Source organism: Curtobacterium sp. ER1/6 (assembly GCF_001742745.1).
GTDB lineage: Bacteria > Actinomycetota > Actinomycetes > Actinomycetales > Microbacteriaceae > Curtobacterium > Curtobacterium citri.
In genome coordinates this window covers 56,633-112,725 of record NZ_MJAK01000008.1, presented here as the reverse complement: position 1 = coordinate 112,725, position 56,093 = coordinate 56,633, and the positions used below count along the sequence as shown (strand labels likewise).

General features: G+C 73.5%; 57 protein-coding genes (2 of these 57 running past the window's edge). 30 read left to right on the top strand and 27 right to left on the bottom strand.

The window, feature by feature from the left end:
• The 4 genes from Cus16_RS12525 to Cus16_RS17030 all read left to right on the top strand — a co-directional run.
• Positions 1-178 carry the 3' end of an Asp23/Gls24 family envelope stress response protein gene (locus Cus16_RS12525; protein WP_069712981.1) on the top strand. The gene continues 1,010 nt to the left of window position 1, outside the view, so the window shows 178 of its 1,188 coding nt (coding positions 1,011-1,188); the start codon falls outside the window, past its left edge; it ends in the stop codon at positions 176-178.
• A complete protein-coding gene (locus Cus16_RS12520; RefSeq protein WP_223246612.1) occupies positions 178-588 on the top strand; it encodes an MFS transporter permease in 411 nt (136 codons plus the stop codon). The genes Cus16_RS12525 and Cus16_RS12520 overlap by 1 nt, the downstream gene beginning before the upstream one ends.
• Positions 589-794: 206 nt before the next feature.
• On the top strand, positions 795-1,274 hold the full coding sequence (locus tag Cus16_RS12515) for an RNA polymerase sigma factor (RefSeq protein WP_069712979.1): 480 nt from the start codon (positions 795-797) through the stop codon (positions 1,272-1,274).
• Positions 1,264-2,091, top strand: a complete 828-nt coding sequence (locus tag Cus16_RS17030) for a hypothetical protein (protein WP_141718969.1) — start codon at positions 1,264-1,266, stop codon at positions 2,089-2,091. The genes Cus16_RS12515 and Cus16_RS17030 overlap by 11 nt, the downstream gene beginning before the upstream one ends.
• A gap of 9 nt (positions 2,092-2,100) precedes the next feature.
• On the opposite strand, the gene Cus16_RS12505 is transcribed toward Cus16_RS17030, so the two are convergent.
• The 4 genes from Cus16_RS12505 to rimK all read right to left on the bottom strand — a co-directional run bounded on the left by Cus16_RS12505 (position 2,101) and on the right by rimK (position 8,100).
• Entirely contained in the window at positions 2,101-3,075 is a 975-nt protein-coding gene (locus Cus16_RS12505) for an NAD-dependent epimerase/dehydratase family protein (RefSeq protein WP_069713039.1), read from the bottom strand.
• The gene (locus Cus16_RS12500) at positions 3,072-5,783 is read right to left on the bottom strand and encodes an alpha/beta fold hydrolase (protein ID WP_069712977.1); all 2,712 of its coding nucleotides are present in this window, start codon (positions 5,781-5,783) and stop codon (positions 3,072-3,074) included. The genes Cus16_RS12505 and Cus16_RS12500 overlap by 4 nt, the downstream gene beginning before the upstream one ends.
• Positions 5,780-6,853, bottom strand: a complete 1,074-nt coding sequence (locus Cus16_RS12495; RefSeq protein WP_069713038.1) for a 3-oxoacyl-ACP synthase III — start codon at positions 6,851-6,853, stop codon at positions 5,780-5,782. The genes Cus16_RS12500 and Cus16_RS12495 overlap by 4 nt, the downstream gene beginning before the upstream one ends.
• A gap of 68 nt (positions 6,854-6,921) precedes the next feature.
• A complete protein-coding gene (gene rimK / locus Cus16_RS12490) occupies positions 6,922-8,100 on the bottom strand; it encodes a 30S ribosomal protein S6--L-glutamate ligase (protein ID WP_069712976.1) in 1,179 nt (392 codons plus the stop codon).
• Between the two features lie 68 nt (positions 8,101-8,168).
• On the opposite strand from rimK, the gene Cus16_RS12485 reads away from it, so the two are divergent.
• Positions 8,169-8,630 carry an ATP-dependent zinc protease gene (locus Cus16_RS12485; protein WP_069712975.1) on the top strand — a complete coding sequence of 154 codons (462 nt, stop codon included), beginning with the start codon at positions 8,169-8,171 and terminating at the stop codon, positions 8,628-8,630.
• 147 nt (positions 8,631-8,777) lie between these two features.
• On the top strand, positions 8,778-9,449 hold the full coding sequence (locus Cus16_RS12480; RefSeq protein WP_083263953.1) for a peroxiredoxin-like family protein: 672 nt from the start codon (positions 8,778-8,780) through the stop codon (positions 9,447-9,449).
• 99 nt (positions 9,450-9,548) lie between these two features.
• Here the strand turns inward: Cus16_RS12480 and Cus16_RS12475 are convergent, their stop codons facing one another.
• Positions 9,549-10,445 carry an alpha/beta hydrolase gene (locus tag Cus16_RS12475; protein ID WP_069712973.1) on the bottom strand — a complete coding sequence of 299 codons (897 nt, stop codon included), beginning with the start codon at positions 10,443-10,445 and terminating at the stop codon, positions 9,549-9,551.
• A 67-nt stretch (positions 10,446-10,512) separates the two neighbouring features.
• Positions 10,513-11,061, bottom strand: coding sequence for a TetR/AcrR family transcriptional regulator (locus Cus16_RS12470; protein ID WP_069713037.1), 549 nt, complete (start codon positions 11,059-11,061; stop codon positions 10,513-10,515).
• A 47-nt stretch (positions 11,062-11,108) separates the two neighbouring features.
• On the opposite strand from Cus16_RS12470, the gene Cus16_RS12465 reads away from it, so the two are divergent.
• The 5 genes from Cus16_RS12465 (at position 11,109) to Cus16_RS12445 (ending at position 16,322) form a co-directional block, all read left to right on the top strand.
• A complete protein-coding gene (locus tag Cus16_RS12465) occupies positions 11,109-12,248 on the top strand; it encodes an MFS transporter (protein ID WP_189319595.1) in 1,140 nt (379 codons plus the stop codon).
• Between the two features lie 10 nt (positions 12,249-12,258).
• On the top strand, positions 12,259-13,536 hold the full coding sequence (locus Cus16_RS12460) for a sensor histidine kinase (protein ID WP_069713036.1): 1,278 nt from the start codon (positions 12,259-12,261) through the stop codon (positions 13,534-13,536).
• Positions 13,518-14,237, top strand: a complete 720-nt coding sequence (locus Cus16_RS12455) for a response regulator (protein WP_069712971.1) — start codon at positions 13,518-13,520, stop codon at positions 14,235-14,237. Before Cus16_RS12460 ends, Cus16_RS12455 begins: the two co-directional genes overlap by 19 nt.
• Before the next feature lie 130 nt (positions 14,238-14,367).
• Positions 14,368-15,249: an ABC transporter ATP-binding protein gene (locus Cus16_RS12450; RefSeq protein ID WP_069712970.1), complete on the top strand. Its 882-nt coding sequence runs from the start codon at positions 14,368-14,370 to the stop codon at positions 15,247-15,249.
• The gene (locus Cus16_RS12445) at positions 15,246-16,322 is read left to right on the top strand and encodes an ABC transporter permease (protein WP_069712969.1); all 1,077 of its coding nucleotides are present in this window, start codon (positions 15,246-15,248) and stop codon (positions 16,320-16,322) included. Before Cus16_RS12450 ends, Cus16_RS12445 begins: the two co-directional genes overlap by 4 nt.
• Before the next feature lie 265 nt (positions 16,323-16,587).
• Here the strand turns inward: Cus16_RS12445 and Cus16_RS12440 are convergent, their stop codons facing one another.
• A complete protein-coding gene (locus Cus16_RS12440; protein ID WP_069713035.1) occupies positions 16,588-17,652 on the bottom strand; it encodes a YeiH family protein in 1,065 nt (354 codons plus the stop codon).
• 53 nt (positions 17,653-17,705) lie between these two features.
• On the opposite strand from Cus16_RS12440, the gene Cus16_RS12435 reads away from it, so the two are divergent.
• Positions 17,706-18,323, top strand: coding sequence for a hypothetical protein (locus Cus16_RS12435; RefSeq protein WP_069712968.1), 618 nt, complete (start codon positions 17,706-17,708; stop codon positions 18,321-18,323).
• Between the two features lie 3 nt (positions 18,324-18,326).
• On the opposite strand, the gene Cus16_RS12430 is transcribed toward Cus16_RS12435, so the two are convergent.
• Positions 18,327-18,938 (bottom strand): LppP/LprE family lipoprotein, encoded by a 612-nt coding sequence (locus Cus16_RS12430; RefSeq protein ID WP_069712967.1) that lies wholly within the window; start codon positions 18,936-18,938, stop codon positions 18,327-18,329.
• 173 nt (positions 18,939-19,111) lie between these two features.
• On the opposite strand from Cus16_RS12430, the gene Cus16_RS12425 reads away from it, so the two are divergent.
• A complete protein-coding gene (locus Cus16_RS12425) occupies positions 19,112-19,453 on the top strand; it encodes a hypothetical protein (protein ID WP_069712966.1) in 342 nt (113 codons plus the stop codon).
• A 94-nt stretch (positions 19,454-19,547) separates the two neighbouring features.
• Here Cus16_RS12425 and Cus16_RS12420 read toward each other — a convergent pair whose 3' ends face one another.
• The gene (locus Cus16_RS12420) at positions 19,548-20,402 is read right to left on the bottom strand and encodes an ABC transporter permease subunit (protein ID WP_069712965.1); all 855 of its coding nucleotides are present in this window, start codon (positions 20,400-20,402) and stop codon (positions 19,548-19,550) included.
• Positions 20,399-21,319: an ABC transporter ATP-binding protein gene (locus tag Cus16_RS12415; RefSeq protein WP_069712964.1), complete on the bottom strand. Its 921-nt coding sequence runs from the start codon at positions 21,317-21,319 to the stop codon at positions 20,399-20,401. Before Cus16_RS12415 ends, Cus16_RS12420 begins: the two co-directional genes overlap by 4 nt.
• Before the next feature lie 228 nt (positions 21,320-21,547).
• On the opposite strand from Cus16_RS12415, the gene Cus16_RS12410 reads away from it, so the two are divergent.
• The 6 genes from Cus16_RS12410 to Cus16_RS16730 all read left to right on the top strand — a co-directional run bounded on the left by Cus16_RS12410 (position 21,548) and on the right by Cus16_RS16730 (position 26,279).
• Complete coding sequence (locus Cus16_RS12410) at positions 21,548-22,006, top strand: DUF4383 domain-containing protein (protein ID WP_069712963.1); 459 nt, start codon at positions 21,548-21,550, stop codon at positions 22,004-22,006.
• A gap of 231 nt (positions 22,007-22,237) precedes the next feature.
• The gene (locus tag Cus16_RS12405) at positions 22,238-22,579 is read left to right on the top strand and encodes a hypothetical protein (RefSeq protein ID WP_069712962.1); all 342 of its coding nucleotides are present in this window, start codon (positions 22,238-22,240) and stop codon (positions 22,577-22,579) included.
• Positions 22,576-24,474, top strand: coding sequence for an alpha/beta hydrolase (locus Cus16_RS12400; protein ID WP_069712961.1), 1,899 nt, complete (start codon positions 22,576-22,578; stop codon positions 24,472-24,474). The genes Cus16_RS12405 and Cus16_RS12400 overlap by 4 nt, the downstream gene beginning before the upstream one ends.
• Positions 24,471-25,055: a hypothetical protein gene (locus Cus16_RS12395; RefSeq protein ID WP_069712960.1), complete on the top strand. Its 585-nt coding sequence runs from the start codon at positions 24,471-24,473 to the stop codon at positions 25,053-25,055. Before Cus16_RS12400 ends, Cus16_RS12395 begins: the two co-directional genes overlap by 4 nt.
• Before the next feature lie 211 nt (positions 25,056-25,266).
• Positions 25,267-25,686 carry a hypothetical protein gene (locus Cus16_RS16735; RefSeq protein ID WP_189319593.1) on the top strand — a complete coding sequence of 140 codons (420 nt, stop codon included), beginning with the start codon at positions 25,267-25,269 and terminating at the stop codon, positions 25,684-25,686.
• 80 nt (positions 25,687-25,766) lie between these two features.
• On the top strand, positions 25,767-26,279 hold the full coding sequence (locus tag Cus16_RS16730) for a hypothetical protein (RefSeq protein WP_069712958.1): 513 nt from the start codon (positions 25,767-25,769) through the stop codon (positions 26,277-26,279).
• A 95-nt stretch (positions 26,280-26,374) separates the two neighbouring features.
• Here the strand turns inward: Cus16_RS16730 and Cus16_RS12380 are convergent, their stop codons facing one another.
• Genes Cus16_RS12380 through Cus16_RS12370 form a run of 3 tightly spaced genes read right to left on the bottom strand, consistent with a single transcriptional unit; the run spans position 26,375 to position 29,735 of the window.
• On the bottom strand, positions 26,375-27,532 hold the full coding sequence (locus Cus16_RS12380; protein WP_069712957.1) for a Gfo/Idh/MocA family protein: 1,158 nt from the start codon (positions 27,530-27,532) through the stop codon (positions 26,375-26,377).
• Positions 27,529-28,371, bottom strand: a complete 843-nt coding sequence (locus Cus16_RS12375) for a sugar phosphate isomerase/epimerase family protein (RefSeq protein ID WP_189319592.1) — start codon at positions 28,369-28,371, stop codon at positions 27,529-27,531. Before Cus16_RS12375 ends, Cus16_RS12380 begins: the two co-directional genes overlap by 4 nt.
• Positions 28,368-29,735 carry an MFS transporter gene (locus tag Cus16_RS12370; RefSeq protein WP_069712956.1) on the bottom strand — a complete coding sequence of 456 codons (1,368 nt, stop codon included), beginning with the start codon at positions 29,733-29,735 and terminating at the stop codon, positions 28,368-28,370. The genes Cus16_RS12375 and Cus16_RS12370 overlap by 4 nt, the downstream gene beginning before the upstream one ends.
• Before the next feature lie 213 nt (positions 29,736-29,948).
• Here Cus16_RS12370 and Cus16_RS12365 point away from each other — a divergent pair, with 213 nt between their 5' ends.
• From Cus16_RS12365 to Cus16_RS12350, 4 genes are all read left to right on the top strand, one after another.
• A complete protein-coding gene (locus Cus16_RS12365) occupies positions 29,949-30,254 on the top strand; it encodes a putative quinol monooxygenase (RefSeq protein ID WP_069712955.1) in 306 nt (101 codons plus the stop codon).
• 71 nt (positions 30,255-30,325) lie between these two features.
• On the top strand, positions 30,326-31,111 hold the full coding sequence (locus tag Cus16_RS12360; RefSeq protein WP_069712954.1) for a LamB/YcsF family protein: 786 nt from the start codon (positions 30,326-30,328) through the stop codon (positions 31,109-31,111).
• Positions 31,108-31,761, top strand: coding sequence for a 5-oxoprolinase subunit B family protein (locus tag Cus16_RS12355; RefSeq protein ID WP_069712953.1), 654 nt, complete (start codon positions 31,108-31,110; stop codon positions 31,759-31,761). The genes Cus16_RS12360 and Cus16_RS12355 overlap by 4 nt, the downstream gene beginning before the upstream one ends.
• Positions 31,758-32,642 carry a biotin-dependent carboxyltransferase family protein gene (locus Cus16_RS12350; RefSeq protein WP_069712952.1) on the top strand — a complete coding sequence of 295 codons (885 nt, stop codon included), beginning with the start codon at positions 31,758-31,760 and terminating at the stop codon, positions 32,640-32,642. The genes Cus16_RS12355 and Cus16_RS12350 overlap by 4 nt, the downstream gene beginning before the upstream one ends.
• A 73-nt stretch (positions 32,643-32,715) precedes the next feature.
• Here the strand turns inward: Cus16_RS12350 and Cus16_RS12345 are convergent, their stop codons facing one another.
• From Cus16_RS12345 to Cus16_RS12335, 3 genes are read right to left on the bottom strand one after another with little or no spacing between them, the layout of a single operon-like run.
• Positions 32,716-33,783 (bottom strand): DUF2891 family protein, encoded by a 1,068-nt coding sequence (locus Cus16_RS12345; RefSeq protein WP_069712951.1) that lies wholly within the window; start codon positions 33,781-33,783, stop codon positions 32,716-32,718.
• The gene (locus tag Cus16_RS12340) at positions 33,770-34,873 is read right to left on the bottom strand and encodes a DUF979 domain-containing protein (protein WP_069712950.1); all 1,104 of its coding nucleotides are present in this window, start codon (positions 34,871-34,873) and stop codon (positions 33,770-33,772) included. Before Cus16_RS12340 ends, Cus16_RS12345 begins: the two co-directional genes overlap by 14 nt.
• A complete protein-coding gene (locus tag Cus16_RS12335) occupies positions 34,870-35,571 on the bottom strand; it encodes a DUF969 domain-containing protein (protein WP_069712949.1) in 702 nt (233 codons plus the stop codon). Before Cus16_RS12335 ends, Cus16_RS12340 begins: the two co-directional genes overlap by 4 nt.
• Positions 35,572-35,686: 115 nt before the next feature.
• Here Cus16_RS12335 and Cus16_RS12330 point away from each other — a divergent pair, with 115 nt between their 5' ends.
• Complete coding sequence (locus Cus16_RS12330; protein WP_069712948.1) at positions 35,687-36,340, top strand: GntR family transcriptional regulator; 654 nt, start codon at positions 35,687-35,689, stop codon at positions 36,338-36,340.
• Positions 36,341-36,344: 4 nt separating this feature from the next.
• Here the strand turns inward: Cus16_RS12330 and Cus16_RS12325 are convergent, their stop codons facing one another.
• Entirely contained in the window at positions 36,345-36,599 is a 255-nt protein-coding gene (locus Cus16_RS12325) for an amidohydrolase family protein (RefSeq protein ID WP_069712947.1), read from the bottom strand.
• A 230-nt stretch (positions 36,600-36,829) separates the two neighbouring features.
• A complete protein-coding gene (locus Cus16_RS12320; protein ID WP_069712946.1) occupies positions 36,830-38,101 on the bottom strand; it encodes an endo-1,4-beta-xylanase in 1,272 nt (423 codons plus the stop codon).
• A gap of 198 nt (positions 38,102-38,299) precedes the next feature.
• On the opposite strand from Cus16_RS12320, the gene Cus16_RS12315 reads away from it, so the two are divergent.
• Positions 38,300-40,327: a glycosyltransferase family 39 protein gene (locus Cus16_RS12315; protein ID WP_069712945.1), complete on the top strand. Its 2,028-nt coding sequence runs from the start codon at positions 38,300-38,302 to the stop codon at positions 40,325-40,327.
• A gap of 38 nt (positions 40,328-40,365) precedes the next feature.
• On the opposite strand, the gene Cus16_RS12310 is transcribed toward Cus16_RS12315, so the two are convergent.
• Genes Cus16_RS12310 through Cus16_RS12300 form a run of 3 tightly spaced genes read right to left on the bottom strand, consistent with a single transcriptional unit; the run spans position 40,366 to position 43,492 of the window.
• Complete coding sequence (locus Cus16_RS12310; RefSeq protein WP_069712944.1) at positions 40,366-41,046, bottom strand: ABC transporter ATP-binding protein; 681 nt, start codon at positions 41,044-41,046, stop codon at positions 40,366-40,368.
• Positions 41,043-43,055: a hypothetical protein gene (locus tag Cus16_RS12305; protein WP_069712943.1), complete on the bottom strand. Its 2,013-nt coding sequence runs from the start codon at positions 43,053-43,055 to the stop codon at positions 41,043-41,045. Before Cus16_RS12305 ends, Cus16_RS12310 begins: the two co-directional genes overlap by 4 nt.
• 47 nt (positions 43,056-43,102) lie before the next feature.
• Positions 43,103-43,492: a lactococcin 972 family bacteriocin gene (locus tag Cus16_RS12300; protein WP_069712942.1), complete on the bottom strand. Its 390-nt coding sequence runs from the start codon at positions 43,490-43,492 to the stop codon at positions 43,103-43,105.
• A 79-nt stretch (positions 43,493-43,571) separates the two neighbouring features.
• Here Cus16_RS12300 and Cus16_RS12295 point away from each other — a divergent pair, with 79 nt between their 5' ends.
• From Cus16_RS12295 to Cus16_RS12275, 5 genes are all read left to right on the top strand, one after another.
• Complete coding sequence (locus tag Cus16_RS12295) at positions 43,572-44,180, top strand: molybdenum cofactor guanylyltransferase (RefSeq protein ID WP_069712941.1); 609 nt, start codon at positions 43,572-43,574, stop codon at positions 44,178-44,180.
• Between the two features lie 4 nt (positions 44,181-44,184).
• Positions 44,185-44,505, top strand: coding sequence for a DUF6457 domain-containing protein (locus Cus16_RS16725; protein ID WP_069712940.1), 321 nt, complete (start codon positions 44,185-44,187; stop codon positions 44,503-44,505).
• Positions 44,502-45,701: a molybdopterin molybdotransferase MoeA gene (locus Cus16_RS12285; RefSeq protein WP_069712939.1), complete on the top strand. Its 1,200-nt coding sequence runs from the start codon at positions 44,502-44,504 to the stop codon at positions 45,699-45,701. The genes Cus16_RS16725 and Cus16_RS12285 overlap by 4 nt, the downstream gene beginning before the upstream one ends.
• A gap of 73 nt (positions 45,702-45,774) precedes the next feature.
• Positions 45,775-46,650, top strand: coding sequence for a formate dehydrogenase accessory sulfurtransferase FdhD (gene fdhD / locus Cus16_RS12280; protein WP_069712938.1), 876 nt, complete (start codon positions 45,775-45,777; stop codon positions 46,648-46,650).
• A gap of 38 nt (positions 46,651-46,688) precedes the next feature.
• Entirely contained in the window at positions 46,689-48,953 is a 2,265-nt protein-coding gene (locus Cus16_RS12275; RefSeq protein ID WP_069713033.1) for an FdhF/YdeP family oxidoreductase, read from the top strand.
• A 250-nt stretch (positions 48,954-49,203) separates the two neighbouring features.
• Here the strand turns inward: Cus16_RS12275 and Cus16_RS12270 are convergent, their stop codons facing one another.
• The 6 genes from Cus16_RS12270 to Cus16_RS12245 form a co-directional block, all read right to left on the bottom strand.
• Positions 49,204-50,112: a hypothetical protein gene (locus tag Cus16_RS12270; protein WP_069712937.1), complete on the bottom strand. Its 909-nt coding sequence runs from the start codon at positions 50,110-50,112 to the stop codon at positions 49,204-49,206.
• Positions 50,109-50,669, bottom strand: coding sequence for an RNA polymerase sigma factor (locus Cus16_RS12265; RefSeq protein WP_069712936.1), 561 nt, complete (start codon positions 50,667-50,669; stop codon positions 50,109-50,111). The genes Cus16_RS12270 and Cus16_RS12265 overlap by 4 nt, the downstream gene beginning before the upstream one ends.
• 70 nt (positions 50,670-50,739) lie before the next feature.
• Positions 50,740-51,237, bottom strand: coding sequence for a hypothetical protein (locus Cus16_RS12260; RefSeq protein WP_069712935.1), 498 nt, complete (start codon positions 51,235-51,237; stop codon positions 50,740-50,742).
• Positions 51,238-51,272: 35 nt separating this feature from the next.
• Positions 51,273-54,029, bottom strand: a complete 2,757-nt coding sequence (locus Cus16_RS12255) for a hypothetical protein (protein WP_189319591.1) — start codon at positions 54,027-54,029, stop codon at positions 51,273-51,275.
• Between the two features lie 266 nt (positions 54,030-54,295).
• The gene (locus Cus16_RS12250; protein WP_069712933.1) at positions 54,296-54,571 is read right to left on the bottom strand and encodes a hypothetical protein; all 276 of its coding nucleotides are present in this window, start codon (positions 54,569-54,571) and stop codon (positions 54,296-54,298) included.
• Positions 54,572-54,637: 66 nt separating this feature from the next.
• Positions 54,638-56,093: the 3' portion of an MFS transporter gene (locus Cus16_RS12245; RefSeq protein ID WP_083263938.1), read on the bottom strand. The gene runs 152 nt beyond the window's last position; the window shows 1,456 of its 1,608 coding nt (coding positions 153-1,608); its start codon lies beyond the right edge, outside the window; it ends in the stop codon at positions 54,638-54,640.

The window sequence follows — 56,093 nt, the reverse complement described above, 5'->3', positions numbered from 1 at the left end:
CGCGCACGACACCGGGTCGCCGGCCGAGGACGGCCGTGCCGCTGACGATCGTGTCGCTGACGAGCGCGTCGCCGACGCTCTCGACGACGCCGCGGACCGCATCGAGCACGCAGCCGACGTCGTCCGCGACGAGGCCGCCTCCCGCCAGGCGGACGGGGACGGCGGAGCCGCACGGTGATGACCGCGTGGGCGGGGCGGCGGGGTCCGTCCCGCCGACCCCGCCCGCGCGGCGTCTGGGTCGCGTCGGGCACCGGCATCGTGCTCGTGCTCGTGCTGGCCCTCGGCGCGTACCTGCCCCTCGTGGGGTTCCTCGGCGGGGTCACCGCAACGACCGCCGGGCTCGTGCCCTTCCCGGTCGTCCGCATCGCCCTCGTGACGCTGCTCGGGGCCGTCGTGGTCGTCGCCCTGCTGCTGCTCGCCCTCACCCGCCGCCACACCGCGACGTCGGTGGTCGCCGTCGTGGTCGCGGTGCTGGTGAGCCGCGCCGTGACCGCCTACCCGGTGGTGACGATCGCGATCGCGTCGGCCGACCGCGCCGGTGACGTGTGGCCGATCGTCACCGATCTCTGGCAGCGCTTCGCCGCCTGACGACGTCGCGGACGGGAGGCGCGTGGCTGACCGACCACGGGCCTCCGGTCTGGTGCACCTCGCCGCGCCCGGCACCGCCGCTCCCGGCACCGCCGCTCCCGGCACCGCCGCTTCCGTCGCCCACGACACGCCCGGTCAGATGGATCTCGGGACCGATCCGTCAGGATCACCCCGCGTCCGACATCATCAGGGTGAGGGGAGGAACCGTGGCGAAGGACACCGACGACGATGCGACGCTCGTGCGGCGCGCAGCCGCCGGCGACCGCGATGCGCTGGCGACGCTGTTCGACCGGTTCGCTCCGGTGGTCACCCGCGTCGCGTGGACCCTGACGAGCACCCCCGACGAGGCCCGCGGCACCGTGCAGGACACGTTCGGGATCCTGTGGGACCGAGTCGGAGACCTGCAGCTCGCCACCGCGTCCCTGCTCCCGTGGCTCCTCGCCACCTGTCGCGACGTCGCGCAACGAACGACGGCACACCCTCCGAGCGCGGGCGATCCGTTCCGCTGGGTCCGCGACGCGATGGATGCTCTCACCCCGGACGACCGGTCGCTGTGCGAGTGGTGCGTCGTGGACGGACGCCGCTACGACGACGCTGCTCGCGACCTCGGCCTGCCGCTCGCCGACGGCGCCACAGCTCGCCCGACGGAGCAGCCCCGGAGGGCGGTGACGCGCGATGGACACTGAGCCTCCCCAGGGGGACGACCTGCAGCGCATGCTCGTCTCGATGAAGCGGCACGTGCTCGAGCACGCGGCGCCGCGACGATCGCGTCGCCGACGCACCACCGGCATCACACTGGGCGTGGTGGGCGTCCTGCTGCTCGGCGCAGCGGGCGGCGGCGTGGCGTTCGGCGTCATCCCGACCCCGCTCACGGCGGACCAGCCGACCGCGACGGCGCCGAGCAGTCCGTCTCCCACTGCGGTGGAGACGCCGACCGGCGCACCGGTCGTCGAGGACCCCACACCCGTCGCCACACCGACACCGACACCGACGTCGACTCGACCGCCGTACGCACTGGCCGACCCGTCGACCTGGACAATCTCGGGTACCGAGGTCGGGCCCGTCGCGCTCGGCGGCCAGCTGGCGGAGGAGACGGACGACCTCGAGGGCGTGCTCTCCGACGAGTACTCGACCTGCAACAACCCGCGGGTGTCGTTCTGGGCCGGCGGTGGCACCCTCCTCACGATCATCACGGGCGACGACGGCCGGATCGAGGCGCTCTCCGTCCGCGGGCTCGCGGAGACGACCGAGCGACCGCCGACGACCGCCGCGGGGATCCGCCCCGGCAGCACGGTCGAGGCGCTCCGGGCCGCGTACCCGGACCTGCGTCGGTCGTCGACGTCGGACCGGGACCCGTCGGTGGCCGACGACCCCTACGGCGGGCTGACGACGACCATCGACGGCTCGTTCGTGACGTTCTCGACGCGCGGACCGGACTTGCCCGTGGACGAGGTCTGGGTCAGCCGGACCCGCGACGCCCCGCCCTCCGAGTACTGCAACTGATCGGGCGCGTCAGGGCTGCGCGGCCTCGTGCAACCGGGCGAGGCCCTGGTCGATCGTGACCGTCGGGGCCCACCCGAGGTCGTGCCGGGTCCGCCGCTGGTCGAACCAGTGCGCCGTGGACAGCTGCTCGGCCAGGAACCGGGTCATCGGCGGTTCGTCCGCACCGGGTCGGGCGCGCCACACGGCCTCCACGACGGAGCCGGCGACGCGGGCGACCGCGGACGGCACGTGCACCCGCGGAGCCGGGACCCCGGAGGCGACGCAGATGCCCGCGAGGAGCTCACCCACGGGCCGCGGCTCACCGTTCGTCACGACGTACGCGCTGCCGTGCACGGCATCGTCGGCGGCGTGGTCGAGTGCCGCGACCATCGCTGTGGCAGCGTTGTCGACGTAGAGGGTGTCGATGAGCGCGGCACCGGAGTCGAGCAGCGGGAGCCGCCCGCTGCGTGCACGGTCGACGATGCGGCCCACGAGCTGCGTGTCGCCGGGTCCCCACACCAGGTGCGGCCGGACCGCGACGACCGCGAACCCGGGCTCGTCGGCGGCCAGCGCCAGGAGCTCCGCGGCGGCCTTCGTCCGGGCGTAGTGCCCGCGCGCGGCCGTCGGTTCGGCGGGGTCCGCTCCTGCGCCCGAGAGCGACGAGCCGGTGTGCGCCACCGACGGCGACGAGACGAAGACGAACCGGCCGACGCCCGCGGTCCGCGCCGCGGCGAGCAGCGTGCGGGTGCCGTCGACGTTGACCCGGGTGAAGTCGGCCGGGTCGCCGGCGAGCGAGACCTTCGCGGCCAGGTGCACGACCGCGTCGACCCCGGCGACGGCCCGCTCGACCGCGGGGGAATCGGTCATGGTGCCGAGGGAGTCCTCCACCCCGTCGACGCCCGAGGGTCGGCGCTGGAACGTCCGGACGTCGTGCCCGGCGTCGCGCACGGCGGCGGCCGTCGCACGGCCGAGGAAGCCGCTCGCGCCGGTGACGAGCACCCTCACGGACGCACCATCCGCCCGCCGCCGAGCACCGTGGTCGCCCACCGCGACAGGCGTGCACGGTCGACCTTCGAGTTGTGCCGGACGTCGGTCGGCAGCACGGGGACGACGAGCACCGCCGCGACCGGCACGCCGGCTGCTGCACGCACCGCACGGGCCAGCGCCGCCGGTGCGAGTCCGGGACGACGCGCGGCCGGCACGGTCTCGACGACCGCCACGACCTGTTGCGTCCCACGCGGCCCGGTGCCCGCAATGCCGACGCGTCCGACGCCGGCCACCCGCTCGATCCGCTGCTCGGGACCGACGGGTGTCACGACGCCCTCCGCCGTGGTCACGACGTGCTGCAGCCGCCCCTCGATCCACAGGCGCCCCTCGGCGTCCAGGTGGCCGACGTCACCGGTCCGGTGCCCGCGCGGGTCGCCGACGCCCGCGCGGGAGACCCGGTCCGTGCGCCAGAGACGGTCGTAGTGGTCGCGCACGTGCGGCGCCGCCACGACGACCTCGCCGGTGACCCCCGCGGCGTCGGTCGGGGCACCGGTCGGTGCGCCGTCGTCGTCGAGCGGTGCGATCCGCACGCGGACGCCGGTGGCCGGGACCCCGACGCAGATCCCCTGCTCGTCGACACCGTCGGTGGCTGCGGCACGCACCCCGTCGAGGTCGACGTCGGTCATGAGCAGCCCCTCGGTCATGCCGTAGGGGGTGTGGGCCGATGCGTTCGGCATGAGTGCGGTCGCCGCGGTCAGGAGCGACGCCGACACCGGCGCGCCGGCGGACAGGAACAGGCGGACCCGGCCGAGCGCGTCGCGGTCATGGTCGGTCAGCGCCGACGAGGTCGCGACCACGTTCGCCAGGGCCGCGGGCGAGAGGAACACGACGGTCGCGTCGGCCGCGGCGACGGCGTCCGCCACCGCGCGGGCGGTCAGGGTCCGGGGTGCGGTGACGTCCATGTCCGGTGCGACCGAGCGAGCGCCGAGGGCGGGGCCGAGCAGGGCGAACGGCGCGAAGCCGGCGACCAGGCCCGTGCCGACACCGACGTCGTACTGCGCCGCCAGGACGTCACGCACCGCGGCGAGCTGCCCGTGCGTGTAGACGACGCCCTTCGCGGGGCCGGTCGAGCCGGAGGTGAACAGGACGGCCGCGGGGGCGTCCGGCGCCGGCGCGACGGGCAGGGCGGCCCCCGCGGTGAGCCGTCGGGCACCGCGACGAGCGACCTCGACGAGCGAGTGCTCGACACCGAGCGCCGCGCGCGCGACTGACGGCAGCGCGAGGGTCGCGATGCGTCGGCCCGGCCACCCGAGGGCCCGAGCGGCACCGAGGCCCGGCAGCGCACCGATCACCCAGTCCGGACGCGCACCGCGGACGGCGCGGGTCAGGCCGCGCAGGCCCAGTCCGGCGTCCGCGACGACCACGACCGCACCGATCCGGACGCTCGCGTAGAGCGCGGCCGTCAGGTCCGCGCCGGGCGTGACGAGGAGCGAGACGCGGTCGCCCGGACGGACGCCGACGTCGAGCAACCCGGCGGCGACCTCGTCGACGCGTCGGGCCAGGAGTCGCCAGCTGATCGTCCGGGGACCGCCGGCGGCAGCCATCTCGATGAGCGCCGGCTCCTCCGAGTGGCGCAGCCCGTCGAGAGCGGCCCACAACGGGTGCGTTCCCTCCGCCCCGGCCTCGGCGCGGTCCGGGAGGCGCGGGTCGTCCCCGCGGGTCGTCGTCCCGTCCGGCAGGCGGTCGCCCAGCCAGTCGAGCACCGTCCCGGCGACGTCGGTGTCGTCGGGCAGCAGGTGGCCGGCGCCCTCGAAGCGGTGGACGTCGGCGTGCGGCAGCCGGTCGAGCAGGTCGTCGAGGTACCGCTCCAGGAACACCGGGTCGCGCGGCCCCCACATCACGAGCGCGGGCACCTCGAGCGCGGCGACGCCGGCGGCGATCCGGTCGAGCTCGGCCGCGCTGGGGTGGGCGGCGTCGACCGGGATGTCCGCGACGAAGCCCCCGATGCCGCCGCGACGAGCGGCTCCGCGGTAGGGCGCACGGTAGGCGTCGGCGGTCGCGCGGTCGAGCCGCGGGTGGGCGATCGCGAGGGTCGTCTCGAGGAACGCCGGCGTCACGACCGTCCCGCGGCCGAGCACCTCCGGGCGCAGCGCGAGCCGGAGGGGTGCCGGGATCGGGGCGTCGTCGGGCTGGTGCACGGCGGTGTTGCACGTCGCGACACCGACCACGAGGTCCGGGTGGTCGACCGCCCAACCGAGCGACACCACGCCGCCCCAGTCGTGCCCGAGGGTCACGACGGGGCCGGTGAGCCCGAGTTCGTCGGTCAGGGCGCCGAGGTCGCGGACGCGGTCGGCGAGGCGGTGCTGGTCGGCGGTGCGCTCCGAGAAGCCCATGTCGAGCTGGTCGACGGCGACCACGCGCCAGGCCGGGCCTCCCGCCCGGGCGGCGTCGAGCGTGCGGGCCGCGACGGACCGCCAGAGGTACGACCAGGTCGGGTTGCCGTGCACGCAGAGCAGGGTGCCGACCGGGGTGACGCCGAGCGCCTCGAGGGAACCGGCCGTGTCGAGGAGGTGCCACGTCCGCGGGGCGTGGGACGGGCCTCCCGACCGGTCCTGGCCACCGGCGACGGTGACCAGTCGCGACCAGGCCGGATCGAGTCCGGGCAGGGGCGGCGGGAGCGTCGCCGGAGCCGTGCTGGCGGCGACGCGCGGGAGGCCGGACCTCACCAGCGCAGTTCCATCATCGCCGTGTTGATGCCCGAGCCGACGCCACCCAGGAACACGCGGTCGCCGCGGGTGATGCCGCCGCGGGCGACCTCGTCGGCCAGGGTGATCGGGATCGACGCCGGACCGACGTTGCCGAAGCGCTGGTAGGTCGTCGGCACCTTGTCGCGCGGGACGCCGATCGCCTCGACGAAGGCGTTCGTGTGCACGTCGGAGACCTGGTGCAGGACGTAGCGGTCCATGTCCGCCCAGTCGAAGTGCGCGCGGGCCTCGTTCCAGGCCGCGACGACGAGCTCCATACCGCCCTTGAGCAGCATCTTCGCGTCCGTGAACATGCCGTCGACGCTGCCGACGCACAGGTCGTACCACTGCGTCGCCGCGCGGGTGACGCCGCCGACGATGCGGTGGCCCTCGGGGTGGACGTCGCTCGGGCCGAGCACGGCGGCCGCGGCACCCGACCCGAGGGTCAGGCTCGCGAACTCGCTCATGAAGTCCTTGCGGTTCCGGCCACCCTGGTTCAGGCGGTCGATCGTGTTGAGCTGCACCTGGTCGGCGTCCTCGCCGTCCACGACGAGCGCGTACTTGATCTGCCCGGAGTCGATCATGCCCGCGGCGACGCTCATGGCGTTGACGAACCCGAGGCAGGCGTTCGCGATGTCGAAGTTGATCGCCGACGTCGGCAGCCCGAGCCCGTGGTGCAGGCGGACCGCGACCGAGGGCTCGAGGTGCGGACGGGTGACGGAGGTGTTGATGAGGAGCCCGATCTCCTCCGGACGCACCCCCGCCTCGGCCATCGCCCGACGGCCGGCGTCGATCGCGGCGTCCTGGAAGGTCTGCCCCTCGCCCCAGTTGCGGCGCTCGGTCACCCCCGCGACCCGCTCGAGCAGGCCCATCGGCAGGCGGAGCCGACGGAGGGCCCCACGGAGGCGCTCCTCGATGTCGGCGGACGTCGTGACACGCTCGGCGGTGGTGGTCGCCACCGACAGCAGCGACACGTTCTGGTGCTTCGCCGTGGCGTTGCCGGGGCGCTCCGGTTCGCTGCTCGTCGCCTGGTCGACCGGCCGTTCCGTCATGATCGTCACCGACACATACTTCCGCATCCGACCTGGGTACGCGATCCGGGTGCGCTGGGCGGCACCGGTCAGGCGTCCTTCGGGAGCTTGCGGACCTTCGATCGGCGTCGCCGTCGGTCCGGGATCATCGAGCGCATCTCCTCCAGCTTGCCGAAGCAGAGCAGGCGGTCGCTGGCCTGCAGTTCGACGCCGCTGCGCGGGTTCGGGATCACGGACGCGCCGCGGTGCAGGGTCAGCACGGTGATGTCCCGGTCCCAGAGGCCGGACTCCTTGATGGTCCTGCCGACGAGGTCGGCGTTCGTGTGCACGAGCAGCTCGGCGACGCCGTACCCGGTCGAGACGCTGAGGCGCTGCCGGACGTCGATCTCCGGGAACGCGACCTGGTTGCCGATGAAGTCGATGATCGCGCCGGCGACGTCGAGTCCCGTGGCACGCTCGATGCCCTCGAGGCCGGGCGACGAGTTGACCTCCATGACGAGGGGACCGTCGTTGCCCTCGAGCATGTCGACGCCGGCGACGCGGAGGCCCATGATCTGCGCCGAGCGGACCGCCGCCTCCTCGTACTCGGGCGTCAGCGTGACCTTCTCGACGGTGCCGCCGCGGTGCACGTTCGACCGGAACTCGTCGCCGCTCGCGCTCCGGCGCATCGCGGCCACCACGCGGTCGCCGACGACGAGCGCGCGGATGTCCTTCCCGCGGCTCTCCGAGATGAACGACTGGATGAGCACGTTCTGCTTCGTCGAGTGCAGGGTCTCGACGATCGACTCGGCGACCTTCGCCTCGGGCGCCAGGATCACGCCGATGCCCTGCGTGCCCTCGAGCAGCTTGATGACGACGGGTGCGCCGCCGACCCGGTCGATCGCCCCGCGCACGTCGGCGCGGCTGTTGACGAACGTGGTCGCCGGCATGCCGATGTGGTGCCGGGACAGGATCTGGTTCGCCCGGAGCTTGTCGCGCGAGTTCGTGATGCCCGTCGCGGTGTTCGGTGTGTAGACGTCCATCTGCTCGAACTGCCGGACGACGGCGGTGCCGTAGTAGGTGATCGAGTTGCCGATGCGCGGGAGCACGGCGTCGTAGTCACTGAGGAGCCGGCCGCGGTAGAGCAGGTCGGGCTCGTCGGCGGTCAGGTCGATGGCGAACCGCAGGGTGTTCAGCACCTTGACGTCGTGCCCGCGGTCGATCGCCGCCGCGCGGAGACGCTGCGTCGAGTACGCGTGCGGGGCGCGCGACAGGATGGCGAGTTTCATCGGGGTGCTCCACGGGTTCGAGGACGACGACGGCGACGTCCCATCCAAGCATGCGACAGGATGGGGCCATGGCCCGGAACACGACGATCGCAGGTTGGCGTGAGTGGGCTGCCCTGCCCGGGCTGGACCTGCCGTGGATCAAGGTGAAGCTCGACACCGGCGCACGCAGCTCGGCGCTCCACGCGTTCGACCTCGAGGAGCTGCCCGGCGACCGGGTGCGGTTCTCGGTGCACCCGTGGCAGGACACCGACGCCGACGCGGTCACGCACGAGTGCGCCGTGCACGACCGACGCACCGTCCGGAGCTCCACCGGGCACACCCAGGAGCGGATCGTCGTCCTCACGCCGATCACCCTGGCCGGTCGCACGATCGACGCCGAGGTCACGCTGAGCAACCGCGACCAGATGGGCTTCCGCATGCTCGTCGGCCGCGAGGCGCTGCGGCAGGGGTTCCTGGTCGACCCCGCGCGGTCGTTCCTGGCCGGGCGGGCGCCGAAGGAGATCCGGCGGCGCAACCGCGGTCGCGCCTGAGCGGTCGCGGCTGCACGGCGGTGGCTCGGCGGTCCCGGCTCGTCGATGACGCCGCGTGACGCCACCCGTGCCGGCGGCGCACCGCGGTGCCTACGCTCACCCCACCGGCGCCGTCGCCGGATGCGTCCCGGACCCGAGGAGAACGACGTGACCGACCAGACCATCGCCCGCCAGGTGGACGAGTTCAACGCGGGCTTCACCGCGCAGATCGGCCCGGAGCTGTCCGCGGTCTTCGACGGTGAGCAGGCCGACCTGCGGGCCGCGGGCGTGCCCGACGGGGTCGTCGCGGTCGGCGACGACGCACCCGACGCCCCGCTCGTCACCCCGACGGGCTCCGCGACCTCGTTGGCGGGCGTCCGCGGCGATGCCCCCACCGTCCTCGTGTTCTACCGCGGCGCCTGGTGCCCGTACTGCAACATCACGCTGCGCACCTACCAGCAGGAACTCCTGCCGGCCCTGCGGGAGCGCGGGGTGCAGCTCGTCGCGGTGTCGCCCCAGACGCCGGAGGCGGCCGAGCAGTCGATCGCGAACGGCGAGCTCGCCTTCCCGGTGCTGACCGACCCCGAGAACGCGCTGGCGGGCCGCTTCGGCATCGTCACCGCGCCGAGCGACGCCGCCCGCGGTGCGCACACCCGGCTCGGCTTCGACGTCGCCGACAGCAACGCGGACGACACCGCGGCGATCCCGTTCCCGTCCGTGTTCGTCATCGACGCGGCGGGCACGGTGCGGTTCGCGGACGTGCACGTCGACTACACGACCCGGACCGAGGTCGCCGAGGTGCTCGCCGCCGTCGACGAGCAGCTCGCTCCGGCGAGCTGAACCCGCCTGCGACGCGGGCACCGCGGTCCGACGGGAGGCCCGCCCAGGGTGACGCGCGTGCGTCACCCTGGGCGGGCCTCCCGTCCGTCCACGGCTCGCTCAGGCGGTCAGGTGCCGACCCAGGAACGCGATCTGGTCCGGCGCCGTCCGGCGCCAGTAGGCGCGGTCGTGGCCGCCGGGCTCGAGGCCGCCGGCCGGGGCGACTCGGAAACCCTCGCGGTAGGCCCGCACCGCGGGCTCGAAACCGTCCCCGGTGCCGCAGTCGACCCGCACCGCGACCCCGTCGAGCGCGCGCTGCCGGCCGAGCACGGTGTTCGCCCGGAAGTCCGCCGCGTCGTCGAACGCACCGCGGGCGGTGTCCCCGGCGGTCGTCCAGAGGGCCGGGCTGAGCGCTGCGACGACCCGCACGCGCTCGGCGCCGAGCACACCACCGAGGTGCAGTGCGCCGTAGCCGCCCATCGAGTTGCCGGTCAGGCCGAGCCGCGTGGTGTCGAGGCCGCGGTCACCCAGGAGCGGCAGGAACTCGTCGACGACCATCGACGCCGGGTCGTCCCCGTCGGCACGGCGGTGCCAGTACCGGTTGCCCCCGTCGACCGCCGCGACGGCGAACGGCGCGCCCCCGCTGCGCAGGTGCGCGGCGAGGAAGCGGTCGTACCCGAGCGCGTTCCCGGAGAAGGTGCGGTGGTCGCCGCCGTACCCGTGCAGGGCGACCGCGACGGGCAGCGGCGTCGCCGAGGGCGGTGCGGCGATCGTCCAGCCCACCGTCCGACCGCCCCGTGCCGCGGAGACGAACGTGCCCGAGGTCGAGGGCACCGGCGGCACGTCCGGGATCCTGCCGGCGGGACCGTCGAGGCCGAGCACGCGGTACATCGTCGACCGACCGGGGAGGAGCCGCTGGTCGACCGCCTCGAACGCCCCACCGGCCAGGAGCAGCGAGCCGCCGGCGGCGAGGAGCGCGCGACGGGTGATCGTCGTGGCGCGGGACGGGGTCGGCACGTGCTCATCGTGTCGGGCGGGAGGGGTGCCCCGCTGCGCATCCGCCCGGACGGAGCCGTGGGAACGCTCAGGGAAGGAGCGCCTCCGCGACCGCGCGGGCGGTCGCGGAGTCGGCGCCCGGGTCGCGGAGGCGCATCGCGAGCGATCCCGACACGACGAGCAGGAGCTGTGCGGCGAGCGCCGGAGCACCGTCGCCGACGAGCGGGCGGGCCGCCTCGGTGAGCCGCCGTCGGAGCGTGTCGGTCTCGCGGTCGAGGACGGTCCGGAGCTCATGCGGCGCATCCACGTACTCGGCCGCGGTGCCGAGGAAGGCGCACCAGCGCGAGCCCGTCGGGGTGGACCGGAACGCGTCGAGCGCGTCGAACACGGCGAGCAACCGTGCGCGGTCGTCCGTCGCCCGATCGACCGCACGGTCCCAGGCCGCGGTCCACTCGTCGTGGCGGCGGTCGAGGGCCGCGGCGACGAGTGCCTCCTTGCTCGGGTACCCCCGGTAGAGCGTCGCCGACGACACCCCCGCGCGCTCGAGGACGGCGTCGATCGGGGTCGCCGCGATCCCCCGGGTGAAGAAGAGCTCCTCGGCGGCGTCGAGCACCCGCTGCTCGGTCCCTGGACGCATCACCACGCAGCCAGCCTAGGGTCGTACAAGTGAAACGATCGTTTTCATTGTCGGACCGCCTCCTGCTCGTCGCCGGACTCGGACTCGTCGCCGCGACCTACGGGCTCGTGCGCCTGGCGTACGGGCTGTTCCTGCCCGACGTGCAGCACGACCTCGGGTTCTGCGCGGACGTCGGTGGCGCGGTGTCGTCCGGCGCCTCCGTCGTCTACTGCGTCGGTGCCGTCGCGGGGTCCGTGCTCGCGGCACGGGCGGCGCGGTGGCTCGTCGTCGCCGCGACCCTCACCGCCGGCGTCGGTGCGCTCGTGATGGCGTCGAGCCCGACGACCGCGGTGTTCGGGACCGCCGCCGTCGTCGCCTCGGCCGGGGCGGGCCTGGCGTCGCCGGCGATGGTGCAGCTCGTGACCGACCGCATCCCGGCGGACCGTCGCGGGCGGGCGCAGGCGGTGGTGAACTCGGGGACCGGGCCGGGACTCGTCGCGGCCGGGGTCCTCGCACTCGTGCTGCTGCCGGAGTGGCGCACCGCATGGGCGGTGGCCGGCGTCCTCACGCTCGCCGTCGGCGCCGTGCTGTTCCTCGCCGCGGGCCGTCCGGAGCGCGGCGGGACCCCGGCGCTCCCCGGGAGGTCGTGGTTCGTCGCGCAGACGGTCCCGGTCGTCGTCGCGCTGCTCTTCGGCGCGGGGTCGGCCGTCGTCTGGACCTACGGCCGATCGACGCTGGTCGACGCCGGGGTCCCGACGACGGCGACGGTGGTCGCGTGGATCGCGCTCGGTGTCGGTGGTTCGACCGTCGCGGCGACGGCGCGGTGGACGAGTGCGATGTCGCCCCGACGTCAGTGGGTGCTGACGACGACCGTGGCCGCGGGGGCGGTGCTCGCGCTCGGGCTCCTGCCGGGGTCGGTCGCGGTCGCACTCGCGGCCTGCGCCCTGTTCGGCTGGGGGTACACCGCGGCGACCGGCGCGCTGATCGCCTGGACCGCGGCGATCGACCCCGAGCAGGTCGCAGCGGGCACCTCGGTCCTGTTCGTCGTGCTCGTCGCCGGGCAGGCCGTCGGCGCCGCGGTGGCCGGGGTGCTCGTCGGGACGGTCGGGACGACCACGACGTCCGTGGCCGCGGCCGCGCTCGTCGCGGTGTCGTCGGGGCTCTCGCTCCGCACCGGGGACCTGCGGACGACGGTCGCCACCCGCTAGCGTGGACCGCATGGGGCGGACGACGGAGGAGTGGTCGAGGCTGCCCGTCGGGCGCCGGGAGCACCGGCAGGACGCCCTGCTCGCACTCGTCCTCGGCGTCGGCCTCTCGCTGACGACGACGCTGTACGGCGCGGCCGGGGTCTACGGTGACGAGCAGGCAGCGTGGTGGGTCTCCGCGCTCATGGTGGTCGCGAACGCCGCACCGATCGTGTTCCGCCGCCGCTGGCCGATGACGGTCGCCGTCGTGTCCGCGCTGGCCTTCACGGCGACGCAGCTGCTCCACGTGCCCGAGATCGTCCTCGTCAACTTCACCCTCTTCATCGCGCTCTACACGGTCGGCGCGTGGTGCTCCGACCGCGTCCGCTCCGAGGTCGTCCGCTGGGTCGTGATCGGCGGCATGTTCGCCTGGCTCTTCCTCGCCATCTCGTTCGGGTGGTCGGTGCCGAGCGCCCTGCCGAACGACGACGACGCGCTCATCCCGCCCTACGTCGCGTACTCGCTCGTCAACGTCCTCATCAACGTCCTGTACTTCGGCGGCGCCTGGTACGCCGGCAACCGAGCCTGGTCGGCCGCCCTCGCCAAGCACCAGCTGGCGGAGCGCACGGACGAGCTCGCGGCGGAGCGAGAGCGGACGGCAGCCCAGGCCGTGACGCTCGAGCGCGTCCGGATCGCCCGCGAACTGCACGACGTCGTCGCGCACCACGTCTCGCTGATGGGCGTGCAGGCCGGCGCCGCCCGACGGGTGGTCGACCGCGACCCCGCCCAGGCAACGGTGTCGCTCGGCGTGGTCGAGGACAGCGCCCGGACGGCGGTCGAGGAACTCCGGCGGATGCTCGGCACCCTGCGCGAGGACGACCGGACCGCGGGCGGAGCGGGCCCGACGGACACGGCGCCCAGCACCGCCGGGCTCGGACGGATGCCGGAGCTCGTCGAGGCAGCGCGCACCGCCGGCCACGCTGCCGGGTACGTCGTGGTCGGCACGGACCGTCCGGTCCCGCCGACCGTCGGGGCCGTCGCCTTCCGGATCGCGCAGGAGGCCGTCACGAACGTCCTCAAGCACGCCGGGCCGACGGCGCGGGCCGACCTGCGGCTGCGGTACCTCGACGACGGCATCGAGGTCGAGGTCGCCGACGACGGGCACGGGGCCGGCGCGGCGCGCGACACGAGCGGCAGCGGACTCGGGCACGTCGGCATGCGCGAACGCGTGGCCGCGGTCGGTGGCCGGATCGAGATCGGGCCCCGCGCCCGGGGAGGGTACCTGGTGCGGGCATGGCTGCCGACGACCTGACGATCGTGCTCGCGGACGACCAGGACCTGGTCCGGGCGGGCTTCCGCGTCATCCTCGAGTCCGAACCCGGCTTCCGGGTGGTCGGCGAGGCCGCGAACGGAGCCGCCGCAGTCGAGGCCGTCGTCGCCCTCCGACCCGACGTCGTCTGCCTCGACGTGCAGATGCCCGGCATCGACGGGCTCGAGGCCGCGCGGCGCATCGGTGCCCTCCCGGAGCCGCCGGCCGTCCTGGTACTGACCACCTTCGACGACGACGAGGCGCTCTTCGCGGCACTCGAGGCGGGGGCGAGCGGCTTCCTGCTCAAGAACGCCTCCCCCGAACGGCTGATCGACGCCGTCCGCACCGTCGCGGCCGGGGACGCCCTGCTCGCCCCGGACGTCACCCGACGGGTCATCAGTCGGGCGACCGCCGGCCACGGCCCCGGCTGTCCGACCAGCGACCACGCCGGGGCACCGTCGGGCGGCGAGCCCGTGACCGCCGGTGCGGACCCCGTCGCGGCAGCGGGCCTGACCGAGCGGGAGGCCGAGGTGCTCCGGCTGCTCGCCCGGGGGCTGAGCAACGCCGAGATCGCCCGCGAGCTCTTCGTGGGCGAGGCCACCGTGAAGACCCACGTGTCGAACGTCTTGCAGAAGACCGGGGTCCGCGACCGGATCCAGGCGGTCGTCTGGGCCTTCGAGCGCGGCGTCGCCTCCGCGGGCTGACGGACCCCGCTCCCCCGTGCGGTGGAGTCGGGACGGCGGGAAGTCCCGCCTCCCGCCGGAGGCGGGCCGCGCCTCCCGGCCCGTAGCGTCGAGACGTCGGCGAGGACCGCCGGCGGAAGGGGAACGGGCGATGCTCACCATCGAAGGGGTCACGAAGCACTTCGGCGACCGCCGGGTGCTCGACGACGTGGGGTTCACGGTCGGCAGCGGTCGGTTGACCGGCTTCGTCGGCGGCAACGGCGCCGGCAAGACGACGACCATGCGGATCCTGCTCGGCGTCCTGCAGGCCGATGCCGGTCGCGTGTCGATCGACGGCACCGAGGTCGGTCCGGCCGACCGTCGGCGGTTCGGTTACATGCCCGAGGAACGCGGGCTGTACCCGAAGATGCCGGTCGCCGAGCAGATCACCTACCTCGCGCGCCTCCACGGCGTCGACAAGCGGACCGCCGGTCAGCGCACGACCGCGCTGCTCGAGCGTCTCGACCTGGGCCAGCACGCCGGCGACGCCGTCGAGAAGCTCTCGCTCGGCAACCAGCAGCGCGTGCAGGTCGCCGCGGCGCTCGTGCACGACCCCGAGGTGCTCGTGCTCGACGAGCCGTTCTCGGGCCTCGACCCGATGGCCGTCGACACGGTGCTCGGTGTCCTCCGCGAGCACGCCGCCAAGGGTGTGCCGGTGCTCTTCTCGAGCCACCAGCTCGACGTCGTCGAACGGCTCTGCGACGACGTGGTCGTGATCGCCGACGGCACCATCCGCGCCGCCGGGCCGCAGGAGGAACTCCGCCGGAACGCCGGACCGGCCGCGTGGGAGCTCCTCGTCGACGGCGACGTCGCCTGGCTCCGTGACGAGGCCGGTGTCACCGTCCGCGAGTTCGACGGCGGGTACGCCGTGTTCGAGGCCGACGACCACACGGCGCAGCGTGTCCTGCAGCGCGCCGTCCAGCACGGCACCGTGGGGTCCTTCGCCCCGCGGGTCCCCCGTCTCAGCGAGGTCTTCCGGGAGGTCGTCCGATGACCAGCCACTTCGTCGACGCCGTCCGGCTCGTCACCGTCCGCGAGATCCAGGCGCGGGTCCGCAGCAAGGCCTTCGTCGTCTCGGCCGCGATCCTGGTGCTGGCCGTCGTCGCGTCCGTCGTGATCGCCGGCATCGTCGGCAAGGCGACCGCGGACGACACCACGCCGGTCGCGGTGGTCGACGGCGTCTCGATCCGCTCCGACGACGGGTTGTCCGTCACACCGACGCGGACCGTCGCACAGGCGGAACGCCTGGTGCGCAGCGGTGACGTCGACGCCGCGATCGTGCCGTCGGACGACGTGATCGGCTACGAGGTCGTCGGTCTCGAGGACGCCCCGACCGACGTCGTCCAGGCCCTCAGCGTCGCGCCCAGGGTGGAGCTCCTGGAGCCCGGCGCCCTGTCGGCGGGTCTGGTGTCCGCCATCGGCATCCTGTTCGGTGTCGTCTTCTTCACCTCCGCGGTGACCTTCGGGTCGTCGATCGCACAGAGCGTCGTCGAGGAGAAGTCGACACGGGTCGTGGAGATCCTGATGGCCGCGATCCCCGCGCGGGCCCTGCTCGCCGGGAAGGTGCTCGGCAGCAGCATCATGGCCTTCGCGCAGATCATCGCGATCGCGATCGCCGGCGCCGTGGCACTCGCCGTGACCGGGCAGACCAACTTCTTCTCGATGCTCGGTCCGAGCGTGCTCTGGTTCGTCGGCTTCTTCGCCGTCGGGTTCGTGCTCATCGCCGCGCTGTTCGCCGCGTCCGCCGTGCTGGTCTCCCGCCAGGAGGACGTCGGCAGCGTGACGATGCCGGTCATGCTGCTCGTGATGATCCCGTACATCCTCATCGTCTCGGCGGCGGACGACCAGACGATCGTGGGGATCATGTCGTACGTCCCGTTCAGTGCGCCGATCGGGATGCCGATGCGGATCTTCCTCGGGACCGCCGAGTGGTGGGAGCCGATCCTGTCGCTCGTGGTCGTCGCCGCGTCGGTCGTCGTCGTGGTCGCCGTGGGTGCACGCATCTACGAGAACGCGCTGCTGCGGACCGGCGGGCGGGTGAAGCTGGCGGAGGCGATCCGGGGCTGACACCGCCGGACGGACGGACGGACGGGCGCGCCCCGCTCAGCGGCGACGCGAAGCGTCGCGCGGGGCGCGCCGACCGAGCCTGCGAGGGAGGGCGGCGCCGGTTGGTACCGCGCCTCCCGTCCGTCGTGTGGCCGGTGACGGCCCGCACAACGCTCGGCACGTCGCGCCACGGGATCGCGTGGCGCAACGTGCCTCCGGTTGCGCGGGAGCGCCCAGCGCCAGGCGGCTGCCAGCGCCCGATCCCACTCCCGCTCCCGCTCCCGCGTCAGAGCTGCCCGAAGGCCGCCTGCACCCCGAGACTCGTGACCGCGACGAGCACCCAGAGCGCGATGCCGAGCAGCATCGGACGGAACCCGGCACGGCGCAGCGCCGCGAAGTCCGTCGAGACCCCGACCGCGGCGAGCGCCACCGTGATGAGGAAGGTGGCCGCGGTGGAGAACCCCGGGGCCACCGACGCGGGCAGGACCCCGACGGTCCGGAGCAGCACCACGACGAGGAAGCCGACCAGGAACCACGGCACCAACCGGAACACGCGGACGCCCCCGGCGCGACCCGGGCCGTCGACGGAGGCGGGCCGCGAGCGGGCGGTGCGGCGGGCCTCCAGACCGGCGAGCCCGACGACGATCGGGATGATCATGAGGGTCCGGACCAGCTTGACGACGACCGCGGTGTCGGTCGCCTGGCGCCCGTAGATCGTGGCCGTGGCGACGACGGAAGAGGTGTCGTTCACGGCGGTACCGGCGAAGACGCCGAAGGCGTGCTGCGACAGCCCGAGGGCGTGGCCGACCAGGGGGAAGACGAAGACGGCGGCGATGTTGCAGAGGAAGATCGTCGACAGGGCGTAGGCGACCTCGGCGCTCGCGGCACCGACCACCGGCGTGACCGCCGCGATCGCCGAGGCGCCGCAGATCCCGGTCCCGACGCCGATGAGCGTGCGGAGCGTGCTCGAGACCCGGAGCAGCCGTCCGATCCCCCACGCGGCGACCAGGCACACCACGAGGGTGGTCAGCATCACGGGGAGGGTCTCGCCGCCGGTGCGCAGGACCTCGCCGATCGAGAGCTGCGCCCCGAGCAGGACGACCGCGGCCTGCAGCACCCGGCTCGACGCGAACTTCACGCCCGGCTGGAGCCCGCCGAGGTCCGCCGCACCGCCGTCCTCGTGCCGCCGACGCCGCACGAGCCACCCGACCACCGCCCCGAGCAGGACGGCCGGCACCGGTCCGCCCACGACGGGGAAGGCGCGGCCGACCAGGGTCGCGGCGAGGCCGATCACGACGGCGAGCGCGACACCGGGCAGGGCGGCGACGACCGCCGGACGGGACAGGGGCATGACGACCAGCATCCCACCGCGGTGCGTCCAGGGGGCGCGGGCAGGATGGCGCCGTGCAGGTCGAGTCGTCCCCGTGGGTGCAGCGGCTGCGGGACGGGGTGGTCCCGCCGCTCCGGCCGTTCGTGCTCGGAGCCGTGGGTCTGCTCGCCCTCTCGGTCGGCGTGCTGGTGTTCGAGGCGCTGCACGCGGACGCGATCGCGTCTGCCGGTCGCGTGTCGGTCGTCGTCATTGTGCCGTTGCTCGGCGCCGTGTTCTGCGTCGTCGTGCCGATCAGCGCATGGCGCGACACCCGACAGGACCGTCGAGCCCTCGCGCACGCCCATCGGCACGGGCAGCCGGCGTTCCACCTGCCGGTCAGCGCACGCGGCATCAGCGCACCGCAGGACCTGCCCGACCGGCGGATCACCTTGTTCACCGTCGACGGCTCGGGGCTGCTCGGCTGGACCGCCGTCTCGCCCGACCCGGTGATGACCATCCCGTGGTCGAGCATCGAGCGGATCGACCTGGCGACGAAGGACGACCGCGGCCGTCGCGTGGACTACGGGCTCTGGCTCACGACGACCGACGGGGCGGTGGTGCTGCAGCCGCGGTCCGCCCTCGGGCGGCCGTTCGAGGCGGGCCAGCCGAAGCTCGACACGCTCCGACGGGTGCTGCGGTCCCTGCGCCCCTGATCGTCAGGGCGTCGGCGGGACGTCGCCGGTCATCTCGACGCGACCGGCGCCGTCGTCCCACGTGTAGGTCGCCGTCGCGCGACCGGTCGGGTCGGCGTTGCTGTCCGAGGGCATCGCGTAGCGGTACTCGACCCGGAGGGCGTCCGGCGCGGTGCGCGTGACACCCGGCACGAAGGCGTACTGCTCCTTCGTGGCGGTACCGAGGTAGGTGCCGTCGTGGAAGAGCAGGACCGCGACCGGCGAGCTGGCGGTGGCGTCGACCACCGAGACCGTCACCGCCGAGAGCGCGGCGCACCCGTCGTACGCCGTGGTGTCGGCACGGGACGCGTCCCATCGAGCGCCCTCGAGCCCGGCCGGCACCGGCAGGTCGGCGATCGGTCCCGCAGCCGCAGCGGCACCGTCGGCGGGACCGCACGTCGGGGTGGACGACGGGGTCGGCGACGGGGTGGACGACGACCCCGCTCCGGTCGCGGTCGTCGGCGAGGCCGCAATGGTCCGCGTCACGGTGGCGGTCGGGTCGGAGCCGGCACCACCGGTGCACCCGGCGAGGGCGACGGCGCCGGCGACCGCGAGCACGAGGAGGCCGGTGGTGCGGACGGTGCTGGTGGTGCGCATGGGTCCAGGATGCTCGCCGCGCTCTCCGGATGTCCGTCCACCGGGCGCACCGTGCCCTGGTTGGACACCCGGGCGAGGCGTACCATGCAGCCGGAAGCAAGGGCGGTTCCAGTCATTCCCCGACGCCCTGACACCCGAGGGCCCGGGTCGAGCAGACCAGATCAGAGCACGCCGTGACCGAACACCTCATCGAGTACGTCGCCCGCGACCGCACGGGCATCACCGCCGTCGTCACCACGACCGGCGTCGTCGACGTCGACACCGTCATCGACCACATCCACGCGGGCCACGCCGGGTACTACGTCGCCGCCGACTCGTGGAAGCGCACTCCCGTGCGGAGCATGTCGTTCATCGGCGGCTCGTACCTCTTCGCGAACTGGGACGGGTCGAAGCGGAACATGCTGCACGACCTCGCGTTCCGGATGCCGACGCGCGCCGTGCAGGTCGTCGACCGGCCGGAACGTGGGGGTCGGCTCGGGCGCGCGCTGCGCGCGCTGTTCACGCGGGAGGCCTGACACCGGGCGGAACCACGGAACGGGCGGGACCACGGAACGGACGGGAGGCCCGGTGCCAGCTGGCACCGGGCCTCCCGTCCGTCAGGTCGTCGCGTCAGACGTCGCGCCGCTTGACCGTCGCGAGCGCGAGCGCGCCCAGCGCGACGACCCAGGCGGCGAGGACGCCGAAGCCGGCCCAGCCGTCCAGGACGACACCCTCGGTCTGCTGCGCACCGGACGACTCGTACGTGTACAGCTGACCGCCCGCCTGGTCGGGCAGGAACCGCGAGACGTCGAGCAGCCACTGCTGGTTCACCAGGCTGGCGACGAGCTGCAGCACGATCGGGAGCACGAGGAGCACGCCGAGGGCGATCGCGATGCCGCCGGCGCTCGACCGCACGAGCAGTCCGATGCCGAACGCGAGCAGGGCGATGAGCGTCACGAACACGGACGACCCGAGGATCGGCATGAAGACCGACGGGTCGGCGAGGTCGGCGTGCACGCCCTTGTCCGCCTGGAACAGCGCCACCAGCGCCACCCCGATCCAGGTCGCGACCGCACTGACTACGAAGGTGGCCACGGCCAGGACGACCGCCTTGGCCAGGACCGCACCGGTGCGGCGCGGGTCGGCGGTGAAGGTCGACCGGATCTGACCGGTGCCGTACTCGCCCGTGATGATGAGCACCCCGAGCACGGCCGCCACCAGGACGGTGAACCCGACGGACGCGGTGCTCAGCATGACGATCTGGCGGTTCGCGACCTCCTGGGTCACCTCGGCACCCTCGGGCAGACCGATGACCGGTGCGGAGAGGCCGATGATCGCCGCGAGCCCGATCGTCAGCGCGACGATGATGGCGTAGCACCAGAACGTGGAACGGATGCTGCGGAACTTGATCCACTCGCTGCGGACCAGTCGGCCGGCGCCGAGCCCGACCCGGCCGGGCATCGCGGTGGTCGTCGCGGCGCTCATCGGGTGACCTCCGCCTGGTACTCGACCTCGTCCTTCGTGAGGGCCATGTACGCCTCCTCGAGGCTCGCACCCATCGGGGTGAGTTCGTGGAGCACCGCGCCGGTCTGCGCCGCGACGGTGCCGATCTGCTGGGCGTCGGGGCCGACGACCACGAAGGCGCCGTCCTCGCGCGGGGTGATCGAAATCGCCGCCGACCCGACCGCGGTGAAGAGCCGGTCCGGGTGCGGCGTGCGCACCAGCGTTCGCGCTGCCCCGCCCTGGCCGCTACCGGCGACGAACTCGGCGATCGGGGCGTCGGCGAGGACCTTGCCCCGACCGAGCACCACGACGCGGTCGGCCGTCTGGGCCATCTCGCTCATCAGGTGGCTGGAGAGGAACACCGTGCGCCCCTCCGACGCCAGGTGCCGCGCGAGCTGGCGGACCCACACGACGCCGTCCGGGTCGAGGCCGTTGACCGGCTCGTCGAGGATCAGGGTCTTCGGGTCGCCGAGCAGTGCCGCCGCGATGCCGAGCCGCTGCCCCATGCCGAGGGAGAAGCCCCCGACGCGCTTCTTGGCGACCGACTCGAGCCCCGTCAGCTCGATGACCGTGTGCACCCGGGACTTCGGGATGCCGTGCGTGGCCGCCAGCGAGAGCAGGTGGTTGAAGGCACTGCGTCCGGAGTGGACGGCCTTCGCCTCGAGCAGGGCACCGACCTGGCGGAGCGGGTCGCGGAACGAGCGGTAGTCCTGCCCGTTCACCCGCACGCTCCCCGCGGAGGGGGTGTCGAGGCCCATGATCATCCGCATGGTCGTGGACTTGCCGGCACCGTTCGGCCCGAGGAAGCCGGTGACGATGCCGGGACGGACGACGAAGGAGACGTCGTCGACCGCGGTCTTGGCGCCGTAGCGCTTGGACAGATGCTCGATCTCGATCACGACGGCAACGCTATTGCCGTGTCCGGTCCGGCCGCGTCCCCCCACGGGAGGAGACCGCGACTCATCCCCGAGGAGGACGCCGGATTGCGTGTCGAGGGGGACGAAGTCGGATCGGATCTGACCAATCCGGCTGGACAACTGCTACGAAAGACCTGAGAGACGACGCCACCACCATCGCGCGGTGGCCCGGGAACGTCGTCAGGCGACACATTCGGAAGGACTGGCACCATGACCAGCAACGCAGCAACACGCACCACCGGTTACGGCTCGACGCTGACGCAGAAGGGCGCGCTCCTGTTCGGGGTGGTCTTCCTGATCGTCGGCATCGCGGGCTTCATCCCGGGCCTGACGATGGACATGGGCACCATGTCGTTCGCCGGCAACGGGTCGATGGCGATGCTCCTCGGCCTGTTCCAGGTCTCGGCGCTCCACAACATCGTGCACCTGCTCTTCGGCATCGTCGGCCTGCTCGCCGCGCGCACCGCCGGTGGGTCCCGCTCCTACCTCCTCATCGGCGGCATCATCTACGCCGTGCTGTTCGTCTTCGGCCTGTTCGTCGCGAACATGTCCGGCGCGGCGAACTTCGTGCCGCTGAACAGCGCCGACAACGTGCTGCACGCCTTCCTCGCCGTCGCGATGATCGTGCTCGGCCTGGTCCTCCCCCGCGCCGGTCGCACCGCGCGCTGACCTGTCGGCGGTCCGTCCGGTGCTGGACGGTCCGTCACGAGAGCGGTGGCCACCACGGGATCAGGGGTCACCGGACGCCCCCGTCGCAGCAGCGGCGGGGGCGTCGTCGTGTCCCGGGGTGCGAACGTCCTCCACACGATGTCCGTCCGTCGCCGTCGTCCACAGCGATGTACGGAGTACGTGCGGCCGCTGCGGCGGCTCCCTAGCCTGCTGCAGGACCGAGGGGGGCTGATGGCGCAGGTGATGGCACAGGGGTGGAACGTCGACATCGCGGGAGCGAAGGCGATCGTCGAACGTGCGGTGGACGCCGCCTCGTCGATGCGGACGGCGGCGATCGACGTCGACGCGGCGCTGCACGCCGTCGTCGATTCGCTGGAGGGGACCGCGTCGGCTCGGGCTGCGCAGGCGTTCCGCGCCGCGCGACGCGACGACGCGCCCGCCGCGGTCCGAGCGGTCGTGGGAGCCGTGGAGGCCGCGACCGGGGCAGCGGACGCCTTCGCGGTGGCGGACGTCGAGATGGCCGCTGCGACCACCACCGCAGCGGGGGCCACCACCGGAGCCCTGACCCGATGACCCCGGCCCTGATCGACGAGTCGGCGTTGCCGCACGTCCGTCCGACCCCGGGTGCCGTGTCCGACGGAGCCGTCGCACTCCGGAGCGCGACGGAAGCCGTGCGGTCGGCGGCCCGCGACGCCGTTGCCGCGTGGGCCGGCATCGGGTCGGCCCTCAGCGCCCCCGGTGCGACGGACGCACTCCCGCGGGCGATGGACGACGCGGGAGCGACGGCGGACGGACTGGCCTCCGCAGGTGGCGCGGTCGCTGCGGCGCTCGAGGCGTTCGCGGACGAGGTCTCCACGGTGCGGCGACGCCGGCGCGCCCTGCTCGCCGACGTCGAGGAACTCCGCGCACGCGTCACCGCTTCCGACTCGGACGACGTGGTCCCGGACGAGTACCGCGCCGACAACGACGACCTCCACGGCCGCGCACGTCGCCTGCACACGCGGTGGGACCAGGCGCAGGAGGACCTCTCGCGGGCCGTCCGCACACAGGTCGGCGGGTCGTTCCTCCTTCCCGGACCGGACGGCGGAACGTTCGCCCCGCCGTTGCTCGTGGTCGACCTGGCCGGCGTCGCACGGGGGTTCGACGACGCGCTCCGGCTCCCGATGCTCGCGGAGCTCGCCGCCGACGGGCCGGGTGCTCTGGAGCGTTGGGCGGCCGAACACCCGGACGACGCGCGGCGCCTGCTCGACGAGCCGCCGGCGGCCCGGTCCGTGCGGCGCTGGTGGTCCGCCCTCGACGGCGACGAGCAGACGGCCCTGGTCACCGGGCTGTCGGCCGTGATCGGCAACCTGAACGGCGTGCGCTACGCCGACCGTGGTCGGGCCAACCGGCACACGCTCGAGGTCGAGTTGCCGAAGGCGCAGGCGGCACGGGAGGCCTTCCTCGCGCGGTTCCGCGCCGGGGAGCCGCTGCTCGCCTCGGAGGTCGACGAGTACGAGCGCGTCCTCGAGCGCGCGCGGGCACTCGAAGCACTCGACAGGACGCTCGCGGCATCGACGGCCGCGATCCCGCGATCGATCGTCGCGTTGGCACTCGGTGACCCGCCCCTGGCAGCCGTGGCGGTCGGAGACATGGACACTGCCTCGAACATCACCGTCGACGTCCCCGGGATGGGCAACTCCGTCGCCGACAGCATGGAGGCGTGGACCGAAGGCGCTGCGAACCTGCGCGGGGAACAGCGGACGGCGGCCGCGCTCCTGGGAGCCGATCGAGACGTCGCGACGGTCGCCTGGATGGGGTACGACACCCCCGACATGCCGCCCAGCACGGAGGTCCTGGGTTCAGCCAAGGCCGTCGACGGAGCTGCACGGCTGAGGGGCTTCATCGACGGCGCTTCCCGCACCCGGGGCTGGGCCGGCGGAGCGCACGTGTCGGTGGTCGCGCACTCCTACGGCACCACCACCGCCACGCTCGCCGTCGCGCGGATCCCGGTGGCCAACCTCACGCTGCTCGCCTCCGCGGGGATCGATGCACGCGTGCCGGACGTGCACGCGGTCGATGTACCGCCCGACCACGTCTGGGCCTCCCAGTCGAAGCTGGACACCGTCGCCAACGTCGGACGCGGCCTCGTCCAGCTCCCGGGGCCCGGTGCTGGAGGCGATCAACCGCTGGACACCGGGAACCCGTTCACCACGAACCGAAGGACGGTCGGAGTCCTCCCGAGCTCCCACCGGCTGAACCCCGGCGACCCGAGTTGGGGCGCGCGGACCTTCTCGTCGAACGACGAGGTCGTCGGAGGCAGGCGGTACCCCGGGTCGAGTGGTCACTCCGCGACTCCGGCAGCAGAGGATGCGCTCAGTGGGGAGCACGGGGAGGATGTCGGGTACCTCGATCGCGGGACGTCCTCGTTGCGGAACACGTCCTACACGTCACTCGGGTACACCCCGAGTGGAAGGAAGATCCCATGATCCAGACCCGCTCGCGCCTCGTCCTGGGGGCGATCCTCGCGATGTCGACGATCCTGCTGCCCGGCTGCTCGGCCGCGGCACCCGAGAAGGAGACGACCATGTCACCCTCGAACCAGTCCGACGCTCGCGCAGCGTGGGACGAGGCCGACGCCCTCGCCGAAGCAACCCAGGCGAAGGTCGCCGGGGACTGGGTCGCCTCCGACTCAGCTGCTGAACGGTGCGGTACCGGCGGAGTCCGATGGGGAGCGACAAGGATCGGCCCGGGCACCTCCGGCTCCGACCGGGCCGACGTCGTCGCGGCGATCGATGCGCTGTGGACGGAACGCGGGTACGACGCCGCCGAGGAAGCCATGTCGGGCGACGCACCAGGAGTCAGACTCCGCCACCCCTCGGCGGGCACCCTGCAGAACGGCTTCTTCATCGAGTTCCGGACGACCGCCCACGCGTCCAGCCTGCAGCTGCAGACCCCGTGCACGCCAGGGGACGCGGCTGCGCTGAACGCCGAGCGGTACGCGGAGCGCCACACGAAGACGCCGCCGGACGTCCCTGATCCGGCACCGACGGAGGGCGCAGGATCGTGAGTGACGGACCGTCCTGACGATGCGCCAGGCGGGGAGCCCGCCGCTCCACGAAGCCAGGAGGCCTCTGTACCACAGCCTCCGCGTCGCCGTCGCCGTCCTGGCGCTCGGTCTCGCCCTCAGCAGCTGCTCGACCCGATCGCCTCAGGAGGCAGGGATGTCACACGGTCCATCCGATTCCGCGGAACGGGTGTGGGACGCGACGAACGAGCGGATGGAGACGACACAGGCGCTCGTCGAGGGCCCGTGGCTCGCGTACGACACCGCCGCTCGCCGGTGTGGCTCGACCGGGGCACAGTGGCTGGTGAGTCGCATCGGCCCGGGTTCCGACCCAGGTTCACGGACGCGTCTGCTCGCGGCCGTCGAGGAACGGTGGTCCGGCTTCGGCTGGTCTGCGGTCCGCTCCGCCATCGGCGGCGATGCGCCGGGCGACCGGCTGCGCTACCCGAGCGCGGGGAGCACGAAGGACGGGTTCTTCGTCGAGCTCACCACGAACGCCCACGCGACCACGATCACCGTGCAGACGCCCTGCGCCGCTGGTGACGTGGCTGCGCTCAACGCCGAGGCGTACGCGGAGCGCCACACGACGACGCCGCCGGACGTCCCTGGAGCGACGGACGGGGACGAGCCGTGACGGTCCGGCGAGCGCAGACCCTGCGCGCAGCCCTGGCGACCGCCGGGATCGTCGCACTGACAGCGTGTTCGTCTACGCCGGTGCAGGAGAAGACCGTCGCGTCCGACACCGATCAGGACGCTGCGGAGAAGGTCTGGCGGACGATGAACGCCGAGGTCGAATCGTCGCAGGACGTCGTCGGGTCGGGGTGGCTCGCGTCGGACACGGCTGCGCGTGCATGCGGGACTCGTGGGGTGCAGTGGGTGATCAATCGCTACGGCCCGGCGACGACCGGGGCGGAGCGGACGAGGGTGCTCGACGACCTGGAACGTCGCTGGACAGCGCTCGGATGGCAGCCCGTGCGTGCCGCCATCACCGGTGACGCGCCGGGTCAGCGCCTGCGCTACCCGGCAACGCGGTCGCTCGACGACGGGTTCTTCGTCGAGTTCGGGACCACCGAGCACGGGTCGACGCTGCAACTACAGACGCCGTGCACGCCGGGCGACATCACCGCGCTCAACACCGAGAAGTACGCGGAGCGCCACACGAACACACCGCCGGACGTCCCCGGGGCGACCGCGTCCTCGACGCCCTCGGATGGCGCCGGCTCCTGATCGGACTCAGGGCAGGGACGCGCGGGACCGGCCACACGACGGACGGGAGGCCCGGTGCCAGCCGGCACCGAGCCTCCCGTCCGTCACCCGGTCACCTACACCGCGGCGGACGCACCCTCCAGGGTCGCGGCGAGCGGGTCGAAGTCCTCGGGCAGCGACGCGATCGGCGCGACCGTCGACTCGACGGGCACGAACGCACGGCGCTCGACCGACTCCTCGACCGCGACCATCGTGTCGAGCACGTGGTAGCCGACCTCGCCCGTGGCGATGTGCGAGCCGCCCCCGCGGATCGACCGCGCCATGTCGAGGATGCCGAGCCCACGGCCGACCGTGGGCTCCTCGTCGGACAGCGTCTCCCACTCCTGCTCGAACGGGAACGACACGTCCGCACCCAGCGGTCGGGCGATCCGGATCGGGTGCCCGCCGCCGAAGGTGTTCGGGTCCGGGAGCACGATGGTGCCCTCGGTGCCGTTCACCTCGAAGACGCCGTGCCGGAACAGCGGGGTGTCGAACGACAGCAGCGACTGGGCGTTGCCGCCCTGCTCGAAGGACGTCAGGACGGAGAGGTGCGTGGGCACCTCGACCGGGAACTCCTGACCGGCGTTCGGGCCCACCACGAGCTGGCGGGTGTCGCGGGACCTCGTGCCCGTCGCGACCACCGACTCGACGGGGCCGAGCAGGTGCACGAGCGCCGTGAAGTAGTACGGGCCCATGTCGAACAGCGGCCCGGCACCCTTCGCGTAGAGGAAGGACGCGTTCGGGTGGAACACGTCGGGCCCCTGCCACTGGAAGCTCGTGACGGCGGTCAGGGGCGTGCCGATCGCGCCGGCCTCGATCGCGCGCTTGGCGGTCTGCCAGCCGGTGCCGAGCACGGTGTCGGGCGCGATGCCGAGCTTGAGACCGAGTTCGTCGGCGAGGGCCACCAGGCCGGCCGCGCCGGCACGGTCGACACCGATCGGCTTCTCGCTCCACACGTGCTTGCCGGCACGGAGTGCGGCCGTCGAGACCTCGACGTGGGTGGCGGGCAACGTGAGGTTGACGACGATCTCGACGTCGGGGTCGGTGAGGACCTCGTCACCGGTGCCGGAGGCCGCGACGCCCCACTTCGCGGCCGATGCTGCGGCACGCTCCGTGTCGATGTCGCCGATCCGGACGACCTCGACGTCGGGGAACGTGGTGAGGTTCGTCAGGTACTGCTCGCTGATCATGCCGGCACCGATGAAGCCGACGCCGACGCGGCCGGTGCGGGTCATGCGGACACCTCGGTCGCGGCCGTCTCGTCCGACCCGGCGAGGGTTGCGCGCAGCCACCGGTAGGACTGCTCGACGCCGTCGAAGACGTCGCCGTCGAAGCCGTCGAACTCGATGACGGCGTACTCGAGGGCCGGGGCCGCGGCGAGCGCCTCGGCCAGGCGGACGTCACCCTGGCCGGCCGGGGTCTGGTCGGCCGGCACCTGCGCGGTGGAGATGCCGTCGCGCATCGGGCCGTCCTTGACGTGCACGGCGACGATGCGGTCCCCGAGCTCCTGGACGAACGCGACCACGTCGATGCCGGCGGCGGTCGCCCAGTACAGGTCGAGCTCGAGCACGACGCGGGGGTCGAGCAGCTCGGCGAGCACCTGCAGCGCGGGCTTGCCGTCGATGTGCGGGCGGAGCTCGTGGTCGTGGTTGTGGTAGCCGACGCGCATGCCGTGGGCGGCGGCTTCCTCCGCAGCGGCGTTCAGGCGAGCGGCGACGCGTTCGACGCCCTCACGGGTGGTCCAGGCGGCGGGTCCGACGAACGGGTCGATGACGATCTCGATGCCGAGTACCTGCGCCGCGGCGAAGGTGTCGGCGTGCGACGGCGCGGTCATCACGGTGCCGTCCGGCAGCGGGACGGACTCCTCGACCAGGAAGGCGTGACCGGTCTTCGCGCTGATGCCGTGCGCGTCGAAGGCCTGCTTCAGCTGCGGGGCCCGGTCGACGAAGGCGAACGCCTCGACGGTGTCGAAGCCGATCGCGGCGAGCCGGGCGACGCCGGCGTCGAGGTCGGGCTCCAGCGCGGCGTTGACCGTGTAGAGCTGCAGGGAGACGGTGGGGCGCACGGGGGTCACCGGACCTTCTTGATCGGGAGGATGACGAGCGCACCGAGGAGCACGGCGACGCCGGCACCCCAGAGCATGAGGGTGTAGTTCTGGCCGCCGCCGATGCCGAGCAGGAACAGGCCGACCGCCGGGGCGAGCGACTGCGGCAGGGCGTTCGCGATGTTGATGACGCCGAGGTCCTTGCCGGGACGCTCCGGGTCGGGCAGCACGTCGACGACGAGCGCGGTGTCGATGGCGGCGTAGATGCCGTACGCGAACCCGAGGACGATCTCGGCGAAGTAGAACCCGCCGACGGTGTCGATGTGGGCGAGGATCACGAGGCCGACCGCGGTGAGGGCCGTCGAGCCCCAGACGAACACCTTGCGGCGGCGCACGCGGTCCGAGACCCAGCCGGAGACGGCGGCGCTGACGAGCAGGGCGACCGTGTACAGCAGCACACCGAACGCGACGGTCGCCGTTGCCTCCTGCAGGCTCTCGATGCCCAGGTGCTCCTGCATGTAGAGGAGTCGGTACGTCGTGAACATGAACGTGCCGAAGGTGATGAGGAAGCGGCCCCACCAGGCGAGCCCGAAGTCGGGGTTCTTGATCGGGTTCGTCCAGAACGAGGCGATGAGGGTGAGCCAGTTGAAGGGCTTGGTGGTCGACGGCAGGTCGTCGCGGGCGACGAACGCGTAGACCAGGATCACGACGATCGCCAGGACGCCCGGGGCGATGAAGAGGACCGGCAGGTTCCCGACCAGGTACACGGCCAGGTAGAGGCCGGCGAGGATGGCGGTGTTCTGCGCGAGGGCGATGACGCTCGACGCCTTGCCGCGCTGGAACTCGGGCACGTTGTCGGCGAAGCTCGCCGTCAGCGTCGCGAGGACCGCGTTCGCGGCGACCTGGGCGAGGACCCACGCGAGCGTGAGCTGCAGGACGTCCGGCGAGAACGCCAGCCAGGCGAGGGCGACGACGAAGACGACGACGCCGGCGACCATCCAGGGCCGGCGGCGGCCCCAGCGGGTGCGGGTGCGGTCGGAGAGCGCCCCGGCGAGGGGGTTCGCGAGCAGTGCGCCGAGGGCGCCGAACGGCAGGACCGAGCCGACGATCGTCTCGGGGCTGTCCGGGTTGAGCTGCGTCGCCTTGATCGACATGCTCACGAAGACCGGGGTGAGCAGTGCGGCGAACAGGCCGAACTGGGCGAGGCTGAGCGCCCACAGGTAGCCGGCACCGACGCGCATGGTGCTGACCGACTGGGTGAGGCCCTCGACCGAGAACGCACGCGATGCGGCGGCGGGGTCGGAGCTCGTCGCTCCGGCGGCGGCCGTGACCGGCGGGTTCGCGGTACCGGCGAGACCGGACTGCGGTTCTTCCTTCGACGTCGGTGTCGACATGACTCCTCCTCGAGTCATCGGGGGCGGGGGCCCTCTGAATACCTAGCGGTGCTAGGTGAAGAGGACGGTAGCACGCAAAACCTTCCTTCGGAAGCTTTTTGTCGCACCGGTCTCGGACGAGGGCGGCGGGAGCGGCTCGGAACACGGACGGGTGCCCGGCGGTTGGCTCGACGGGTGGCCGAGGTGCGGCCGCCGCAGACGAAAGGTGCACCCGTGACCCAGACGGTCTTCCTCGAGGTCCAGTTCCGCGACGACGTCGACCAGGACGCCATCGACGCGGCGGTCCGCGAGACCCTCGCGCAGACGGCCGGCTTCCCCGGCAACGAGTCGCTCGAGGTGCTCGTCGACGACGCCGACGAGCACCGTGCCGTGGTGCTCGAACGGTGGACGACGGCCGGCGACCACGACGCGTACGTCGCCTGGCGTGCGACCCCCGAGGGCGCGGCGAACGCCCTCGCCGCGGTGCTCGCCGGCCCGCCCGTCACCAGGACGTTCGGCCGCACGCTCGACCTCGGCTGACCCGACGGGGTGACACCGTCTCGGGCGCTCGGTAGATTGTTGAACAACCACCCGACGACGCAGGAGCGCCCGTGACGACGATCGACCTCAACAGCGACCTCGGCGAGGGCTACGGCGCCTGGACCGCCGGTGACGACCGGGCGGTGCTCGACCTCGTGACGAGCGCGAACATCGCCTGCGGTGCGCACGCCGGCGACCCGACGATCATGCTCGCCACCGCCCGGGCCGCCGTCGCAGGCGGTGTCGCCGTCGGTGCCCACGTCGGGTACCGCGACCTGGTCGGGTTCGGTCGACGGCCGGTGCACGTGTCCACGGACGAGCTCCACGCCGACGTCGTGCACCAGCTCGGCGCGATGGCGGCCGCGGCGACGGTGGCCGGCGGCCGCGTCACCTACGTCAAGCCCCACGGGGCGCTCTACAACACGGCGTGCGCGGACCCGGTCCAGGCAGAGGCCGTCGTCCGCGCCGTGGCCGACGTCGACCCGTCGCTCGCCGTCCTCGCGCTCCCCGGGTCCGAGCTCCTCGCGGCGGCCGCCCGGCACGGCCTGCGCGCGGTCGCCGAGGCGTTCGCCGACCGCGCCTACGAACCCGACGGCTCGCTCGTGGCGCGCAGCCGTCCCGGCGCGGTGCTGCACGACCCGGACGAGGTTGCCGCACGCGTGCTGCGGATGGTGACCGACGGCACCGCGACCGCCGTCGACGGGTCCGAGGTCCGGGTCGACGCCGAGTCGGTGTGCGTGCACGGGGACTCCCCCGGTGCCGTCGCCATGGCCCGGGCGATCCGCACGCTCCTGACGGCCGAGGGCGTCGCCCTCTCGCCGTTCGCGCCCTCCGCCGCCGGAGCGACGACACCGTGACCGAGCCCGGCTCCGCGCACGCACCCGACGTCAGGGCCGCCGGGCGCAGCGCGGTCCTCGTCACCTTCGCGTCCCTCGAGCAGGTCGTGGCGTTCCGCGGCGGGCTCGGACCGGACCTCGAGGGCGTCCTGCCCGGCGTGCACGAGGTCGTCTCGGGCGCACGGACCCTCCTCCTCCGCTTCGACCCGGCACGGACCGACCCCGCACGACTGCGGAGTGCGCTCGACCGGGTCGTCCCGGTGCCACCGGCCCCGGGCACGGACGACGTCACCCTGGTCGTGCCGGTCCGGTACGACGGCGAGGACCTCGACGAGCTCGCCGCGACGGTCGGCATGTCCCGCGACGCCCTCGTCGAGTGGCACACGGGGCAGGTGTGGACGAGTGCCTTCTGCGGGTTCGCCCCCGGCTTCAGCTACTGCACGGGTACGGAGCCCTCGCTCGGGGTCCCGCGGCGGAGCACCGCCCGGACCTCGGTACCGGCCGGCTCGGTCGCCCTGGCGGGCGAGTTCAGTGCCGTCTACCCGCGGAGTTCGCCGGGCGGCTGGCAGCTCGTCGGCCGGACCGACGTCGCGATGTGGTCGCTCGACCGCGACCCGCCGGCGCTGGCCCCGGCGGGGACGCGCCTGCGCTACGTCGCGGTGGCACCGTGACCGCGCTCACGGTGCTCGAGGTCGGCTTCGCGGCGAGCACACAGGACCTCGGACGCCCCGGGTTCAGCGAGGCCGGCCTCGGCGCGGCCGGTGCCGCCGACCGCGGGGCCGCGGCCCTCGCCAACCGCATGGTCGGCAACCGTCCCTCCGCGGCCGTCCTGGAGGCCCTGCTCGGCTCCGTCACGCTCCGCGCGGACGGACACGTGGTCGCCGCCCTGACCGGCGCACCCGGTCCGGTCACCGTCGAGCGGGCCGACGGCCGGGTCCACGGCGCCGCGACCCGCGAGGTCCTGCTCCTCGGTCCCGGTGACGTGCTCCGGGTCGGCCTGGCCGTGTCGGGCCTCCGCACGTACCTCGCCGTGCGCGGGGGGCTCGCCGTCGAGCCCGTCCTCGGGAGCCGGTCGTGGGACTCGCTCGCGAGACTCGGTCCTGCGCCGGTCCGGCCCGACGACGTCCTGCCGGTGGGTGCGGACGCGGACGGGTGGCCGCTCGTCGACGCCGTCGCGCCGCCCGCGGCCCCGCCGGCCTGCACGCCGGTCGTGCTCGACGTGGTCACCGGTCCGCGCGACGACTGGTTCCGCCCGGACTGGCGGCGGACCCTGACCGCGCAGACGTGGACCACCCGACCGGACAGCGACCGGGTCGGGGTCCGCACCACGGCACCCGAGGCACTCGTCCGCCGGCTCGACGGCGAGCTGCCGAGCGAGGGCGTCGAGACCGGATCGCTGCAGGTACCGCCGGAGGGGCACCCGGTGCTGTTCCTCGCCGATCACCCGGTCACCGGCGGCTACCCGGTCGTCGCGGTCCTGACGGCGGCGTCGGTCGACCGCGCGGCGCAGCTGCGCCCCGGTGACCCGCTGCGCTTCCGGCTGGTCGGCTGACGGCGTCGTACCCGCCGGCGGCGCACGGCCCGTGGGTACGGGCACGCCCGTCGCACGCACACGGGTCGACGGGTCAGCGCGCGGCGCCCTCCCGCGCCTCCATGGCGTCCCACGCGAAGCTGGCGAGCCAGTGCGTCGAGTAGTACTCCTCGCCGACTGCTGCCTCGAGTCCGGAGGACAGCAGCTCGTCGACCGCCGCGTCGAGCAACCCGGCGACCGGGACGTCGTCACCGTCGGTCCGCAGTGCGGCGACGATGCGCACCGCGCTCCCGGCACGCGACAGGTCCAGGCCGTACAGGTGCACCTGCTGCGCGTCCGAGGGGTCACAGACGACGGTCGGTCGGAGCACCTGGGCACCGGCGTCGACCGTGGCGAGGAAGTCGGGAGCCCAGGCGCGGTACTCCTCCGGCGACAGGACGGCGGCCATCAGGTCCGCCTCGGCGAGCCCGGCGGACAAGAAGTCGTGCCCGCTCCGCTCCCACGCGAACGGCCAGCCGGCGTCGCCACCGAACCACGTGCGCGCCGTGCGCCCGACGGTCGCGACGAGCTCCGGGCGGTCGAGCACCCGCGCGGCGTCGTGCACGAGCAGCAGACCGAACGCCGAGTTGCTGTGCACGCCGTGGCGCACCGGGTGGGCGGCCGAGGCGGTCCAGTCGGTGACGAGGTCCGCGATCGTGTCGACGACCGGGACGAACCCCGGGGCGAGCGCCCGCACCTCGGGCACCTCGGACACGGTGACCTCGGCGGCGAGCCGGAGCAACCAGGCCCAGCCGTACGGCCGCTCGAAGTGCGGGGCAGCGCGCAGGTACGCCGCCTCCGTCGCCAGGTGGTCGGCGCGCAGGTGGTCCTGCAGGACGGCGGTCAGCGCCGCCTGCTGCTCCGTCGGCAGACCGTGGGCGAGCAGTCGTGCCGCCAGCCAGTGCATGTGCACGGACGAGTGCCAGTCGTACGACGTGGCGAACGCCGGGTGGAGTTCCACCGGCAGCGCCCGGTCGTCCGGTCCGGACGTCGCGTGGTGCGCGGCGTACGGGTACTCGCGGGTGGTGTTGTCGAGGGCGACGGCCGCGAACCGTCCGGCCCAGGCCGCCCGGAGGAGGTCGGGGCGGTCGAGGTCGGGGCGGTGGTTCTCAGAAGGCGACAAGGTACATGATCCCGGTGTTGACGGCGAGCAGGACGACGGCGGTCGGCAGCTGTGCCTTGATGGGCCCGTACTTGTCCCGCATCTCGAGGAGCGCCGCCGGTACGAGGTTGAAGTTGGCCGCCATCGGGGTGACGAGCGTGCCGCAGAAGCCGGCGAGCATGCCGATGGCGAAGATCGCCGCCGGGTTGCCGTCGAACTGCTGCACGAGCACGGGCCACCCGATCGCGGCGGTCATGATGGGGAACGCCGCGAACGCGTTGCCCATGATCACGGTGAACACCGCGGTGCCGACGCAGTACAGCACCACGGCGGCGAGCAGTGACCCGTCCGGCAGCACGGCCTTCGTGATCGTGCCGACCGCAGCGCCGACACCGGCCTGGGTGAAGACGATGCCGAGCGTGGAGAGCATCTGCGGCAGGAGCGCCGCCCACCCGATGGCCTGCAGGAGCCGACCGCCCTCGCGCACCGGGGTGGCGACGCTCGGCGGACGGAGGACGAGGACGGCGACCACGACGGCGAGCACCGAGCCGAGGCCGAGCCCCGTCAGCGTGGCGCTGCCCTCGGCGAGGAGCGGTCGTCCGCCGATCCGCACGAGGGGCCCGAGCGTGGCGACCAGGACCGCGACGACCGGGACGACGAGTGCCGGCACGAACAGCCGGTTCCCGAAGCGTCGGGCCGACGCCGCACGCTCCTCGGCGCTCGTCGTGGCCAGGACACTCGTGGCGCCTCGGCCGCGTGCACCCGTGGCGACCGCTGCACCGGACACCCGGTCGACCACCCCGGTCGGGTCCGCCGGACCGGTCGGGGCGCCGGTGCCGGCACCGGGGACGGCTGCCACGCGGGTCCGACTCGTGGTGCCCGTGAGCCCTGCGCCGGCCAGCGCCACCATGACGAGCACCGCGATCCCGAGCACCCAGGCCGGCACGGCGCCCGAGACGACGAACGTGCCGACGGGGAACGAGATGCCGAGGATGCCCCAGAACGCCGCGTTGCCGATCCGCTTGGCGTGCCCGGTGTCGCTCGCGATGAGCACGGCGACGACGACGAAGAACGCGCCGATGAGCCAGTAGAGCCACTCGCTGGTGATCACGCTGCCACCCCCTGGGTCTGCGGCTGCACGTCGGCGGCCATCCGGTCGAGTCGTCGGTCGAGGAGCAACAGGCGGAAGCCGTGCACGACCAGGGCCGCGATGCCGGTCGGGATCGCCCAGAGCGCCAGGTCGATCGGTTCGAGCGACAACCCGTAGGTGGTGTCGACGAAGGTCGTGATGAGGAGGATCGAGCCGACCGCGACGAAGACGTCCTCGCCGAAGAACACCCCGACCGTGTCGGACGACGCCGAGAAGCCCTTGATCTTCTCGCGCATCCGCTCGTCGATGCGCCCGTAGCGCTTCACGGCGGCACCCTCGGCCATCGGGTGCACCAGCGGACGGACCGTCTGGGCGGGACCGCCGATGCTCGTGAGCCCGACGGCGGCGGTCACCTGGCGGACCGCGAGGTACCCGGCCAGGATCCGCCCGGTCGTGAGCCGGTCGAGCTTGGCGATCAGGCGCTTCGCCTGGTCCTGCAGCCCGTACCGCTCGACGAGCCCGATGACGGGCAGGACCAGGGCGAACGTGGTGACGCTCCGGCTCGACGCGAAGCCGTTGCCGAAGGCGTCGAGGATGCCCACCGGGTCGATGCCGCCGATCGCCGCGGTGACGATGCCCGCCACGGTGACCACGAGCAGCGCGTTGACGCGGAGGGCGAAGCCGACGATCACGACGGCGACACCGATGAGGACGAACATGCGGGACAGTCTGGCCAGCATTGTTCAACAATCGCAAGGGGCAGCTGCGTTCTGTAACACGCGCGCAAACTGCGGGTGCCGGTCCGGTCCGCTGAGCGCAGGGGAAGATCGGACCATGACCCGTTCCCTCGGCGGCGCCGAGTCCACCGCCGCCCGACTGCGCGCCGCCATCGCCGGCGGCGACCACCTGCCGGGCGCCCAGCTGTCCGAGGAGCGCCTGAGCGAGGAGCTCGGCGTCTCGCGGAACACACTCCGGGAGGCCTTCCGGCTGCTCGCGCAGGAACGCCTCGTCGAGCACGTGTTCCACCGCGGCGTGTTCGTCCGTCGGCTGACCCCGGACGACGTCCGCGACCTCTACGCCGCACGTCGCGTGCTCGAGACCGCCGGCGTCCGAGCCTGCACGCCGGACTCGCCGGCCCTGTCCGACGCCGTCGCCGCCGTCGACGCGGCGCACACCGCGGCCGTGACAGGCCGGTGGGGCGAGGTCGGCACAGCCGACATCCGTTTCCACGCCGCGCTCGTCCGGGCCGTGCCGAGCGGACGGTTGCACGGCCTGATGGACTCGCTGCTCGCCGAGATGCGCCTGGCGTTCCTGTCCACGGACGACCCGGCGGCCTTCCACGCGGACTTCGTGGAGCGGAACCGGGCGATCGTGACCGCGCTGCTCGCCGGTGACCGTGACGCGGCGGCCTCGCTGCTCGGCGACTACCTCGACGACGCCGAACGCACGCTCGTCGCCGCGGCCACCGACGGCACAGCGCCGGCCTGAACCGTCAGGCGGGGTCGCCCAGCCCGAACAGCCGCCGCGCGTTGCCCGACGCGAACGCCCGCCGTGCGGCGTCGTCGGGGAACGCACGGACCTCGTCGGCCGTCGGCGCCTGGAACGGGTGGTCCGTCGAGAACAGGAGCCGGTCCACCGACGTCACCGCGAGCGCGTGCCGCAGCAGTGCCCGGTCGAGCATGCCCGACGCGGTGATCCACACGTTCTCGCGCAGGTACTCGGTGACCGAGCGGTCGAGCCCGGCCATCCGGGCGATCCCGTCGGCACGGCGCGGTCCACGGGGTCGGACAGCCAGTGCTCCTCGATGCCGATCAGCCCGGCGGTGTGCAGCGGGTCCGCCATCGGGGTCCTCCAGTCCGACGCGCACCACCGCCCATCGGCACGCACGCTACGCCGACCCGCGGCGGGCAGACCGAGCCCCACCGCGGACGGGAGGCGCGGGGCGGGCCCGCCCCGCGCCTCCCGTCTGCCGTCGGCTCACCCGGCGGGCGCGACCAGTTCCTGCTGCCCCGGCGCACGACCGACGGCGAACGCCGTCGACGCACCACGCACGTCCGCCCGGTACTCCCCCCGGAACCCCCGCACCGACACCCGGCCCCGCTCGTCCGTGCGCAGCACGGTCGGCGCCGTCCACCACTCCTCCTTCACCAGCCGCCGCAGCGCCTCGTAGGACGGCTTCGGCGACCCGTCCGCGCGCACCAGGCCGATCGGCGCACCGAGCCACGCGCCGGCGTCGGTGATCCCCCAGTACGTGACCGACTCGACCGCCGGGTGCCCGACCAGGCTCCGGTAGTGCCGCTCGACCTCGTCGGCCTGCCGGGCCTCGCCCTCGGGCGTCGACGGCCACGAGGGGACCTGGTGGTCGTTGAGGTCCACGATGTGCGCGGGCATGAGGTCACCCGACACGAGCGACGTCTCGGTCAGGTGCAGCGGCAACCCGTAGCGGGCGAACCGGTCGACCATCGCGAGCATCGCCTCCTCGCCCCAGTACCCCTGGTGCATGTGGGTCTGCAGCCCTATGGCGTCGATCTGCACGCCGGCCTCGAGCACGCCCTCGATCAGGCACTCGTACGCGCTCGACAGGTCGAAGTCGTTGAGCAGCAGGGTCGCGTGCGGGTTGGTCGCGCGCGCCTCCTCGAAGGCCATCCGGATCGTCGGGATGCGACCCTTCGCCCGGGCGAGCGGGGTGATCGCGTTGTCGCCGTTGTCGAACACCGGCATGATGACGACCTCGTTGATGGCGTCCCAGGTGTCGACGAGCCCCGCGAACTCGCCGACCTCGCGACGGATGCGCTCGCGCTGCAGCTGCTCGACCTCGTCGAGGGGCAGACCGAGCAGCCAGTCCGGCTGCACGGTGTGCCAGACGAGCGGGTGCCCCTTGAGCGCGACACCGCGGTCGCGGAACCACTCGGCGGTGCGCCGGAGCCGGGCGGTGTCGGGTCGGCCGCGCTCGGGCTCGAAGCGACCCCAGTAGAACGGCAGCGTCGCGGTGGTGAAGACGTCGGTGTACAGGTCGGCGAGGTGCTCGGCGGCGTCGGCCGCGCTCCCGGTCAGCTCACCGTTCGCCAGCCCGAGGAAGTCGAAGCCGATGTTGCCGAAGCCGAAGGCGTGGCGGGTCTGCTCGACGGTGACCTCGGTGTCCGCCAGCGGTGTCCCGTGGTGGTCGACGACGGTCAGGACCGTCTCGCCCGTGCGGTGTGCGACGGCCTGCTGCGGGGACCCGCCCGTGCTCGTGGTTGCTCCGGTCATGGTGCTCCTTGCGACGTCATCGTCTGTCCAGGATTTGTTGTGCGGCCGAACATAGCGGACGGTCGGCCGGTTGCCCAGCCCCGAGTGCAGATCGTCCGACGACCGCGACGCGCACCCGGTACCGCACCTGAACGAACCTGCGGTACCGGGCCTCCCCGTGCACGGCTCCTCCATCGACTCCGGCGGGACGCTCGCCGCATGACGACGAACGACCCCGCCCGCTGGTGGCGGCGGACCCGCGGGGAGCGTGCGACGCTCGCCGCGATCGTGGTGCTCGGCGCGGTGCTCTCGAGCTGGAACCTCGGGCGCGGCGGCGATCTCTCCTTCTACGCGGCCGCCGCCCGGTCGATGTCGGAGTCCCTGCCCGCGTTCCTGTCCGGCTCGTTCGACCCGGGCGCGACCGTCACGCTCGACAAGCTCGCGGGCTTCGCGGTCCCCCAGGCGATCAGCATCCACCTGTTCGGCATGTCCACGGCCTCGCTCGCGCTGCCGCAGGTGATCGAGGGTGCCGTCACCACCCTCGCGGTCTCGGTCGTCGTGCTCCGGTGGCTCGGCGCCCGCGCCGGCCTGGTCGCAGCCGCCCTGGCCGCCGGGACCCCGATCTTCGTGTCGATGTTCGGGCACCCGATGGAGGACGGTCTGCTCACGGCAGCCCTGGCCGTCGCCCTGGTCTGGTGGCAGCGAGCCGCGCTCACCCGGACGTGGTGGCCGCTGCTCCTGGCGGGACTGGCCGTCGGCGTCGGCTTCCAGGCGAAGATGCTGCAGGCGTGGATGGTGCTGCCCGCGCTGGTGCTCGGCACGGTCCTCGCCACCACCGGTCCCGGGCCGCGCTGGCGCCGCGCCGTCGGGCACGTCGCGGTGCTCGTCGGCGCGACGGTCGTCGCGAGCCTCGGCTGGTCGGTGGTCGTCGCCCTGCTGCCGACGGCGGACCACCCGTACGTCGACGGGTCGACCGACGACAGCGTCTTCGTGATGGTGTTCGGCTACAACGGCGTCGACCGGTTCCTGCCCGGCGCGTGGCCCGGTGCGGTCGGCGCGCTCGGGCAGGCCTCGGCCCACGCCGCGGACGCGTGGCGTGCCGTCGCCGGGCACCGGCCCGGTCACTCCCTGCTGCAGCTCGTCACACCGCGCTACGCGTCGCAGGTCGGCTGGTCGTGGCCCGCGGCGCTCACCGGCATCGTCGTGGGTGCGGTCCGCTGGTGGCCGGGGCGCACCGTCCGGGAGGCCCGGGTCCCCACCGCCACGTTCCTCACCCTGGTCGTGTGGCTGGGCACCGGGTTCGTGGTGCTGTCCGCCCTCACCCTCCCGCACACCGCGTACGTCGCCGGCATCGGCGTCCAGCTCGCGGCCCTCGCGGCGCTCGGGTGGTGGAGCGCCGCCCGGCTCGTCGACGCACCCGACCGCCAGCTGCGGCTGGTGCCCGTCGCGTTGCTCGTCGTCCAGGGCGCGTGGTGGGCGTGGCTCGCGCGCGCGTCGTCGGAGCCGACGCTCCTCGCCGTCCTCGCCGTCGGTGTCACGGTGGCCGCCCTCGTCGCGCTCCTCGTGCGGTGGCGCCGGGTGGCGGGTGCGCCCTCGACGCGGGTCGTCGGCAGCCGGAGGACCGCCGCCGGCTTGCTCGTCGCCGCCGTGGTGCTGGGACCCGCGTGCTTCTCGCTGCAGGTGCTCGACGCGTCCCGGGACGGCAGCGGGTCGGACGCCTCGGTCGGTGTCGCGCAGGGTGCGTTCGCCCGTTCCGGTGCGGGCCCGACACGGGCGCTCGCCCTCGGCCGGGGCGGAGCGGGTCCCGCTCCCGGGGTCGTCAGCGGGGCGTTCTCGGTCTCGACTCCCGACGTCGTCGGCGGCCACACCCGGCTCTCCGCAGCCGAGACCGCCCTGGTCGCCGACGCCGAGCGGGCTGGCGGTGGGCGGGACGGCAAGCCGTTGTTCCTCGCCGACTCGTGGCGGGTGTCCGCCGACGTCATCGGAGCGACCGGCGACGAGGTCCTGACCGACGGCGGCTTCTCCGGCCAGGTCCCCGTCTTCACGACCGCGCAGATCGAGGGTCTCGTCCGTTCGGGCGAGGACCGGCTGTTCGTCGTCTCGTCGGGCTCGGCTCCGTCGAGCCCCGTGCGTCGGGCCACGGCGGAGCTCGGCTGTCGGGTGGTGCAGCAGTGGGCGCCCGACGGCGCACGGGGTCGGGCGCGCTGGAGTGCCCCGCAGTCCTTCGCCCTCGAGCAGTGCTCCTGACCGCAGCTGCCGACGGGTCCGCACACCACGCGGAGCGGTCAGGGGTCGAGCGGTCGTGAGCGGCACCTCGGAGCAAGGTCGATCCGGTCGTCGGCCCACGCCGTGAGCCGTGGGTCGTGCGTCGCCGTGACCACGGCGGTCCCCGCGCGGCGTAGTTCGTCCAGCACGTCGATCACGACCCGAGCGGCGGCGTCGTCCAACGCCGCCGTGGGTTCGTCGGCGAACAGCACGCGCGGCCGACGGAGCAGGATCCGCGCCAGGGCGACTCGTTGCCGCTCCCCGCCGCTCAGGACGTGGGCCCGAGCGTGCTCGTCCGCCCCGGCGAGACCGACGCGGGCGAGCGCATCCCGTCGGAGTGCACGTCGGTCGGTCCGACGGACTCGCGTCCCGATGAACGCGACGTCGAGGTTCGAGCGGACCGACCACGTGTCGTCGAGCGCGGGCTGCTGGAGCAGGTGGCCGACCGCAGATCGGAAGAGAGCACTGCGCCGCCGTCCGGCCGCGGGCAGGGGTGCTCCGGCCACTCGGACGGTCCCCGCCGTCACCCGGTCGAGGCCTCCGAGACAGTGGAGCAGCGTGGACTTGCCGCATCCGCTCGGCCCGGTCACCACGAGGGAGCGGCCGCCGGCGACCTCGAACGTCAGGTCGCTCCAGAGCGTGCGCGCGCCGAGCTCCTTGGCGATGCGGTCGGCCGTGAGCGCCGGCACGGACGTGGTCATGTCGTCCTCCCCTCCGGTGCGGCGTGCCCAGCGGCCGAGGCCGGACCGCGGGTGAGGACCGCGAGGGCGCCGATGGTGACCACTGCGTCGAGGGCCGCGAGTCCGAGGAGCACGACACGGGACGCCGGCAGGGCGGTGTCCACCGCGGCGGCGGCGAGCACCTCCACCGTCGTCGTGGCCGGGAGGACAGCGGCGACCAGCACGGCCCTGGTCCGTCGTTCTCCGTGGAGCGCTCGGACGAACGCTCGCCGTCGCCGCAGTCGGGCGGTGATCGCCGCAGCGCCGAGTGACGACACCGCGGTCACCGCGAGCGCGGTCGTCGCGGCGGTCGTGTCCCACCTGAGCGACCGGTCGATCGTCCGGGCTCGGGCACCGTACCGGTCGGCGAGCAGCTCGACACCGCCGATCTCCGGACCGAGACCACGCCGGCTGATCTCCCGCCGCAGGGCCGCGACGTCGGTGAAGACGATCTGCCCCTGGGTCAACGCGGAGACGACGAAGTCCACGGACACGAGGGCTCGTGCGTGTGGCAGGACCGCGATGACCGGCGACTGCTGGGAGCTGGTGTCGTCGCCGGCATCGTTGCCGTAGTTGAACACCTGCCCGATCGGCGCTGTCCGGAGGACCCGGACGTCGACCGGCGCACCCGTCGGGCCGCCGTCGTGCGTCGACTGGAAGTCAGCCCACCCCGTCCAGTCAGCGAGGTCCGCGTCGGTCCAGGGGACGTCGCTGGGCACCAGGAGTACGAGCGACCCGTCGTCGACGTCCTGCGGGCGGATCCGCCTGCCGGTCACGGCGTCGACCGGCTGTCGTCGGAGGAACGCGTCGTTGACGATCAGCGAGTTGCCCTCGTCCGGCCCGTTGCCCTGGTACATCGGTGTCGCGGGGTGGACCGCGACGACCACCGAGCCCGCGGCGTCGAGGTCGTCGACGAGCCCGACGAGCCCCCGCTCGACGGCTGGATCGTCGAGGTTCCCGTTGCGGAACGCGAGCGCCCCGAACGAGCCCGATGCGCGCAGCTCAGGCCCGTCGTCCGCGTTCGTGCGTGCGGCACCGAGGACGACCATCAGTCCGCCGAGGACGCTGCACACGCTCAGCAGGACGACCGCTCGGCCGACGAGCGTGATCCCGAGCAGGCTCCGGAGGGGGCGGGCGCCCTGCAGCCCGTCGAGGAGCCGTCGGTCCGGACGCACCAGGAGCAGACCGGTACCGACACCGACCAGGAGGACGACCGTGGCTGCAGCGACGCCCGCGAGGAACACCCCGGTGAAGAGCCCCCACCGCGCCAGACGATCGGAGGCGGCGAAGACCGGGACCGTCGTCGCCACGGCGGTCGCCGCGCCCGAGAACAGCACCGCGAGGGCGGTCCCCGCCGCTCGGAGCCCGACTCGACCGGACGGCATGCCGTGCAGGACCAGCAGCAGGTGCCGGCGGGTACGTCGGACCGTCCAGGCGGCGCCGCCCACGACGAGGACGACGAGCACGGCGGCGGCGAGCGGCACCACCGGGACCTCACTCACGACCCACCTGGCGAGACCGATCACGTCCAACGGCAGCAACGTCACTTCGACTCCTCGTTCGTCCAGGTCGGCGACGAACGCAGCCGCCGTCGCGGAGGTGGCGTCGGTCGAGTACTGCCCGGTCAGTGCCGAGTCCGGGAGGTCGCGCCACGGAACAGCACGAACGTGGTCACGGAGATCGAAGCGTGGGACCCGAGCCGGCTCCGGCGAGAGCGAACGTGTCGCCGCGGCGTTGACGATCGACTCCGTCCGGGAGTTCCCCGAGGCGTGTTCCGTGACGTCCTCCTTGACGAGGGCGATGTGGTGCCGTGCCGCCAGCTCGGGCACCAGCGCGCGGAAGTCCGTCGGGCTGACCTGGCCGAGGTCCCAGACCGTGACCAACTGCGTCGCCCCGCGAGGCGCGAGCGCATCGACCACTGCGGTGCTCGAGAAGGCGACGGCGAGCAGGATCGCCAAGGACGATCCGACCAGTGCGATGAGGAATCTCATGGGGTGCAGGTCGGGACGGTGACGTCGCCACCGTCCCGACCCGGTCCCTACTTGACGAACCGGTAGTACGCCGAGTTGCCGGCGTAGGTCTTCGTGATGGACGCGCGTGCGGTGGAGCCTGCTCGCGTGTCAGCGCTCCGCCGCACCCGCCCTCTCCCGTTCTGCACCGACGAGCCGTGCTTCCGCGACGAGTGGTGGAAGTTCGAGTAGGCGGTGTTGTTCGCACCGTCCGTCCCGTGGGTCCACGTCCCGCCACCCTCCGGGTGCGAGACGTACCGCGAGGTGCCCTGGCCGTCCGCCGGCATCACCATGCCGTGCTCGACCGGTTTGGGAGGAACCGCCGTCCCGGCGTGGGCCGGGGCACCGAACGCGAGCACTCCCATCAACGCCGTGATCGTCCCGGCGACGGCCGTGACCGTCTTCCGTGTGTTCCGCATCGAACTCCCCTCCTGTGATGTTTGGTGTCTGGTGTACCAGGTGACTGCCTCGTCTGAGAAGGGCGGGTACGGTGCAGGGATGGCCGGGACGGTGAGCGTGGCGCACGACGCCGTCCTCCTGGCAGGCGGGCGGGCGTCGCGCATGGGCGGGGTCGACAAGACGGCGCTCGTCTCGGGGGGCCTGGCGCTGTCGGACCACGCGGTCGCCGCGGCCGGACGGGCAGCGACGGTCGTGCTCGTCGGGCTCCGCGACGGGCGCTCGGCCCCCGACGGGGTCGTCCACGCCCGCGAGGACCCGCCCTTCGGCGGACCGGTCGCCGCGATCGCCGCGGGCCTCGTCGCCGTCGCCGACCCGGCACCGTGGACGCTCGTGCTCGCGTGCGACCTCGTCCGCCCCGAGGCCGCCGTCGCGCAGCTGCTCGGCGCCGCCGACGACGCGGGTGACGACACCGACGGGCTCGTCGCGGTCGACGAGGGCGGGCACCGGCAACCGCTGCTCGCCCTGTACCGCTCGGACGCGCTGCGTGCGGCGGTCCGGGCGCTCGACGATCCCGACGGTGCGGCGGTCCGGCGGCTGACCGCGGACCTCAGGATCGTCGAGGTCCCGCTGGCCGCCGGACTCTGTGCGGACGTGGACGAACCGGCCGACGCCGCGCGGGTCACCGACGGGTCGGGGCTGCTTGACTGACCGCATGACCACTGACGACGTCCTCGCCGCATGGACCGCCGAGCTCGCCGAGGCGCTCGGGTTCCCCGAGGACTTCACGCTCGACCGCGACGTCGTGCTCGACCTCGCGCGTGACGCCGCACACGGCGTCGCCCGTCCGGCCGCCCCGCTCACCACCTTCCTGGCCGGGTACGCCGCGGGACTCCGGGGCGGGTCGAGCGCCGACGTCAGCGACGCCGCGGCGACCGCCACCCGCCTGGCCCTGGCCCGCGGCGAGGCCCCCGCACCCTCCGAGCCCTCCGCGTCCCCCGAGCCCTCCGGGTCCTCCGAGCCCGACGCCCGGTGACGGCGGTCCTCCTCCCCTGGGACGACGCCCGCGCCGAGGCCCACCGGCAGGGCGGTCGGCTCGCCGCGGAGAGTGCCGTCCGGGACCTCGGTGCCGGTCCGGTGCGGCTCGACCTGGTCGGTGCGCTCGGACGGACGCTCGTCGGCGACCTGCTCGCGCCGGGCGCGGTCCCCGGGCACGACGGTGCCGCGATGGACGGCTGGGCGGTCGCCGGTGACGGCCCGTGGGTGCTCGGGACGGCCATCGTCGCCGGTGCGGTGCCGTCGGCCGAACGCCTGACGCCCGGGCACGCGCGGCCGATCACGACCGGGGCCCCCGTGCCGCCGGGCACCGACGCCGTGGTCCGCTCCGAGGACGCCGCGGTCGACCACGCCGGGTTCCTCGTCCGGCACACGCCCTCGACGCGTCGCCACGTCCGACCAGCGGGCGAGGAGGTCGCGCTCGGGCAGGTGCTCTTCGCCGGCGGCACGGTCCTCACGCCGCCCCGAGCGGCACTGGCCGCGGCCTCCGGCGTCGACGACGTGCTCGTCGCGCCCGCCCCGACCGCCCGGGTGGCGGTGCTCGGCGACGAGATCGTCGGCAGCGGCGTGCCCCGCCCGGGGCAGGTCCGCGACGTCTTCACGCACACGCTGCCCGCGGTGCTCCGCTCGTCCGGCGCCGAGCCGGTGGCCACCGAGCGGGTGTCCGACGACGCCGACCACACCGCCCGGGTCCTGGACGCCGCCCGCGAGCGCCTCGTCGTGACCACCGGCGGGACGGCGGGGTCGTCGACCGACCACGTCCGCGGTGCGCTCGACCGCATCGGCGCCGAGCTCCTCGTCGACCGGGTCGACGTGCGCCCCGGACGCCCGATGCTCCTCGCCCGCCGGGGCACCACCCTGTACCTCTGCCTGCCCGGCAACCCGATGGCCGCGATGGTCGGCCTCGTGCTGCTCGGCGGGCCGCTCGTCGCCGGGCTGCTCGGACGCCCGCTCGAGCCGACCGGGTCGGTCCGACTGGCGGTCGACGTGCCGAACGACCGTCCGGGAGGACTGGTGCTCGCGTACCGGGCGACGCCCGACGGTGCCGTGCCGGCGTCCCACCAGACGTCGGCGATGCTGCGCGGCCTGGCCGACGCGGACGGCCTGATGGTCGTCGGGTCCGGGGGCCGCGTGGCGGGCGATGCCGTGCCTCCCGTCCGACTGCCGTGGTCCTGAGGACCGGGACAGGCAGGACGGCGAGATCCGCACCGCCCTGGCGGCAGTCGGACGTGGATGGTAGACCCGGACCATGAGCCGGATCACCGCGCGGAAGCGCGTCACCCGCATCACGGTCGCGACGTCGCGCTCCGTGCGCGACGACCTGCTGGCGGTCGAGGAACCGCTCGAGATCCGCGTCGGCGGCAACTCGCTCGCGATCACCATGCGGACCCCGGGCAACGACGTCGACCTCGCCGCCGGGTTCCTGGTGTCCGAGGGCGTCATCGCCCGCGGTGACGACTTCGCCGCCGCGCGGTACTGCGCCGGCGCGACCGACGAGGGCCTGAACACGTACAACGTGCTCGACGTGACGCTGGCCGCTGGCGTCCCCGCGCCGGACCCGAGCCTCGAGCGCGCCTTCTACACGACCAGCTCCTGCGGCCTGTGCGGCAAGGCGAGCATCGACGCCGTCCGGACCACCTCGCAGCACGCGGTGCAGCACGACGACCTCGTGCTCGACCCGGGCCTCCTCGCGACGTTCCCGGACCGGCTCCGCGAGGCCCAGGACGTCTTCGAGAAGACCGGCGGCCTGCACGCGGCGGCCCTGTTCGACGGCCGGACCGGGCGCATGCTCGTCCTCCGCGAGGACGTCGGGCGGCACAACGCCGTCGACAAGGTCGTGGGCTGGGCCGTGAAGGAGGGACGGCTGCCCCTGAGCGGCACCGTCCTCATGGTCTCCGGGCGGGCGAGCTTCGAGCTGACGCAGAAGGCGTCGATGGCCGGGATCCCGGTGCTCGCCGCGGTGTCCGCACCGTCGTCGCTCGCCGTCGACCTGGCGAAGGAGGTCGGCATCACGATCGTCGGCTTCCTCCGCGGCCAGAGCATGGTCGTCTACAGCCGACCGGAGCGGATCGTCGAGCCCGCCCGCACCGCAGAGCCCCAGCGAGAGACAGTGAGCGCACCGTGACCGAACAGCCCCCGAAGGACGACGTGACCGACGCCGAGATGACGGTCGGCGAGCCGAAGGAGTGGGCGGCCGGCGTCCCCGGTGTCCTGCACTCGATGACCCCGGCGATCGAGCAGCTCGGCGTCGCACGCACCGCCAAGCTCATGCTGAACCTGAACCAGAAGGGCGGGTTCGACTGCATGAGCTGCGCCTGGCCGGACCCGGACAAGCGCAAGACCGCCGAGTTCTGCGAGAACGGCGCCAAGGCGGTCGTGTGGGAGGCCACCCCGGTGCTCGTGCCGCGGTCGTTCTGGGCGGAGCACTCGGTCGACGACCTCGCCGACAAGACGGAGTACTGGCTCGGCATGCAGGGCCGCATCACCGAACCGGTCTGGAAGCCCGCGGGGAAGGACCACTACCAGCCGGTCAGCTGGGAGCGGGCGTTCCGGATCATCGCCGACAAGCTGAACGGGCTCGACTCCCCCGACCAGGCGTCGTTCTACACGTCCGGGCGCACCTCGAACGAGGCGGCCTTCGTCTACCAGCTGTTCGTCCGGGCCTTCGGCACGAACAACCTGCCCGACTGCTCGAACATGTGCCACGAGTCGACGAGCCTGGCGATGGCCGAGGTCGTCGGCATCGGCAAGTCGACCATCGCGTACGACGACTTCGAGGAGACCGAGCTCATCATCGTGATGGGCCAGAACCCGGGCACGAACCACCCCCGGATGCTCACCGCGCTCGAGGACGCCAAGGAGAACGGCGCCGAGATCGTCGCCGTGAACCCGCTGCCGGAGTCGAGCCTGAAGCGCTACAAGAACCCGCAGAAGGTCCGGGGCGTCGTCGGCCGCGGGACCGAGATCGCCGACCAGTTCGTGCAGATCCGGCTCGGCGGCGACATGGCGCTGCTGCAGGCGCTCTCGAAGCGCGTCGTGCAGGCCGAGCTCGCCGCCCCCGGCACGGTCGTCGACCACGCCTTCATCGCCGAGCACACCAGCGGGTACGAGGCGTTCGTCGAGCACGTCCTGCAGGTCGACGACGACGAGGTCGTGCGCGCGACCGGGCTCACCCTCGAGGAGATCGACGAGCTCGCCGAGCGCTACATGCGCTCCGAGCGGACGATCATCACGTGGGCGATGGGCATCACGCAGCACACCAAGGCCGTCGACACGATCAAGGAGATCATCAACCTCCTGCTCCTCCGCGGGAACATCGGCCGTCCGGGCGCCGGCGCCTCGCCGATCCGCGGGCACAGCAACGTGCAGGGCGACCGCACGATGGGCATCTGGGAGCAGATGCCCGACTCGTTCCTCGACGCGTTGGCGAAGGAGTTCCACTTCGAGCCGCCGCGCGAACACGGGGTCGACGCGCTCAAGGGCATCACGGCGATGCAGCGCGGCGAGATCACGTTCTGGATGGGCATGGGCGGCAACCTCGTCGCGGCCATCTCGGACTCGCAGCTCGCCGAGGCGGCGTTCCGCGGCACCGAGATGACCGTGCAGGTGTCGACCAAGCTGAACCGCTCGCACGCCGTGGTCGGCGACGAAGCCCTGATCCTGCCCACGATGGGTCGCACCGAGATCGACGTGCAGGCCGCGGGCCCGCAGTTCGTCTCCGTCGAGGACACCGTGTGCTCCGTGCACGGCAGCCACGGCCAAGTGCCGCCGGTCGCCCCGGGCCTGCTGTCCGAGGTCGCGATCGTCTGCGAGCTGGCGAAGGCCACGCTCGGCGACCGCGTGGCAGTGGACTGGCAGGGCATGCGTGACGACTACGACGTCATCCGCGACCACATCAGCCACGTCGTCCCCGGCTTCGAGGACTACTCCCGCCGCGCCGCGAGCAAGGAGGGCTTCGTCCTGCCGAACGGTCCCCGCGACTCGCGTTCGTTCGGCACGAAGACCGGCAAGGCGATGATCACCGTCAACGAGCTGGAGCACGTCGAGCGCCCCGAGGGCACCCTGCTGCTGCAGACGCTGCGCGCCCACGACCAGTACAACACGACGATCTACAGCCTGAACGACCGGTACCGGGGCATCAAGAAGGGGCGGCACGTCGTGTTCGTGAACCCGGACGACCTCACCGAGCTCGGGCTGCAGGACGGCGACCGGGTCGACGTCGCGACGGTGTGGGACGACGACGTCGAGCGGGTGCTGCGGGACTACCGGGTCGTCGCGTACCCGAGCGCCCGAGGCTGCGCGGCCGCGTACTTCCCGGAGGCGAACGTGCTCGTGCCGCTCGACAGCGCGGCGAAGGGCAGCAACACGCCGGTGTCGAAGGCGGTGCCGGTGCGGTTGACGCGGGTGGCGGTGCCCGCGGGGGTGTAGGCGGCGCGGGCTCGGTCGGTGGTTCCGGTCGGTCGCGCTGAGTCTGCACGCATCCCGCGACAAGACCGCTGTCGTTCGACAGCGGTCTTGTCGCATCATGCGCACGCATCCGATGCACGAGCATGGTGCGACAGAACAGCTGTCGTTCGACGAGTGCAATGTCGCAACGGGCGACGGACGGTCTGACCGTCGGACGGGAGGCGCGGTGCCAGCTGGCACCGCGCCTCCCGTCCGTTGCGGTGCCGGCCGGTCAGTCGCGCAGCGCCGGATCCACGGGCGGCTCGTACGGCATCGGGTGCTCGCCCTGCCAGATCGTGTCGACGTCGTCGAACTCCCGCGGGTAGCACTGGGTATCGAACGCCTCCACGCTCTCCGAGGCGATGCCGTACTGGTACCAGGGTCCGTCGCCGCCCGGCGTCGAGCTCCAGAGCCCGTCGGCGGAGTACGTGAGCGGGACCTCACCCATCGGGTGCCCCGCCTGCGCCATGCACGCCTGCAGCCGGTTGAAGGCCGTGGTGTACTCCTGCAGCGTGACGACCCCGTCGGCGGTCTCGGCGTCCTGCTGCGGCGACGGCTCGGCGATCGTCGCCCGCTGCATCCACGACACCCACACGGCGTAGCGCGCCGGCCCGGAACCCGACAGCGTGACCGTGCTGTTGCCGGAGCCATCCACGGGGGTCATGCTCCACGACGTGCGGTCGACGTCCTCGGTCGAGGGCAGGCACGGGTCGCCGACATCCACGCGCGTCCCGTCGACCGCCACCCGGAGGTCCGCCCGGTCCAGGCACGTCCACGACACCGTGATCGCGTCGGCTCCGCGCGGTCGGTCGTCCAGCGTGATGGTCCGGTCGCCGTGCGTGACGAGGAAGGTCGGGGTCCCGAGCACCGTCGCGTGGTTGCTCTCCTCCACCTGGTACCGCGCGGACGTCGCCAGCTGGGTCTCGACGGCGGCGTCCGGGTCTGCTCCGGGGAGCGCGGCCGCGGTCAAGCCGCCGGTGAGCCCGCCACCGACCACGAACGCCGCGAGGACGGCCAGCACCGTGGCCCGGGTCGGGCGTCGGCGCCGGACCGGAGTGGTGCCGGCAGCGCCGGTCCGGTCGACCTCGGCGACGAGCGCGTCGCGCATCGCGGTCAGGCGTGGGGAGAAGTCGTCGTTCACAGTGCGCCTCCGAGGGGTTCCGCTGTGGCTGTGTACCGCTGGTGGAGCCGGGCCTTCGCCCGGTGGAGTCGGGACTTCACCGTCCCGGGCCGCACGCCGAGGACGGCGGCTGCCTCGCGTTCGCCGAGCCCCTCGAGCACACAGAGCGTCAGGACGCGCTGGTCGTCGAGCGAGAGCCGACCCATCGCGGCGACCGCGCCGCCGTCGGAGAACTGCTCTGCGGGGTCCGGCGCCGGTTCGGGCATCGGGAACCGGCCGAGGAAGGCACGGTGCCGACGAGTCGACCGGGTGACGTTGTGCGCCGTGTTCGTCGCCGTCACGAGGAGCCACGGCAGCAGGGAGTCGTCGACGAAACGGACGGTGTCCCGGCGGCGCCACGCCTCGAGGAACGTCATCGCGACGACGTCGTCCGCGTCGGCGACCGCCGAGGTCGGAACGAGGCCGACCGCGTGCCGCCGGAGCCTCGCGGCATGCCGGTCGAAGACCCTGCCGAAGGCCTGCCCGTCGCCCGCGAGGCTCAGTGCCCAGTCGGCCCGGTCCCCCGTGATCTGGTTCATGTCAGGTGGTGTCCGCAGACTGCCGACGGGTTCCCGGTCCGGCGTGTCGGACCGTCACCGGGCAGACGGGTCAGCCCCTGCCGTCGCTCCCGTGCTGCTCCGTGATCCGCTCCCCGGTCTGCGGGTCCCACCCGATCGTCCGCGGTTCGACCCGGCGCGGCCGACGCTCGGCCCTCGGGAACCACGGCCGGGCCGAGGGCAGGTAGGTCAGGACCGCGGCGACGCCGAGCGCGAGCGGCTCGAGCACGGTCCAGCTCGGCTCCGCAGCGAAGACGGCGATCACCACGTTGAGCACCGCGAAGGCGCTGACCAGCGCGAGCCAGAACCGGGCGGTCCCGGAGCCACGTGCCGTGCGCAGCGCGCCCCACGCGAGCAGCGCGCAGAAGCCGATCCCGAGCACCGCGCCGACCAGGCCGGCCGGCAGGAGTGCGGGGTCCTCGCGGTCGAGCCGGACGATCCCGACGACGACCTCCACGGTCCGCACGGCGAGCACCGTCCACCAGATCGCGACCGCGACGGTCACGACCGTCGGCCGCCGCGCTCCACGCTGCTCCGACACGTCGTCCATGCTTCCCCCTCCGCCGGTCCCGGGGACGGCCCGGGTCACCTCCGCACCGCGAAGCTACCGGACCCGACGCGCTTCGACCCTGCACCCGACACGGACACCGCGTGCTTCCCGATCGCCGTCGATGCGGAGGCCGTCCATGCGAGGGAGACCCGGCCGCGGCCGTCCGACGTCACGCGACCGGCGACGCCCTTGTCGACCCGGAACAGCACGGACTCGCCGGCGCGGAAGCCCGAGGCACTGAAGGTCATCCGCTTCCCGCGCTGCACGGTCGCCGCACTCGTCCCCACGGTGGTCGGGGCGGCGGTGGCCTCGGCGCAGGCGTCACCGGCCGTGCCCACGGGCACGGCCGAGGCGACGGTGCGACCGCGGTCGTCGCGGACGCCGTCGTCCTCGCGGACGGTCAGCGTGCCGACCCCGTCGCCGAGCACGGCACCGCCCTGGGTGTTGCTCACGGTCATCGGGTACCCGGTCGTGGGCGCGGTGGACGGGCGACGGTCGCCGAGCAGCGGCACGCTCACCGCCTTGCAGACCTCCCCCGGTCGGAACACCACGGGCTGCATGGTCGGGGTGAGGTGCTCGTCGTACACCTCGGACAGGTCGAAGTACGCGGTCGTGGTCTGCTGCGCGGGGCGCGAGAGCACGACGGCGGCGCGGACGGTGCCCCGACCGGAACCCTCGTCGACGGTGCGGTCGGCGATCCGGACCGTCGGACGGTCGACCACGGCGGGGTGCCCGACGGACGACGCCGGGAGCACCGACAGGTCGCTGAGCAGCACGCCGCCGTTGCCCGCGGGGACGTCGACCGTGACCTCGCGCACCGCGGTCAGGTCGACGCCGACGAACGCGGTGAGCGGGACCTGCGCCTGCTGGAGCAGGGTCTTCCGCGGGGCATTCCGTGACCCGGGCAGCCGCTGCCCGGCACGGCTGACGTCGGCGAGCCGCTGCGACGCGACGTGCCCGGCGGCGTCCCGCACGCGCAGCGTGACGTCGGCGTCCGTGCGCGATCCGTCGTCCGGGGCGATCCGGACGGACAGTGCCGAGAACCCGGACAGGTCGCCGCGCTCGGCGGGCACCGCGACGTGCACCTGGCCGCCGGTCGGGGTCCGGGTGGGGACGACGTGCAACGCGGGGGTGGCGGGTACGGCCGGTGCGAGCCAGGCCGGCGTGAAGTCGGGTGCGTTCGACGACGACGCGACGCAGGCGGGCAGTGCCGGCTTCGCCTGCACGTCCGTGGCGCTGGCGCACGTCGTCGCGGTCACCTGGCCGGTCGTGGTGACGGCCCGGTCGGCAGCGGTGAACAGCGCGAGGTCGCGGCGGCTCGCGCCGGGCAGCGACGCGGTGACGCGGAGGTCGGCCGAGCCGAGTGCCGCCGGCTGGCGGCCGCTGCCGTCGAAGGAGGACAGGAACTGCTGCTCACCACCGAGCGTCAGTCGGAAGAACCCGCTGACCAGGCTGGTGCCGACGGCGTTCTGAGCATCGGCGGACAGGCGTGTGCTGGTCGACGACGACGTCCCGCACACCGGGTCGGTGTCGTCCCACCAGTCGTCCGACGAGGCCAGCGGGTACTTCCCCGGTGTCCACGTCGTGTTGAAGAAGTTGTGGTTCGCGCCCATCACGAGGATCGACGAGCGCAGGACGTCGTCGCCGTACGCGGTGCGGGAGTCGTCGAAGAAGTGCTGGCCCTGCAGGTCGGAGACGTCCCCGTCGCAGGAGGGCAGGACGACGGCGGTGTCCGTGTCGGGCAGCGTCGTCCGCCCGAAGTCCGTCGGCGCGAGGGGCATCACGGCCCTGATGCCGAACGGCTGCGCGCGCTGCTCGTTGAGCAGGGCGGCCCGGACGACGCCGTCGCCACCGCGCGAGTGCCCCATGAGTCCGACGTCGCCGAGGTCGAGCCGGCCGACGAGCAGCGGTGACAGGCGCGGCTCCTGGCCGGCGTCCGCACGGCGGAGCAGGTCGAGGTGGTCGAGCACGAGCTGCCCGCGGGCGAGGGCTCCGCCGTCGTCGGCGTACGTGCCGTCGAGCGCGTTGATCGCGTTCGCGGAGACCGAGACGACGGCGTAGCCGTTGCTCGCCAGCGCGGTCGCGGCGGCATCGTAGCCGCGGTAGCTCGGGATCTCGGTCTGCCGACGGCCGCACGGCCACCCGGCGCTGCTCGGGGTCCCGCCCACGCAGGCCTCGTGCCGGCCGTGCAGGAACACGACCACCGGGCGCTTCCCCGGGGCGTCCTCCGGCAGGAACACCGCGGCGCGCATCTCGCCCTTGCGGTTGCCCCCGAAGCCGCGCAGGGTCTCCACCTGGTCGCCGAGGTCGTAGTCGGCGCGCGCCACCGTGTACGGGCCGGCCGCTGCGGGGTCCGCGTCGCTCGGCGCAGGGGCGTCGGACGGCACAGGGGTCCCGGACGGCGCAGGGGTTCCGGACGGCGCGGCCTGCGGGGCGACCGTCTGCGGTGCACCCGGCTGCGGTGTGCCCGACGGCGCGGACGGGTCGACGTCGCTCGTCCACGCGAGCGACACGTCGTCGGCCCGGGCCACCGCGGGGTCGGTGGTGGTGACGGTCACCCGCCGTTGGTCGAGGCTCGTCCGGCCGACGCCGACGTCGTGTCCGTCGACCAGGAGCACGGGCGCCGCGGCCCGGATCGGCAACGGTGCATCGAGGTCGAGCGTGACGTCGTAGCCGCCTGCGGAGGGGGTCACGCTCCAGTCGTCGCCCTGCGCCACGGGGGCGACCGCCGCCGCGGCCGCGGGGGCGGCGTGGGCGGGCGCGGCGAGCACGCCCGTCAGGACGGCGGTCACCGCGAGGACGGTGGCGGATCGGATCGCGGACGATCGCTTCGTGTGTCGGGTCACGGTGCCTTCCCTGGCTCGGCCGCGGGGACACGCCCCCGCTGGTCGAAACCTAGGGGGCGCGGAGCACCCCGCGGATCATCCTGCGGGATGACGCGCGCCCGCCGTCCGGCCAGCTGGCCTGACGGAGGGGGCGACGCGACGGACGGGAGGCGCGGTGCCGGGCCGGTGCAGCGCCTCCCGGCCGCCACCGGGTCGCCGTGGCCGCCCCGCGGTCAGGAACGACGGTGGCGCGCCAGGGCGGCGACCACGGACGCCAGGACGAGCACCACGGCGAGCGCCGCCGAGCCCCAGGCCACCACGCGGGCGGCCTGCGCCGCGTCGAACTGGTTGCGCGTCGCGACGAACGCGAAGTCGCCGGAGTGCGCCCACGGGAACGCGGGTGCGAGCGGCCACGCGGCCTGCTCGGCCAGTACTGCGCCGACGACCGCGCAGACGGCGAGGGCGGCCAGCACGAGCGCGGGCGTCTGTCGGCGGAGGCGGGAGCGCATCCGGGCAGGCTACCGGTGCGCCGGCGGGACGTCGCTCGTCAGGAGCGCCGCACCCGGTCGCCGGGATCAGACGGTCGCCTCCGTGTGCCGGACCTTGCCGACCACGACGTCGACGATGCCCGCCACGAGCGCGGCCGCGACGAACGCCAGGGACACTCCGAGCCCCAGCGGCAGCCCCTGCGCGTAGTCGCCCTTCGTGCTCGCGAGCGCCGAGTAGAAGACGCTGCCGACCGCCGCGATGCCGATCGCCGACCCGACGCGGGCGCCGACCTGGATGAGACCGCCGGCCGAGCCGCCCTGCTCCACCGGGACCTCGGAGAGCGTGAGCGTCTGGTTCGGCGAGATCGTGAGCCCGGAGCCGATGCCCCCGACCAGGAGCGGCAGCACCAGCCACCAGCCGAGGTTCGGTCCGTAGTGGTTCGCGACCACCCACACGACACCGCCGAGCCCGATGAGGACCAGGACCGTGCCGACGACGATGAGCTGCCGGCCGAAGCGGTGCACGACCCGTCCACCGATCGTCGAGGCGACGCCGGAACCGATCGCGAAGGGCACCGAGGCCAGGCCGGCGAGCAGGGCCGAGTAGTGCAGGCCGGACTGCAGTGCGAGCGTCAGGACGAAGAACAGCGGGGTGAAGCCGGCGAAGTACACCGTGGCCAGGCCGACGCCGAGCGAGAACGACCGACGGCGGAAGAGCCCGAGGTCGATGACCGGCTCCTTCGTCCGGCCGTAGCGGCGCTCCCACAGCACGAACAGGACGGCGAACACGACGGCGGCGACGACCAGCCACCACTTCGCGTTGCTCTTCCACTGCTCCGACTGCACGAACGGCAGCAGCAGGGCGACCACCGCGGCACCGAGCAGCACGATGCCGACCGGGTCGAAGTCGTGCCGGCGACCGCGTTCCTTCTTCGCCGCGGCGGGCAGGTAGCGGAAGGCCAGGAGGATCGTGACGAGTCCCACGGGCAGGTTCACGAAGAAGACGAAGCGCCAGCCGTTCTCGGTGCCGAACGCGGTGATGAGCAGCCCGCCGATGAGGGGGCCGATCGCGGTCGCGATGCCGACGGTGGCACCGAACAGCCCGAAGGCGGTGCCGCGCTCCTTGCCGCGGAACAGCTGCTGGATGAGCGCGGTCACCTGCGGTGTGAGCAGGCCGCCCGCGAAGCCCTGCACGAGGCGGGCGATCACCAGGACGAGCCCGTTCGGGGCGAACCCGCAGAGCGCGCTCGCGACCGTGAACAGCCCGACGCCGATGACGAACATCCGCCGCCGGCCCGAGGCGTCGCCGAGACGACCGCCGGGGACGAGCAGCAGACCGAACGCCAGGGCGTAACCGGACAGGATCCACTGCACGGCCTCGGGCGAGGCGCCGGGCAGGCCGCTCGAGATCGACTGCAGTGCGACGTTGACGATCGACACGTCGAGCAGCACGATGCCGCCGCCGAGCAAGCAGATGACGAGCGCCTTCCAGCGGTTCGGGTCCGGCTCGTCGCCGCCACCCCCCGGGCCGCCGCGCCGGTCG

Coding starts and splice junctions, on each gene's coding strand:
- Cus16_RS12520 (WP_223246612.1), top strand. CDS start 178: ATGACCGCGTGGGCGGGGCGGCGGGGTCCGTCCCGCCGACCCCGCCCG.
- Cus16_RS17030 (WP_141718969.1), top strand. CDS start 1,264: ATGGACACTGAGCCTCCCCAGGGGGACGACCTGCAGCGCATGCTCGTC.
- Cus16_RS12495 (WP_069713038.1), bottom strand. CDS start 6,853: ATGACGGAACGGCCGGTCGACCAGGCGACGAGCAGCGAACCGGAGCGC.
- rimK (WP_069712976.1), bottom strand. CDS start 8,100: ATGAAACTCGCCATCCTGTCGCGCGCCCCGCACGCGTACTCGACGCAG.
- Cus16_RS12485 (WP_069712975.1), top strand. CDS start 8,169: ATGGCCCGGAACACGACGATCGCAGGTTGGCGTGAGTGGGCTGCCCTG.
- Cus16_RS12470 (WP_069713037.1), bottom strand. CDS start 11,061: ATGCGTCCAGGGACCGAGCAGCGGGTGCTCGACGCCGCCGAGGAGCTC.
- Cus16_RS12460 (WP_069713036.1), top strand. CDS start 12,259: ATGGGGCGGACGACGGAGGAGTGGTCGAGGCTGCCCGTCGGGCGCCGG.
- Cus16_RS12455 (WP_069712971.1), top strand. CDS start 13,518: ATGGCTGCCGACGACCTGACGATCGTGCTCGCGGACGACCAGGACCTG.
- Cus16_RS12450 (WP_069712970.1), top strand. CDS start 14,368: ATGCTCACCATCGAAGGGGTCACGAAGCACTTCGGCGACCGCCGGGTG.
- Cus16_RS12445 (WP_069712969.1), top strand. CDS start 15,246: ATGACCAGCCACTTCGTCGACGCCGTCCGGCTCGTCACCGTCCGCGAG.
- Cus16_RS12440 (WP_069713035.1), bottom strand. CDS start 17,652: ATGCCCCTGTCCCGTCCGGCGGTCGTCGCCGCCCTGCCCGGTGTCGCG.
- Cus16_RS12430 (WP_069712967.1), bottom strand. CDS start 18,938: ATGCGCACCACCAGCACCGTCCGCACCACCGGCCTCCTCGTGCTCGCG.
- Cus16_RS12420 (WP_069712965.1), bottom strand. CDS start 20,402: ATGAGCGCCGCGACGACCACCGCGATGCCCGGCCGGGTCGGGCTCGGC.
- Cus16_RS12410 (WP_069712963.1), top strand. CDS start 21,548: ATGACCAGCAACGCAGCAACACGCACCACCGGTTACGGCTCGACGCTG.
- Cus16_RS12405 (WP_069712962.1), top strand. CDS start 22,238: ATGGCGCAGGTGATGGCACAGGGGTGGAACGTCGACATCGCGGGAGCG.
- Cus16_RS12400 (WP_069712961.1), top strand. CDS start 22,576: ATGACCCCGGCCCTGATCGACGAGTCGGCGTTGCCGCACGTCCGTCCG.
- Cus16_RS12395 (WP_069712960.1), top strand. CDS start 24,471: ATGATCCAGACCCGCTCGCGCCTCGTCCTGGGGGCGATCCTCGCGATG.
- Cus16_RS16735 (WP_189319593.1), top strand. CDS start 25,267: ATGGAGACGACACAGGCGCTCGTCGAGGGCCCGTGGCTCGCGTACGAC.
- Cus16_RS12380 (WP_069712957.1), bottom strand. CDS start 27,532: ATGACCCGCACCGGCCGCGTCGGCGTCGGCTTCATCGGTGCCGGCATG.
- Cus16_RS12370 (WP_069712956.1), bottom strand. CDS start 29,735: ATGTCGACACCGACGTCGAAGGAAGAACCGCAGTCCGGTCTCGCCGGT.
- Cus16_RS12335 (WP_069712949.1), bottom strand. CDS start 35,571: ATGTTCGTCCTCATCGGTGTCGCCGTCGTGATCGTCGGCTTCGCCCTC.
- Cus16_RS12330 (WP_069712948.1), top strand. CDS start 35,687: ATGACCCGTTCCCTCGGCGGCGCCGAGTCCACCGCCGCCCGACTGCGC.
- Cus16_RS12325 (WP_069712947.1), bottom strand. CDS start 36,599: ATGGCCGGGCTCGACCGCTCGGTCACCGAGTACCTGCGCGAGAACGTG.
- Cus16_RS12320 (WP_069712946.1), bottom strand. CDS start 38,101: ATGACCGGAGCAACCACGAGCACGGGCGGGTCCCCGCAGCAGGCCGTC.
- Cus16_RS12315 (WP_069712945.1), top strand. CDS start 38,300: ATGACGACGAACGACCCCGCCCGCTGGTGGCGGCGGACCCGCGGGGAG.
- Cus16_RS12310 (WP_069712944.1), bottom strand. CDS start 41,046: ATGACCACGTCCGTGCCGGCGCTCACGGCCGACCGCATCGCCAAGGAG.
- Cus16_RS12305 (WP_069712943.1), bottom strand. CDS start 43,055: ATGAGATTCCTCATCGCACTGGTCGGATCGTCCTTGGCGATCCTGCTC.
- Cus16_RS12300 (WP_069712942.1), bottom strand. CDS start 43,492: ATGCGGAACACACGGAAGACGGTCACGGCCGTCGCCGGGACGATCACG.
- Cus16_RS12295 (WP_069712941.1), top strand. CDS start 43,572: ATGGCCGGGACGGTGAGCGTGGCGCACGACGCCGTCCTCCTGGCAGGC.
- Cus16_RS16725 (WP_069712940.1), top strand. CDS start 44,185: ATGACCACTGACGACGTCCTCGCCGCATGGACCGCCGAGCTCGCCGAG.
- fdhD (WP_069712938.1), top strand. CDS start 45,775: ATGAGCCGGATCACCGCGCGGAAGCGCGTCACCCGCATCACGGTCGCG.
- Cus16_RS12275 (WP_069713033.1), top strand. CDS start 46,689: ATGACGGTCGGCGAGCCGAAGGAGTGGGCGGCCGGCGTCCCCGGTGTC.
- Cus16_RS12265 (WP_069712936.1), bottom strand. CDS start 50,669: ATGAACCAGATCACGGGGGACCGGGCCGACTGGGCACTGAGCCTCGCG.
- Cus16_RS12260 (WP_069712935.1), bottom strand. CDS start 51,237: ATGGACGACGTGTCGGAGCAGCGTGGAGCGCGGCGGCCGACGGTCGTG.
- Cus16_RS12250 (WP_069712933.1), bottom strand. CDS start 54,571: ATGCGCTCCCGCCTCCGCCGACAGACGCCCGCGCTCGTGCTGGCCGCC.